This window comes from Rhodococcus sp. MurmanLake-1 (assembly GCF_056945715.1).
The window spans coordinates 288358-346028 of the sequence record NZ_JBWZNF010000008.1; the positions used below are offsets into that span (position 1 = coordinate 288358).

Consider the following 57671-nt stretch of genomic DNA (forward strand, 5'->3'; position numbering starts at 1 on the left):
ATGATGGGTCTGCGCCACGTGCCGCGCCCGATCTTCCGGAAGTTGCCGGTTTAAGCTCCTCCCGTGCCAGAAACAACGACTGCTCCGAGTACAGAACTTTCGACCCCGTCGCCGTGGCGTAATGCCGCGGCGACGGTGGTGGAAATGGCCCTCGGAGCGCTGGTCGCCGCTGTTGTAGCCGCTGTCGGGCTCTTTGCTTTCGGCCGAGTGCAGTGGCCGGCGTTCACGTCTTCCAACGTCACGCAGGCCGTCACGACGGTGCTGCAGGTGCTCTGCATCGCAGTGGTCGGTGTTGCGGTTCTGATGTTCCGCGCCCGCAAGGCCGAGCGGGTCGCAAAACTCCTCTCGTGGGCCGGGCTCTCCGGTTTCGTCACCACGACGCTCGGACTTCCCCTGGCCGCGACGAGTCTGTATCTGCACGGCGTCTCGGTCGATCAGCAGTTCCGGACCGAGTACCTGACCCGGCTGACGGATTCGGCTGCGCTGCAGGACATGACGTACGTGGATCTGCCGCCGTTCTACCCGGCCGGCTGGTTCTGGATCGGTGGACGCGTCGCGAACCTGCTGGGCATGGACGGTTGGGAAGCCTTCAAGCCCTACGCGATCGGCTCGCTGGCTGTCGTCGCCGTCGTTGCACTCGTGTTGTGGACCAAGCTGATTCGACGCGATTGGGCCGTAGTCGCAGCGTTGGCCGTCACTGCCGTCGTGTTGGCGTACAACTCCCCCGAGGCGTACGGCGCCGTCATCAACCTCCTGATCCCGCCGGTGCTGATCCTGGCGTGGGGGGCTCTCGATCGCCCGGGTGCCTCTCGATTTGCCGGAGCCGGCGCAATTCTCGGGACGGGCCTGTTCCTCGGTTTCGCCGCAACCGTCTACACGCTGTACCTCGGATTCGCCGCATTCGCCGTGACTCTGATGGCCGTCGTTGCCGCAGTACTTGCCGCCCGCGCCCAGAACACGTGGAAAGCCGCGCTGGGTCCCCTAGTCAGGCTCGCCGCAATCGCGGTGATCTCGGGTTTGGTCGCTCTGACGGTCTGGGCGCCTTACCTGTTGAAGGCACTCTCGGGTGCCACTGCAGAATCCGGCACGGCAATGCACTACCTCCCCGATTCCGGTGCGGTACTGCCCTTCCCGATGCTGAGTTTCTCGCTCGTCGGCGGACTGTGCCTACTCGGCACGGTCTGGCTGATTTCTCGTTTCCTCTTCTCCCGCCGCGCCCGGGCACTCGGTATCGGTGTCATTGCCGTGTACCTGTGGGCACTGCTGTCCATGACGTTCACCGTCGCCGGCAGTACGCTCCTCGGCTTTCGACTGGAGCCGGTCCTGATCGGACTCCTTGCCGCCGCCGGCGTGTTCGGATTCTTCGAGTTCGCCGGTTGGATCGTCCTGGCCACCAGCGAAAATCCCCGCGTCAAAGCGGTACTGGTTGCACTCGGTGTCATCGGAGCCATCGCCTTCGCGCAGAACATCCCGCAGGTGCTGGCGCCGGATATCGCTGTGGCATACAGCGATACCGACGGCAACGGCGAGCGCGGGGACAAGCGACCTCCCGGGGCCGAAGCCAATTACGCGGACATCGACCGGATCATCCGCGAACAGTTGGGACGTGAACCCCATGACACGGTGGTACTCACCGCCGACATCGGCTTCCTGAGCTTCTACCCGTACTTCGGTTTCCAAGGTCTGACGTCGCACTACGCAAACCCCCTCGCCGATTTCCGTGCCCGCGCCGCACTGATCGAGCAGTGGTCGGAACTGAAGACCCCTGACGAACTGATAGCTGCGCTGGACGCGTCGCCGTGGCGCAGTCCCGACGCCTTCGTCTTCCGCCAGGGCGCCGACGGGTACACACTGCGGTTGGCCGAGGATGTCTACCCCAACGACCCGAACGTCCGCCGCTACACGGTCACGTTCCCCAAGGAACTGTTCGACGATCCTCGTTTCACAGTCACCGAGCAGGGCCCGTTTGTGGTCGTTACCCGCTCTGACGCGATCTAACCAGGAGATACGTCACAAAAGGCTTACCGTCGGGGTCGTTGACGCGACCCCGACGCACCCCTAACTTCATACCGTGACCCGAACCGATGCCCGAGCGGCAATGATCGATGCAGCCGAGCGTCTGGTTGCCGAACGAGGTCTGGCCGCTCTGACGCTTCGTGATGTTCAGACCGAAGCCGGACAGGCCAACAAATCGGCTGCGCAGTATCACTTCGGTTCACGTGAAGGTTTGCTGGCGGCCGTCGTCGAGTCCAGAATGCGACCTGCCGGTGAGCGTCGACGCGAGTTGCTCGACACGATCGATCTCGACCCGAATCCACCGACGATGCGTGCCCTCGTCGAGGCTCTCGTCCTGCCGTTGGCGGAACAGACCATCTACCGCGAAGGCACGTTGTACGCACGGTTCCTGGTGCAGTCGATCTTCGACCCGGCCATGTCGTCGACCATCCGTGATCACATGCAGGCCGAGAGTTTCCGCGAAGTTCAGCGGCGGATAGTCGCTGCGTCCTCGTTGCCGGCAGAGATCGCCGAACTTCGGGCGGCAACTCTGACCGTGCTCGCCGTCGTCACTTTTGCCACGTGGGAGGGTCGCGTCGACAGCCGAGAACGTGCTCACGTGATTGTTGCCGACCTGATCGAAAGTTGCCTCGGAGCACTCTCGGCCCCGGCTGCGCAAATCTGACACGCTGTCCGGCGAGTTTGTTTCCGAAACTGCCGGGGTACTCAGCCCCTCCAAGCGCAGTCGAGCAAACGGCCGCATCAACCACCGGCGGGGTAGGTGATGACAGTGAGCGAACTCGTTACGCAAAGCCGCGAGCTTGTACCGCATCGTGCAGTTCTCGATTCCGCAGAACATGTTCTGGTCATTGCGCGCGGCAAACCGTTCGGGCGCGAGCAGGCCTTCCACGAAGTGTTGAGCGTCGCGATTCGCAATCGCATCGAAGTACTCACTCTGGCAAGGGCTCTCATCGACGTTTCCGAGTCCCGCGACTACCGCGCGATCCCGACCGACACCGCACACACCGTTGCGGTGCTCGAATGGGGTGAGCTACTCGAGATCCCGACCGAACACCACGAGAAGTCCAGAGCCGAATCGGCTGGAGACGCCGATGAATCGAACGACTTCGACGATCCGATCGAGCCGGAGTATCTGGTCGAGACCGACGTGGGCGGACGCGTCGTCTTCGTCGCCCTCGCGTTCACGATCGGCGGGATAGTCGGATTCTTCGCGCACGACTGGGCGCTTCTGCTTCTGATCACCGCCGTGTACCTCGTGTGGATCGCGGCACGGCTGGTCGCGAAACTCGTCAGTGTTTCCCGCAGTGCCCATTGGGCGGACGCCGAGCCTATTCGTGGCACCGATTCGACAACTCACAACGCGGAACGCTCCCACCACCACGCTGTTGCAGCGTGAGGGCGGGAGCGCCGGTACTGCACTACAACCGTTGCGGCACACCGTAAGTGACGACGGTATCGCCATTCGACGTGACAGCCTTCGCGTAGGGCCTGATGGTTACCGGCCCGATTGCTCCCTGTACGTATCCGTGAACTCCGGAGAGCCGGACGGCTGCTTCAGGTCCGTCGAATTCCTGGTCTTCGAGTAGCGCGACGTCGGTGATACCGCCCGGCGCCAGATCGACGTCCAGTTCCTGTGAAGGAATGATGTCGCCGCCGATGGCGAACCCGTTCGAAATGTCCAGGCCCAGTTCGAAGTCCGGAACCAGACCGATACCGAGGTTGGTTCCACTCTCGACAGCCCAGTCGAGGCCGGGGCTATTGAGAACGACCGTCGCGCCGGTCAACGCGATCGGGTAGCCGATTTGATAACCGATCGTCAGCTTCGTGCCGGTGAAACTTGCTGCGTCCGGCCCGTCGATCTTCACGCCGGCAACCCCGTCGTGGAAGAACTCGACACTCAGCGGTGAGCTGTCGAGAGGCGGAAAGACGTGGATAGCGGTATCAGCCTGATAGACCTCTATCCGATTTCCTTTGACGTCGGTGATCGAACTGGTGTTGTCGACGCCTGCCGACGCCGTCCCACCCCCCAGGACAACGGCCAGTAAGGCCACTGCTCCCACTGCGCTACTGCGAACTGCTGTCTTCGACATGCACAAGCACCATCCCATCCGGTATAGGCCCCGGACGTAGGTTCCAACTCTTCGTCGAGGATGGGATTCGTCGGGGCTGCCTGAACAAACGCGAGCAAGATCCTTGTTGCGATACCCCGGTCACGAACCCGTCAAACGATGCACGAAAACATTACTTTCCGGACAAGTCGGGTGGCCCGGTTTGTCCCGTCGACTGCGCCCGCTCGCGGACGCGAACCGTTTTGTTCGTTACTCTGACAGAGGAAGTTATCGAATCGAGACCTAAATAGGCCACCCCGAACTTCTGAGAACTGCCACTTCAGGGATGGGCGCCAGAACCGAAAGGCACCGACTGCATGACCGAGACCTTGCCCGACGTCCAACTGCTCGAAGAAGCACGTCCAGGGCGAGTCCGTTCAGCAGTGCGGCGCTCGGTCGTCCAGCGCGGGCGTCTTGTGGACCTCGCGATCATGGCGACGTTCACCGTTGCGGCGATCTACGTGATGTCGAACCTGTGGAGCGATCTGCAGTCCGGCTATCTGTTCAACGCGGGCCGCGACCAGGCCATGTGGGAATGGTTCTTCGCCGATACCGCTCACGCCCTCGCCCAGTTCCGCAGCCCGCTGTTCAGTGACCTGCAGAATTACCCGCTCGGCGTGAACCTGATGGCCAATACCGCGATGTTCGGCATCAGCATCCCGCTGGCCCCGATCACGCTGATCTTCGGACCGACAGCCACGTATGCGATCGGGCTGACCGCCGGACTCGGCGGCACCGCCATAGCTTGGTACTGGGCATTCTCGCGGCACGTACTGACCGGTGTCTCCGTCCGCTCCAAGATCGCGGCCGCCGTCGGAGCGGGGTTCTGCGGATTCGCGCCCGCCATGATCTCGCATGCCAACGGCCACCCGAACTTCGTCGCGTTCTTCGTACTTCCGTTCATCTTCTTGCAGGTAGTGCGCATCTCGAACGGCAAGCGTCCGGTTCGCGACGGAATCGTTCTCGGCCTACTCGTCGCGTGGCAGATCTTCCTCGGCGAAGAGCCGCTCCTCATCTTCACGATGTCAGCCATGGTGTTCGGCGCCGCCTATGCACTGCCTGACCTGGCCAAGTCGCGCCAGGCGATCAAGCGCGCGATGCCCGGCCTCGTGATCGGCGGCGCGGTCACACTCCTGATCACCGCGGTGCCGCTGTGGTCGCAGTTCTTCGGCCCTGCGAGCTACGACGGCGTCTCACACGGTCAGGCCGGCAACGACACCGCTGCACTCACCACGTTCCCGACCGAATCGGTTGCGGGTGATCCCGAGGGCGCGGAGTTCCGAATGAACCCGACCGAGGAGAACGCGTACTTCGGATGGCCGTTGGTGCTCCTGCTTCTCGGTGCAACGGTGTGGCTGTGGCGCATCCGTCTGACCCGCGCTGCCGCCGCCGTGATCGTGGTGATGGGTGTGCTCTCGCTCGGTTCCGAACTGACCATCGACGGTGACAAGACCGGCATCACCCTGCCGTGGAAACTCCTCGCCGACTTGCCGTTGTTCGAATCGGTGCTCGAATCCCGATTCGCGATGGGCGCGATTCCGGCGATCGGGCTGCTGCTCACCCTCGGCACCTACCGCGCTTTTGTCGAACTTCGTGGACCGCGCCGCACGGCAGCCGGTGTCTGGCTGGTCGCGCTCGCCGTCGCGATGATTCCCCTCATCCCGACCCCCATCGACGCCGATCAGCGATCTGCGACGCCCGAATTCATCACCAGCGGCTCGTGGGAGAACTACGTCAGCGACGGCACTCTGGTGACGGTCCCTGTCGCGAGCGCCGAGGACGCCCGCGCACTGAGCTGGCAGGTCGACGCCGACTTCGGCTTCCCCATTGCCGGCGGGTACTTCGTCGGCCCGGATTCGAAGACCCGCGCCGGAATCTACGGCGCCGAGTCCCGGCCCACCTCGACCCTGCTGGTCAATGCCAAACAAACCGGCAAGGTCCCGTTGATCGACGTGGGCACCAGGGCGAACGCACTGACCGACCTGCGGTACTGGCACGCCGATGTACTGGTGCTTCCCCGATTCTCCGGCGACGACGCCCTGCGCCACACGGTCGACGAGCTGGTCGGCTTCGACGCCAAGCGCGTCGACGACGTGTGGGTGTGGGACGTACGAGACCTCGTGAGCGGCAAGACCTCCAACCAGAGCTAAACGGGTTGATCAGCGGGTCATGATCACCGGACCGTCTTCGGTGATCGCGACAGTGTGCTCACTGTGCGCAGCCCGGGCGCCCGAAACGGTGCGAAGGGTCCACCCGTCGGTGTCGTGCCGGTAGTCGTCGGTTCCGTCGGCGATGAGCATCGGTTCGATGGCGATGACCAGGCCGGGCCGTAACCGGAAGCCTTTGCCTGCTCGACCTTCGTTGGGCACATCCGGCCCTTCGTGCATCTCGCGGCCGATGCCGTGCCCACCGTGATCGGCGAGCATTCCGTATCCGAGGCCGCGCGCGTACTGTCCGATCGCGGCACCGATGTCGCCCAATCGGTTTCCGGGCTGGGCGGCGGCAATGCCACGGGCTAGTGCCTCATCGGTCGCGTCGATCAGTGCCTGATCCTCACTACTTCCCTGTCCGACGGTGAAGCTGATGGCGGAGTCGCCGCACCAGCCGTCGAGTCTCGCACCGCAGTCGATACTGATCAGGTCACCGTCACGGAGTCGGTACCCATTCGGGATACCGTGCACCACAGCATCGTTCACGCTGATGCAGGCCACGCCGGGAAAGGGTATCGGCGCCGTCGCCGGCCGATAATTCAAGAACAGCGCCGAGGCGCCGGCAGCCGAAATGACCTCCGCGGCAACGGCGTCCAATTCGAGCAACGTCACTCCGACGCTCGCCGCCTCACGCGCCGCTGCCAGCGCCTGCGCGGTGATTCTCCCCGCCGCCGCCATCGCGTCGATTTCCCCTGCGGTCTTGATTTCGACCATCTCGAACACCTTCCTTGTCGAATAACTATACCGGTATTACTATAAGCACATGGTGCGCGTGCCGCTGACGGCGGAAGAACTCGAACGAGGACTAAGACTGGGTGAACTCCTGCGATCGGCGCGGGGGGACCGAAGCATGGTTCAGGTAGCGCTCGACGCCGGTATTTCCGTCGAAACGCTGCGCAAGATCGAAACCGGACGCATCGCGACACCCGCCTTCTTCACCATCAGCGCGGTCGCGGAAGTGTTGGGTATTTCACTCGACACCATCGCCCGAACACTTGAAACACCACAATCCGAACAGGAAGTTGCATCCTGAGTAGTTCTCTCAGGATGTGTGGGCCCGCACTCGCCTAACATCGTTCCTTGTGCCGTCTGAAGTAGTAGTGCCCCCGAAACCCGTGCCCACTGGCCCCGAAGCTCCCCGAGAATCGGATTCCCAGAGAGTCCGGACGGCACGACTCATCGCGATAGTCACCGGCCTTCTTGGCCTGCTTCTTGCACTCGCGACGCCGTTCCTGCCCGTCAAGCAGGAAGCCGCGAGCATCGACTGGCCGCAGGGTGGGACCGTCAACAGCGTCTCGTCGCCGCTGATCTCCTACTCGCCCACATCGCTGGACATCAGCATTCCCTGTTCCACCCTGGACCAATTGGGCGGCAGCGGCGGCACACTGCTCTCGACCATGCCGAACGGTGCGCCGGACCGAAACGCCCGCGGCCTCACCGTCCGCACCACGGCCGACCGCCTGGAAGCACTCACTCGCGATTCGGTGCTGATCTCGGCTCCGCTCGATCAACTGAGCGGGTGCACGGCGATCACCATCACGACCAACTCCGAGCAGACCGTCGCGGCGGTCACCGGAATCGACGGCGTCGGCACCACCCTGACCGGTGACTACCGGCCACAGGTTGTCGGCATCTTCACCGACCTGCAGGGCGCAGCGCCCGCCGGATTGTCTGCCCACATGGACGTCGACTCGCGGTTCTCGTCCAGCCCCACACTTCTCAAACTGTTCGCGATGATCGTCGCGGCACTCTCGACCATCGTCTCGCTGTACGCACTGCACCGGATCGACGGCGTCGACGGCCGTCGTGCCCGGCGGTTCCTTCCGGCACGGTGGTGGAAGTTCACCGGCATCGACGCCCTGGTGATCGGCACGCTGGCGCTCTGGCATGTGTTCGGCGCCAACACTTCCGACGACGGTTATCTGCTCGGCATGGCCAGAGTCTCGGAGCACTCCGGGTACATGGCCAATTACTTCCGTTGGTTCGGCGTCCCCGAAGCGCCGTTCGGTTGGTACTACGACGTGCTGGCGCTGTTCGCGAAGGTCAGCACCGCGAGCATGTGGATGCGCCTGCCCGCGTTGATCGCCGGCATTCTGTGCTGGATGGTCATCAGCCGCGAGGTGATACCGCGACTCGGTGTTGCGGTGCGCCGCAACAAGGTTGCCATCTGGACGGGCGGGCTCGTGTTCCTGGCCTTCTGGTTGCCGTACAACAACGGCCTGCGTCCCGAACCCATCATTGCCCTCGGCGCCCTGCTCACGTGGTGCTCCATCGAGCGCGCCATCGCCACCGGACGTCTGTTGCCCGCCGCGATGGCCGTGCTGATCGCCGCATTCTCGCTGGCCGCCGGGCCTTCCGGGCTGATCGCCATCGGCGCGCTGATCGCCGGAGCCCGGCCGATCCTGCAGATCCTCATCGCCCGCGGCAAACGCGTCGGCTTCCTGTCCCAGGTCATGCCGATCCTCGCAGCCGGAACCGTGGTTCTTGTCGCAGTCTTCGCAGATCAAACCCTCGCGACAGTTCTCGAATCGACCCGGGTGCGAACCGCCGTCGGGCCGAACGTTCCGTGGTTCGAGGAGCGGTTGCGGTGGGACGCACTGATGACCATCTCCCCCGACGGCTCACTTGCACGCCGCTTCGGCATGTTCGTCATGATCGTCGGACTCGTCTTCTGCGTCATGATGATCCTGCGCAAGGGCCGGATCCCCGGCACCGCGATCGGGCCCTCGCGCCGAATCCTCGGCATCGTGTTCGCGTCGCTGCTCCTGATGCAGTTCACCCCCACCAAGTGGACCCACCACTTCGGTGTGTACGCCGGTCTGGCCGCTACGGTTGCCGTGCTCGCCGCTGTCGGCGTGAGTGCGTCGAGCATGCGTTCCAAACGAAACCGCGCGCTGTTCGCCGCGGGCATCCTGTTCATCCTCGCTGTGGCGTTCACCAGCTCCAACGGCTGGTGGTATGTCTCGAGTTACGGCGTGCCGTGGTGGGACAAGCCGCCGTCAATCGCCGGCAAGGGATTCTCGACGGGTTTCCTCGGCCTCACGATCCTCGCCCTGCTGCTGGCAGCCTGGTACCACGTCATGGAGCCGCGCGAGCGAAACGGCACAGAAGACAGCGTCAAGAAGACAAGGCGACTTCGCCTTCTCGCCCCGTCACCGTTGACCATCGCGGCCGGAGCCGTCGTGCTCTTCGAGGTGCTGTCCCTACTCAAGGGAGCGGTCGCTCAGTACCCCGCGTACTCGATCGGCAAGTCCAACATCGAATCCGTCTTCGGCGGAAGCTGCGGTCTCGCGGGTGAGGTACTCGTGGAGTCCGATCCGAACGCCGGCGTTCTGCAATTGGTCGACAGGCCCACCGATCTCGCCGGCGCCGGAGCTTTCGGTGCAAGCGAATCGACCGGATTCTCGACGGACGGAGTCGCCGGCGACCTCACCGCAGACGCCGAGGACTCGACGGCGGGCAGTGCAAACAGCCTCGACACCACGACCTCTCAGTCCGGCACCACCAGCACGCCCGGAACCGGATCCGGAACCGCTGGCGGCTCGCAGTCGACCTCGGGCGTCAACGGCAGCAACGTCGCGCTCCCGTTCGGGCTCGACCCCGCAAAAACGCCGGTGCTCGGTAGTTACGGAGCGCCCCAGAACGCGTCGCTGACCACAGGTTGGTACTCACTGCCCGAGCGCAACGACGCCGCACCGCTCCTCACGGTCGCCGCGGCCGGACGAATCCGCTACGTCAACTCCGACGGCATCGTCACCCCCGGCGCGGTCTTGCAGGTCGAGTACGGCAAGAAGCAGGCCGACGGAAGCGTCGACGCGCTGGGACGAGTCGATCCGATCGACATCGGCCCGTCGCCGTCGTGGCGCAACCTGCGCGTTCCGATGGATCAACTGCCCGCCGACGCCGACACCGTGCGTCTGGTGGCCAGTGACACCGACATCAGTGCCGACCAGTGGCTGGCGGTGACACCGCCGCGAGTGCCGACCATGCGCACGCTGCAGGACGTCGTCGGATCCACCGATCCGGTGCTGATGGACTGGGCCGTCGGTCTGGCCTTCCCGTGCCAACGTCCGGTCGATCATCTGTACGGCGTCGCCGAGATCCCCGAGTGGCGCATTCTGCCCGACCGCATCGGCGCGGAGTCCACCAACGCCTGGCAGGACCACTACGGCGGCGGACCGCTCGGTTGGACCAGCGAACTGCTCTCGGCCAGGGCATTGCCCACCTACCTTGACAACGACTGGGATCGTGACTGGGGTTCGCTCGAGCAGTACACACCGCTCGATCCGGACGCAGTTCCCGCGCAAATGAACGTCACCACCGAGACCCGGTCGGGCACCTGGACACCGGGCCCGATTCGTTACCAGTCGTAACTGTTACGCGTGGACCTACCAACCACCCAGGCACGGTAGGTCCACGCTCAGCCCTGACATACCATCGGTAGCCGTGCCCGACGCCGTGACAGCTTCACCCCAGACTTCGAGTTCGCCGCCTCCTGCTGGTCAGGATGCCCGCGAGCGTTTCCATCGCACTCGATGGGTTGCGATCATCGCCGGCTTGCTCGGCTTCGTACTCGCACTGGCAACTCCGCTGCTTCCTGTCGTGCAGACGACGGCGACGGTCAACTGGCCACAGAACGGCGTGATCGGCGACGTCGAGGCACCGCTGATGGCGCAGGTTCCCATCGACGTCAACGCGTCGATCCCCTGCACCGCGGTCAGCTCACTCCCCGAGGGCGGCGGCATCCTGATGTCGACGGCACCTGCTCAGGGCGACGGCGCCGCGCTCTCGTCGATGTTCGTCCGCGTGTCCGCTACCAGCGTCGACGTGCTCGATCGCAACGTCGTCGTCGCTTCGGCAGCGCGTGAGGACGTCGAGTCGAGTCGCTGCGGCGCCATCGCGTTCAGCTCTGACGTCAACCGAACCACGGCAGAGTTCGTCGGACTGACGTATCCCGACGGCAACCCGATTCGTGGCCAGCTCGACGGCGACTTCCGCCCGCAGGTGGTCGGCGTCTTCAGCGACCTACCCGACGGCGCTGCCCCCGAGGGGCTGGGCTTCTCGATGACGATCGACTCACGTTTCTCGTCGAGCCCCAGCGTCTTGAAGCTGGTCGCGATGATCGTGGCAGTGCTCTCGACCATCGTCGCGCTGGTCGCCCTGGCTCGCCTCGACGGCACCGACGGCCGCAAGCACCGACGCTTCCTGCCCGAACGATGGTGGAAGTTCTCCGGTATCGACGGAGTTGTGGTCGGCACGCTGGTCGTCTGGCACTTCATCGGCGCGAACACCGCCGACGACGGTTATCTCCTGACCATGGCCCGAGTCTCGCCGGACGCGGGATACATGGCCAACTACTTCCGTTGGTTCGGCGTTCCCGAGGCCCCGTTCGGCTGGTACTACGAAGTCCTGGCCGTGATGGCGAAGATCTCGACGGCGAGCCCATTCATGCGTCTGCCCGCTCTGCTCGCCGGAATCCTCTGCTGGATGGTGATCAGCCGCGAGGTCGTCCCGCGTCTCGGCCGGGCGGTTCGCCGGAGCAACGTCGCCCTGTGGACCGGCGGTCTGGTATTCCTGTCCTTCTGGCTGGCGTACAACAACGGTCTTCGCCCCGAGCCCATCGTGGCTCTCGGCGCACTGCTCACCTGGTGCTCCATCGAGCGCGCCATCGCCACCGGACGTCTGCTGCCGGCGGCCACGGCAATCTTGATCGGCGCCTTCACTCTTGCCGCCGCACCCACCGGATTGATGTGTATCGCAGCCCTTCTCGCCGGTGTGCGCCCGTTGGTGCGCATCGTCGTCAAGCGTCACCGACTGGTCGGCACACTGCCGCTTCTCGCTCCGATCGCCGCTGCCGGAACCATCGTGCTGGTGGTCATCTTCGCCGACCAGACCTTTGCCGGCGTCATGGAAGCCACGCGCGTCCGAACGATCATCGGCCCCAATCTCGAGTGGTACCAAGACTTCCTGCGCTACTACTACCTCTTCGTCCAGACGGTCGACGGCTCGGTTGCCCGACGCTTCGCGTTCTTGACGATGATCCTGTGCCTCTTCACGACGCTCTTCGTGTTGTTGCGCCGCGGCCGCGTCCCCGGCGCGGCAACCGGTCCGTCGTGGCGCCTGGTCGGCGTCGTCTTCGGCACGATGTTCCTGATGATGTTCAACCCCACCAAGTGGACTCACCACTTCGGTGCGTACGCGGGCATCGCCGGTTCTCTCGCCGCGCTGACCGCCGTGGCAGTGTCCGCGTCTGCCCTGCGCTCGCGTCGCAACCGATCGGTGTTCGTGGCCGGGCTGCTCCTGATGCTCGCGTTGACGTTCGCCGGCATCAACGGCTACTGGTACGTCTCGAGTTACGGCGTTCCGTGGTTCGACAAGACCATCTCCTACGACGGCCGTGAATCCAACACACTGTTCCTCGCGCTCTTTGCTCTCGCCTTGGCCTTTGCCGCCTGGCAGTACCTGCGTGAGGGATTTGCAGCCCCGCCCGAGAAGCCGAACACGGCCAAGGGCAGACGAATTCGCAAGTTCGCGGCTGCTCCGCTCACCGTGATCGCCGGTCTGATGGTCCTGTTCGAGGTGCTCTCACTACTCAAGGGCGCTGTGTCGCAGTACCCGGCGTACTCGCTGGGCCGAAGCAACATCGAGGCACTCGCGGGCAAGACCTGCGGCATGGCCGAGGACGTTCTGGTCGAGACCGACGTCAATTCCGGAAATCTGCGGCCTCTGCCCGCTCCCGGATTCAACGCCGAGGATCCGTTGTCCGGAGTCGATCCGAAGGGCTTCTCCCCCAATGGGGTTCCCAGCGATCTGACTGCGGATTACATCGAAGTCAAGCAGGGCATGGGCAATACCGACAGCCAGAGTGTCGGCCCCACCTTCGCCACCGGTTCCGGCGCCGGAACCAGCGGCGGCACCGGTAACCTCGGCGTCAACGGCAGCACGGCCAAGCTCCCCTTCGGCCTCGATCCGTCGAAGACGCCGGTCATGGGCAGCTACCAGCCCGGCGTGCAGGAACCTGCTTCCCTCATCTCGAGTTGGTACGGATTGCCCACTCGCAGTGAAGAATCACCGCTGGTGGTCATGTCCGTAGCGGGCCGCGTGTGGTCCGTCGACAACACCGGTGCGATCACGTACGGCCAGTCGCTTCTGGTCGAGTACGGCAAGACTCAGCCCGACGGGACCGTGCAGGTTCAGGGTTCGTACATGCCGCGAGACATCGGCCCGGCGCCGTCGTGGCGCAACGTCCGTATCCCGATCGACGAACTCGCGCCAGATGCCGATGCCGTTCGGGTGGTCGCGTTCGATCCCAACCTCACGGGCGATCAGTGGATGGCATTCACGCCGCCGCGCGTGCCCAAGCTCGAGTCCCTGGACTCGTACATCGGCAGCGAGCAGCCGGTCCTCCTGGACTGGGCTGTCGGCCTTCAGTTCCCGTGCCAACGTCCGTTCACACATCAGAACGGTGTGGCCGAGATGCCGAACTTCCGCATCCTCCCGGACCGTCCCCTGGCCGTCAGCTCCACCGATACCTGGCAGTCCGCAGACAACGGTGGACCGCTCGGATTCACCGAGGTCCTCGCCGGTGCTACGACGGTTCCGACGTACCTGAAGGACGACTGGGCACGAGACTGGGGATCACTCGAGCGCTACGACCGGTACTTCCCGAATGCTGTTCCGGCAGAGGTGGAGACGGGCACCGCAACCCGCTCGGGCATGTGGATGCCCGGCGAGATGCGAGTGCACTAGCCTGCGCTACCTACTCGGGTGACTGCTCGGGTGCGACGTACGGAGACGGCCGAGACCGCTCCGACAACGACGACGCACCCGAGTAGTTGTCCAACGCCTGGCCGTTCGCCGAGCAGCACAACCGCCAGCAGTACGGCGAGGACCGGTTGTATGAGCAGGAGCGTCGCGCCCACCTCGGCGGGCAGCCGAGGGAGCGAGTGCCCCATCAGCATCCAGCCGAACACCTGGCCGACCAGCGCCAGTGCCGCGAGCCAGCCGAACGCTTCCCAACCCGGGGCGAAATCGATCCGGCCCCACAGTGATCCGATGACGGAACCGGCGATGCCCGCGGACGTCGTCGAGATCAACACCTGGCTCGCGGCCCGATCCGCCTCGCCCGTACGGCCGACCACGAAGATGTAACCGCCGTAAGCGATTCCGGAGACGAGCGAGAGCGCCGTTCCCCACAGCAGTTCGTCGCCGGTTCCCCCGCCCCCGAACACGCCGCCCGCCAAGGCGATTCCCGTGAACATGAACGGTAGGGCGAAGACGAAGCGCATCGGCACCCGATTGCCGAACACCAACCAGGACAGTGCGGGCACCACGATCACCTGCACGTTCACGACGACGCTCGCCATACCCGCGCCGATCATCAGAATCGACTGCGACCACAACGCGAAATCCAGTCCGAGCAACAGACCGCCGAGCACCTGCAGAACGACTGCCCGCCGGCTCGGCTTGCCCACCCGGCGGAACTCTCGCCACGCCAACCACAACAGCGGCGGCAAGGCCAGGAAGCAACGGAAGAAGACGGCCGTCGAGGGCCCGACATCAGCCAGCTTGATGAGGAGCGAACTGATCGAGATCGCGGCTGCGCCTCCGACGACGAGCAATCGAGGGTCGATGCGCCCCCGAGGAGTTCGGGTGGGTGTCGGTGTCTGCGCGGTCGCGGAGGTCAGAGTGGTCACTCGACAATGTTCCTGCCGCTAACTATTCAGCACAAGCAAATGTTCAGACCGTATATTCGGTAGCATTTCTACTGTGTTGAATCTTGAAAGACTCCGCGCCCTGCACGCCGTCGCCGAGAACGGATCAGTGGCGGCTGCCGCCCGCACCTTGCATGTCACACCGTCCGGGATTTCGCAGCAGTTGAACAAACTCGAGCGCGAGGTCGGTGTTCCGCTCCTCGAACCGCAGGGCCGCGGTGTGCGACTCACAGAAGCGGGCCGAATCCTCGCGCGCCGAACCGCAGAGGTTCTCTCGACGCTCGCCCAGGCCGAGGCGGAAATCGCGTCGCTGCAGAGCGAGGTGACGGGCCGCGTACGCATCGGGGCCCTGGTCTCCCCCAGCAGGACAGTGCTGCCGCGAGCCATCGCCGAGATCAGGCACGCGCACCCCCAGCTCGAAATCACCTTCAACGAAGGCGAATCCGAAGAACTCCTCCCCGCACTGATTCGCCGCGACCTCGACGTCGTGGTGGTCGACAGTTGGAGCACTCTGCCCGTCGAACTTCCCGACGGAGTCTCCTTCACGCCCGTGTACGACGACGTGGCGCTGCTCGCTCTCCCCGCGTCGCATCCGCTGGCGGAGAACAAGGTCGTCGCGCTCAGCGAGCTGTCCGAGCATGCCTGGGCGACCTGGACCCGGGGAACGGACTTTCACACCTTCACCGTCAGGACCCTGCGCGCGCAGGGGTTCGACCCACGAATCGAGTACGAGGTCGCCGAGTTTCCCACCCAGGTCGAATTCGTAGCTCAGGGCCTCGCCGTCGCTTTGATCCCGCGCCTGGCGAGAGTTGTACCACCGGAAGGTGTTCGAATGCTCGACACCCTTCCGCCGCTGGGCCGCGACATCTACCTCGCCTGGCGGACCGACAGCGAAAGACCTGCCGTCCTGGCGGCGATAGAAGCGCTACGCCGCCAGTTCGACTCCCTCGGTGACAAGAAGAATTAGAGCGGCATCAAGTTGTGCTTGCGCGGGTTCTTGAAGATCGTCTTGTCCTTGAGCAACTTCAGAGCCTTGCGGATTTCGAGACGCGTCTGCGAAGGCTCGATCACCGCGTCGATGTATCCGCGCTCAGCCGCGATGTACGGCGTCGCGACGAACTCGTTGTAGAAGTTGATCAACTGAGCACGCACCGCGGGTGCGTTCTCTCCCGCCTCGGCGAGCTGACGACGTCCCATGATGTTGACGGCACCCTCGGCACCCATCACGGCGATACGAGCGGTCGGCCACGCGAGGTTGATGTCGGCACCGAGCTGCTTGCAACCCATGACGGCATAACCGCCGCCGTACGCCTTACGAACCACCACAGTCACCTTCGGGACAGTGGCTTCGATGTACGCGAACAGGAAACGCCCGCCACGCTTGATGACACCGACCTTTTCCTGATCGACGCCGGGAAGAAAGCCTGGTGTGTCGACGACAAAAACGAGCGGGATGCTGAAAGCGTCGCACAGGCGCACAAAATGGGCAGCCTTGTCGGAGCTGTCCGCATCGAGGGCGCCACTGAGGTACGTGGGCTGGTTGGCCACGACGCCGACGGGCAGGCCGTCGACGCGGGAGAACCCGGTGATCACGTTGTGCGCGACCTGGGCTCCGATTTCATGGAAGGTTCCGTCGTCGAAGATCCGCAGAATGATGTCGTGCATGTCGTAGCCGGCATTGTCGGCATCCGGCATGAAGGCGTTGAGTTCGAGATCCGACTCGGTGATCTCGGGTTCGAGACCCGGGTTGATCAACGGCGCCTTCTCCGTGCACGAGGACGGCATGAAGCTCAGGTACTCACGCACCCAGTCGAATGCAGCCTTCTCGTCGGGAGCGACGTGATGGATGTTTCCGTACTCCGCCTGCTTGCGCGCTCCGCCCAGATCCTCGAGGCTGACCTCTTCGCCGGTGACCGACTTGATGACGTCGGGTCCGGTGACGAACATGTACGACTCTTCGGTCGCGACCACGACGTCGGTGTTGATCGGTGCGTACACGGCACCGCCGGCGCACTTACCGAGGATGACCGAGATCTGTGGGCAGACGCCGGACAAGGGCTCCTGACGTGAACCCATGTTGGCGTACCAAGCCAATGAGGAAACGGCATCCTGGATTCGAGCTCCACCGGAATCGTTGATACCGACGACCGGGCAGCCCACCTTCAGTGCAAAATCGTTGACGGCGGCGACCTTACGACCGAACATCTCTCCGGCGGCACCGCCGAACACAGTCTGATCGTGCGCGAACACGGCAACCGGACGCCCGTCGACAGTTCCGTGACCGGTCATGACGCCGTCGCTGTACGGGTTGTCCTCGCCCGCCATCTTCACCAGGGCGCCGACCTCGACGAAGCTACCGGGATCGAGCAACATGTCGATGCGCTGGCGCGGCGTACTGTGCCCTGCTGCATCGCGCTTCGCAATGGCCCGAGCCGAGCCCGGTTCCTTTGCCTTCTCCAACTTTTCGCGGAGTTCAGCGAGCTTCTCCGCGGTGGTTGTCGTCACTTCTGAACTCCGGTTTCCGCTGTTTTGGTCTGAGCTGTCTCGATCTGGGCCAGCTTGGTGGTGAGGTCTGCCGCAACCTTCGCGATGTACGGCTCGTCGACGATCTGCAGGTGGTCCCCGCCGATGTAGACGACCTCGAGGTTCTTCACGTAGTCACCCCAACCACCATCTGCCTTGCGGGTCTTGAATGCGGGCTCGAGCGTCATCAGCTCGTCGTGGTACTTGTCGGCCATGTAGAGCACGACGTCGCCGTCGTAGCTGCTGAACTCGGCCGTCTGGATGGCGCGGTTGTCCAACCACGACGTCCGCTGATGCTCGATGATGCCGCCGGGAATCTTGGCGCCGCTCATCTTGATCATGTCCATCAAGATCTGGATCTGATCCTCGTCCGCTTCGGTGGAGGCCAGAACGTCAAGCGGCAGCGGAACATCCAGGTTGTAGGTGCGCTTGGCGAACTTGCCGTAGCGCTCCCAACGCTTGCGTCGTTCCGCCTCGGTGTCCGGCACTACCTCGCCGGCCATGACGGTGTCGAGCAGTCCGACCACACGCACGTCAGCGCCCTGCTCACGCAGCAACTTCGCGACCGCATACGACATCACGCCGCCGAACGACCAGCCACACAGTACGTACGGCCCGTCGCCCTGGATCTCACGCAGCAGCGGAACGTAAGCAGCAGCACGGGTTTCGATCGAGCCCTCGACCCGCTCGAACCCGTACATCGGCGTGCCGGCGGGCAGGCGCTTGAGCAAAGGCTCGTACGTCACCGTCGAACCACCGGCAGCATGGAAGACGAATACCGGTACGGCAGTGGAACCTTCGGGACGGGCACGCAGAGTGCGTACGAGTCCGTCGATCTTGCCGTCGTCCTCGAGGTACTGGCGCACGACGTCCGCGAGCTCTTCGATGGTGGTGGAATCGAGAACGTCGTCGAGAGTGATCTCGCCGCCCGCACGCTCGGAAAGCCGAGCAGCAAGCTTCTCGGCGACCTCGTCACCGACGATCGGCAGATCGTTGAAAATACCCTTGGCGGACTTCCCGGTGACGACGGCCCACGTCGCAAACGTCAAGCGCTCGGCCGCATCTCGCGGCGGAACATCGGAGCCGGCATCGTCGGCAGTTCCGGCTCGAGAAGGATCGGAAGGCGCAGCAGCAACCGGAGCAGTCGCCGGCAGTTCCACCGACTCCTCAGCGGGAGCAGCGTCCTCGTCAGCCGCATCGGCTGCCAACTTCTCGGCAGCCTGCTTGTCGGCCATCGCCTGAACCTCTTCGCGATTGTCGATCGCGTAGCGCAGGTACTTGTTGACCTCGTTGAGGCTCGCGTCCTTGACTGCCTGGAGCTGGAGCTGCGGAATGTCGAACTCGTACTCGACGCGGTTCTTGATACGCATCGCCATGAGCGAATCGAGACCCAGTTCGATGAGCGGAACCTCGGCCGGAAGATCTTCCGGCGAGTACCCCATCGACTCGGCCACAACGATCTTGAGGCGGTCGTCGAGGCTCTGCGAACCGTTCGGATCCCACTTGTCTCCGGCGTCTTCGACGACCTCGGCCAGGGTTTCCATCGGCGCACTGGTCTTGACCGGCGCGCTAATGACCAGCTCGGGCAGCGGCTCACCGGACGTGACGACGGCATCGAACAGCAAACGGAACGTAGCGCCCTCGCGTGCGTGCACCTGCACCGACGCTCCACCCGGATGCGGGTTGAGGGTTGTCGTCAGGGTCGCAGCGCCGGCCAGTTCACCGTGCGGAACGGCAGCGGTGAGAGCGACATCCGAGAGCACCTGTCCGGCAGCAGCGCTCACGAGCACAGCCAGATCGGTGACGGCGGATGCGTCGACCTCCCACACGTGGCGGCCGTCGGGCAGAGCGACGTGCGAGCCGGGTACGCGAGCCGAACCGCCGGCACTGACGCGAATGTCGAGCCAGTACGGCTTACGCAGGAATGCAGTACGCGGAACCGAGGCGAAATCGCCTGCAGGAAGCAAGGACTCGAGGTTCACGGCATGGCCGTGCACGTACAGCTGCGCGAGAGCGGCAAGCACACCCGCGGACTCGTCTTCCTTACGCTTGAGCGTCTGGATGAGTTCCATGTCGTGCAGGCCCGAATCGAACGCGGTAGCCGCCACCGACATCAGCGTCACCGGGTTGGGTGCAAGCTCGACAAAAGTGGTGTGGCCGTGGGCAACTGCACCGCGTACCGCATTGGTGAAGTACACGCTGTGGCGAAGGCCCTTGACCCAGTACGCCTCTTGATGGATCGGCTCGTGACCGGGACGGTAGAAGGTGTCCTTGTCGACGGACGAGTAGACGCCGAGCTTCAACGTGGTCGGCTCGATACCGGCCAACTCCGCGGCAAGCTCGCCGAGCAGCGGATCCACCTGTGAAGTATGGCTGGCACCCTTGGTCTGCAGGACACGCGCCATCTTGCCGTCGGCCTCGGCGGCCGCGACGATCGCCTCGATGTCCGGCTGCGGTCCACCGATCACCGTGTGCGTCGGAGCTGCGTAAACGCAGACCTCGAGCTTGGGATACGTGGGCAGCAGCGCCTCGATCTCGGATGCGCTGTACTCGAGCAGTGCCATCAGACGGATGTCGTCGCCGACGAGTGCGCCCTCGGCCTCACCCATCAGCCGTGAACGTGAACAGATCACGCGCACAGCGTCTTCTAAGTTCAGACCACCGGACACGTATGCGGCAGCGGCCTCACCCATCGAGTGCGGAACCACGGCTTCGGCTTCAGCGCCGTGGTGACGCAGCAATGCGGCCAGACCGACCTGGATGGTGAAGATTCCCACCTGTGCGGTCTCGACGTTGTACTCGATCGCATCGTCGAGGAACATCTCGACCATCGAGTAGCCGGCCTCGTCCTGGATCAGCGCATCGACCTCGTCGACGGCTGCCTTGAAAGCCGCGTTCTCCGTGTAGAGCTGCTTGGCCATCTTGCGGTGCTGCGAGCCGAAGCCCGAGAACACCCACACCGCGCCCTTGGGCGACGGCGAGTCGGCCGAGAAGACTCCTTGAGCCGGCTTGCCTGCGGCGACGGCGCGCAGCGAGCTGATGGCCTCGGACCGCGTCTTCGCCAGAACAGCGGCGCGCGAGCGTCCGTGGTTGCGACGCGCGAGTGTGCGGGCGACGTCGGCGAGGGGCGTCTTGCTTCCCTCTTCGGTTTCGAGCCAGTCGGCCAGATCTGCAGCTGCGCGGCGACGACGCGAAGGCAGCGCACCGGACACAGCCAGCACAACGGTGCTCTCGTCCTCTGCTGCCGGTTCGTCAGCTACCGGGGCATCCACGACTGGTTCATCGACTGCCACGTCGGCAGGCACGTATTCCTTGACCACGACGTGCGCGTTGGTTCCGCCGAAACCGAAACCGGAAACGCCGGCGACGGCCTTGCCGGTGTAGCGCGGCCAGTCGGTGGCCTCGGGCGTCACCTGCAGGTGCGCCTTCTCGAAGTCGATGTGCGGGTTCGGGCCCAGGTAGTTGATCGTCGCGGGAATCTTGTTTTCCTGCATCGCCAGAACGACCTTGATCAGGCCGGCGGCGCCCGCAGCTGCTTCCAGGTGCCCGAAGTTGGTCTTCGCACTACCGAGCAGAGCTGGCTTGTCGTCGTCACGGCCACGACCGACGACACGACTGAGCGCGTCGGCCTCGATGGGATCACCGAGATCGGTGCCCGTTCCGTGCGCCTCGATGTAGTCGACTGTGGTCGGCACGATGCCGGCGTCGCGGTACGCGAAACGCAACACGTCGGCCTGGGCGTCCGGGTTGGGCGCGAGCAATCCGTTGGAACGGCCGTCCTGGTTGACCGCGGATCCGGCGATCACCGCGAGGATGGAATCGCCGTCACGCTCGGCGTCTTCGAGACGCTTGAGCACGACGAGTCCGCCGCCCTCACTACGAACGATTCCCTGAGCGTGTGCGGAAAATGCACGCAGTTTGCCGTCGGGAGCGAGCATCCCGGTCTGGTCGAAACCGAGGGTTCCGGGAGGGGCCAGCAGCATGTTGACGCCACCGGCCAGCGCGATGTTGGAATCACCACTGCGCAGCGAACGCACAGCCTCGTGAACGGCAACCAGCGAAGACGAGCACGCGGTGTCCAGAGCGATGGACGGTCCACGGAAGTCGAAGAAGTACGAAACCCGGTTCGCGACGATGGCCGTCGACGTTCCGGTCAGTGCGTACGGGTGCGCCGTCGTCGGATCACTGACCGCGAGCAACTGGTAATCGTTGGCGGAACTGCCGATGAAAACACCGACCTGCTTGCCCTTGAGCCCGCTGGCCGGAATGCGCGCGTGCTCGAGCGCTTCCCACGCGAGTTCGAGTGCGAGGCGCTGCTGCGGATCGACGTTGACGACCTCGAGCGGAGACATCGCGAAGAACTCGGCGTCGAAGCCCTTGACGTCGTCGAGGTACCCGCCCTTGGTGTTGGCGTTCTCGACCGCGGCCTTGATGGCGGGATCCGACATGAACTCGGCCCAGCGGTCCTCGGGGAGGTCGCTGATGCCGTCGCGTCCGGCCGCCAGCATTTCCCACATGTCCGAAGGCGTGTGCCCGGCACCGGGGAATCGTGTGGACAGTCCGACGATGGCGATGTCGTGGGCGTCCGTCGTGGCGCCTGAGACGTAGTACGACGCGTCGACGGTCTCCTCCGGCGCCTCGGGCTCACCTTCGATGATCCGAGTAGCCAGCGAGGCGATGGTGGGGTGTTGGTAGACGATCGTGGCGGTCAGCGTGACACCGAGCAGATCCTCGATGTCTCCGCTCAGAGCAACTGCGTCCCGCGAGGCGAGTCCGAACTCGTCCAGCGGCCGGTCGTCCACAATCGTCGACACCGGCTGACCGGTCGCGTCGGCGATCCAGTTGCGAAGCCACTCACGCAACTGCGCGACACTCATCTCGCTCACAACGTCTTTGCTCTGCACACCATCTTGTTCAACCATCAACTCACCAAGCCACCGATCATGAAGGGACTGCTCCTCAAACGCTATCGGGGAATGCGGTCTGCTGATAGCCGCCTCGCAACGTTCCCTCGATATAACTCGCCTTACACGCGCGGCGAGCGATCTTGCCGCTGGACGTACGCGGAATCGAACCCGCGGGGACGAGCAGGATGTCTCGGGCCGTAACACCGTGACGGGAAGAAATCGCCGCACGCACAGTGTCCGCGATCGGCTGCGGATCGGCCTTGCCTGCGCCGGGAGCACGCTCGGCCACGATGACCAACTGCTCCGAGGAATCGTCGTCGTCGAACTTCAGACCCGAGTGCGTGTTGGAGAACACGACAGAAGGCAGCTGGTTGGCCGGGACGGCAAACGCAGCGATGAAGCCGGGGCGCAGGGCGGGGCTGGCTTCCTGAGCCGAAGCCTCGAGGTCCTGCGGGTAATGATTGCGACCGTCGACGATCACGAGGTCCTTGACGCGGCCGGTGATGTACAGCTCGCCGTCGACGTAGACGCCGAAGTCGCCGGTACGCATCCAGTTGGCATCCGCCGGCGTGCCCTCGGTGTGGCTGTCTTCGCTCAACCGATTGTCCAGCTTGTTGTGGAAGGTCTCCGCCGTCTCGTCGGGGCGACCCCAGTAGCCGATGCCGATGTTCTCGCCGTGCAACCAGATCTCGCCGACGTGATTGTCGGGGACCTCGGTCAGAGTTTCGGGATCGACGATCGCCGCCCACTGACTGCGCGAGACGTACCCGCAGGAGACCTGTGCGATGGCGTTCTCGGAGTACTGGTCGACGATGACCATGCGGCCCTTGTTGAGTTCCGTGCGGTCGACGTAGATGACCTTGGCCTCGTCGGAATGCTTGGTCGAGGAGACGAAGAGCGTCGCCTCGGCCATGCCGTACGACGGCTTGATCGCAGTCTTGGGCAGACCGTACTGAGCAAAAGCGTCGTTGAACTTGCGCATCGACGACGTCGTGACCGGCTCACTGCCGTTGATCAGGCCGATGACGTTGCTCAGGTCCAGGGTCTCGCCGTCCTTCGGCAGGCCGCGCGCGGCAGCGTGCTCGAAAGCGAAGTTGGGAGCGGCGGCGAAGGTGCCTGCGCCGTCGGAAACCGCAGCCAGTTCCTTGATCCACCGGTACGGCCGCTGCACGAAAGCGCGCGGGCTCATGATGGTGATGTACTTGCCGCCCAGAGCAGGCAGGATGACCGTCAGCAGGCCCATGTCGTGGAACAGCGGCAGCCACGTGACGCCGCGTGAGTCCTCGTTGAGTTCGATGGAGTCGACCATCTGGAGCGCGTTCGTTCCGACAGCGCGGTGGGTGATCTCCACGCCGGCGGGAACTCGGGTCGAACCGGAGGTGTACTGCAGGTACGCGATGTCGTCGAGTTCGATGTCGGGACGAACCCACGTTTCACCGACGGTGTCGGGAATCGCGTCGACGGCGATGATGCGCGGACGCTCGGCAGCGGGAAGCGAGCGGAACAACTGACGAACACCGGCTGCCGACGAAGCGGCAGTCAGAATCGCAGTCGGCTTGCAGTCACCGAGAACAGCGTGAAGACGGTCGGTATGACCAGGCTCGTCCGGATCGAAGAGCGGCACCGCGATGGAACCTGCCTGAATGGCGGCAAAGAACGAAATGACGTAGTCGAGCCCCTGCGGAGCAAGAATCGCGACACGGTCGCCACGCTTGGTGACCTGCTGCAGACGGGCCGCAACAGCGCGCAGACGCACACCGAACTGCTCCCAGGTCAGCTCCAGGGCTTCACCGTCACGTTCGCGTGAGTAATCGATGTACCGATACGCGAGCTCGTCCGCGTTGACACGCGAGTGTTGCTCGACGTAGTCGACCAGCGTGAAGCCTGGTTGCAGGCGGATCTGGCCCTTCTCGTCGAGAAAGCCATCGAACAGCGCGTTCATTCCATCTCCTCCGAAGCGATCACACAAGCACTGTCTTTCATGCCTGCGCCCCAGACTTCCTTCGCTCTCTCGGGTCCATCTTCGATCAATCGAATCGCACTTTGTGCGCAACTCACCTGAATCACTTCATCGATCCCAAACCATCGATATGTTACAGATTCGCATCGTCCGTATTCTCCGGCCTACTCGCCCGCCAGTAACGGGATGATCGGGGCGAACGCTTCCATCTGCGTCGGGAAGACCCCGACGTACGACATCGACGTCTTCTCGCGGACCAGTCGAATCTGGTCTGCGATTTCCTCGAAAGTGCCCACAGCCAGGTATGGAGAGTTCAGCAACTCCTCCACGCTCAGCTTACGATCCACTTCGATGTTCGGCGGAAAACCTTGGTCCAGAGCGGCGATTGCCATCTCGGCAGCCTGCTCTCGATCGTCGGTGATCATGATCATGGTGATGGTCCAGTTGAGTTCGATCTCATCGAAACGCTCGCCGGCAGCTTCGCGGATCCGCTCGACACGTTCGATGGTCTTTTCCATCGTGATTCCGGAGAGCAGAAGCCGCCCGTCACGGTTGGTCGGGGTGGCGACCGAGATGATGTCCGCGTACTTCGCGGCGAGAGCGAGCATCTTCGGTCCACCGCCTCCGACGATGATCGGCGGCCGCGGGCCCTGCCGCGGTCGCGGGCTGCCCTTGAGGCCACGCACCTGATAGTGCTTGCCTTCGAAAGTGCATTCCTGCCCGCGCAGCAGTGTGTCGAGAATCTGCAGAGACTCCTCGAGTTTCTCGATGCGAACGCCGGGGCTTTCGTATGCGATGCCGCCCTTGTCGAACTCTTCCTTCATCCAGCCTGCGCCGATACCGAGTTCGAGTCGGCCACCGGACAGCACGTCGATAGTCGCCGCGTCCTTCGCGAGCACAGCAGGATGGCGGAAGCCGTTGGCCAACACGGCAGTGCCCAGACGGATCTTGTCCGTGGCCACTGCGAGTGCTCCCAGAGCGGCGATCGGTCCGACCTGATTACCCAGGTGGTCCGGAATCATGAACGAGTCGTAGCCGAGTTCCTCGGCCTTCTGCGCAAGCTTGATGAAACGTCGCGCACCACCCTCTTCGGCGTTGCCCTCGCCACCGGCCGCAAACCGGAATTTGCGTAGGGCATCGCTGCCGTGGGTGGAACTCATATAGCGATTCTCCTGTGATGGACACGTACGTCGTACTCGGACTTCGAAACCGGACAAATCGAACCTACTCGCCAGTCACTTACGTGACAGCACTGTAGAGGACGCCCCCGGACCGTGCAGCACTCTACCGGGACCAAACGAGCAGATTACCCGCGAGCGAACTCCCGAGACGCCCGATTGTGACGAATCAACAGTGCGGCGGTGACTCAACTGTGGGGCGGTGTCGGTGCGGCGTCGATCTTCTCCGCAGCCCACTGTGCCATCCATTGGGTGGCCGTCGTGCCGTTCGGATCGACTTGGAAGGAGTTGTACATCGCGTGCACAGGGTTGTTGTAGTACTCGAGAAGCCGCGGCGCCGAACTCAACCAGTTGGTCGGATTGAGAGCGGCGGCCGGAGCGTCGCAGATACCGTCGCTCGGCGCGCAGATCTGATAAGTCCGGTCGTTGAGGTCGCCGAATCCGCCTGGCCTCGGGCCGGTCATCGTGAGACCGGGAAGCTTCAGCCCGTTCAGCGACAGCTCGGCGCCGACACCGGCAACGCTCGGGCCAACCGTGTTCCCGAACGCCGGATCGCGCCGACCGTCGGCAATCAAGCCCACGCCCAGAACCAGATCGGCAGGCACCGCGCCGGTACCGTCGCCGATACTCGCGGCGACGTCACCCGCGATCACCGCGCCCTGGGAAAATCCGGTCAGGACGTAGCTCGTGAGCGGGCACTCGGCGTGCCGCTTCATCAGAAAGTCGTTAGTGGCAGCAGTTCCCGCAGCCCGGCTGTTGTTGTAGGACTGCTGTCCGTCCGGCGGGATCGCAACCGGATTCGAAAACTGTGCGACGTAAGGAACGGTGTAGACGTCGGCCCTCGAACTATCGAACTTCTCCTGAAGAGGACGGGTCACGTTCAGCATCAACGACGCCGGATTGGCCGTCGGGTTGTACGGGTCGTCGGTAGCACTCGACTCCCACGTACCCGGTATGGCTACTACCTGGACATCGGGGCAACTGGCCGGCTGAGACACCGGCGGCTCCGGACTCGGCGGGATCGGAGTCGGCGAAGGCACCCGCCCGGCCAGGATGTACCAACCGCCGATCACGACCGCTGCGACCACAAGAATGATCAGCAGCGGGATCAGGCACCCACGACGCTTTCCAGACCTCGCCATGACCCGCGCCTACTTGCAGTAGGTGGTGTTGGCGACGTCGATATAGATCTGAGCGTTCGCACCTGCCTGCTCGGGAGTGATCTGCTTGCCTTCCGCCGACGCTTCCTGGCCGACGAAGGCAGTCACGAAGGTCAGGACCTCGTCGTCGGTCTGAGGACCGGCAGCGCAGATGTAATTGGCCGTGTTGACGGCGATGCTTCCGTCACCGGCTGGGGTGATGCCCTTCGCCTTCAGTCCGTCGAGGAACTTCTGTGCCTCTGGACTGACCTCGACGACTGTGGGGCCCGGGAAGCCTTCGATACTCTGCGGCTGCTCCGGCGGCGCGGTGGCTGCTGCTCCTGGACTGGTGGGCGCAGCCGACGCCGTCGTGGTCGCAGAGGCGGACGCAGACGCCGAACCGCTCGAGGACGAAGCCGCAGCGGACGTCGTGGTGACCGGATTGGAGGTTGCAGTGGAGTCGTCACTACCGCACGCGACAAGCGCGCCACCCGCGGCGAGCGCCAAGGCGCCGACCGCGATCGCGCGTGCACAAGTGTTTCGGTTACCCGAGAAAAGCGACATCAATGTCCGTCCTTGCCTTCAGTCGAAAGTCCATCAACAGGTTACGCAACGCACGCGGGCGGGCACCGATCCGTGATCGGGCCCGCCCGTCGTGCACCACTGTGAGTTAGTGAACTTCTGTCTTGTCACCGATCACCGTGATGTAGCCGAACTGGAAGTTCTGCTGGACACCACCGGGAATGTCGAATTTGTCACTGATCGGGAATCCGAGGCGGCCGCCTTCGTATCCGACGCTCTTCCAGCCGTCGAAGAGCGGGCCGTTCTCGACGGACCATGCACCGGTGCCGGGGCTCCAGTAGATGTTGCCGCCCTCGAACTCGGTGAAGCGTCCGTTGTCCTTGATCGGAACCTCGTTCGACTTCGGGAATCCGAGCCAGCCGTTTTCCCAACCGAGTTCGCCGTACTTGCCCATGATCATTCCGAGAACCGCGTGAGTTCCGTTGGCGCTGCTGTACATCGCGCCGATCTCGAATCCCTGAACCTTGCCCGGCTTGCCGGGCGTCGCGATCTCGTCGGCGGTCGGGTAGCCGAGCGGGCCACCTTCCCATCCCTGTGCGGACCACTCGGCGAGGATGTCACCGCTGACGGGGTGAGCGCCGGTCTGCGGGGTCCAGTAGATGGAGCCGTTCTGGAAGTGGTTGAAGCGTCCGCGTCCGTCGGGGGTACCGAGTTCCGGAGTACGCGGGAAGCCGAGCGGGCCGGCTGCTGCTCCGGTGTTCATGTACGCGCCGGCGATACGACCGGCGACGGGCTGGGCGCCCGTTCCACTGGTGAAGTAGATGCGACCGTTGCGGAAGTCCTGTGCCAGGCCACCCGCGACGCTGTACTCGGGCGTGATGCAGTCGCCGATCCAACCGTTGACTGCAGCCGTCGCACCGATCTCACCCGACGTGCCGCAAGCCGGCTTCTCGACCTCGACGCCGATGGCGTTGGCCAACTGCGGCCACAGCTGATGAAGCTCGAACTGCCAGTACGGCCACGAGTGGGTTCCTGACGGGCGGTAATTGACCTGCGCGGGGATGCCGAGCTGGTTGAGCTTGGTCGCGAAGGTCTGCGAGGTCAGGCGAGCGAGGATCTCGAGGCCCATACCTGCGTAGTTGGTGCTGACGCCGGGAATTCCCGACGGCTGGTCGTACGGGCCGGTCGTACCGCTACCACTCGAGACGTACAGGCTGACGCCCTTGAGCTTCTCGGCGAGCGCATACGGATCGTGTGCAGCCCACTGCGCGTTGGACGGCGGTCCCCACATCGCGGCGGAGTTGTATCCACCGGCGTCGGTCATCGCGAACTGGATTGCCTGAGGCATGCCGAGCGAAGTGGTGGTGAGGATGCCGGACAGCGAAGCCGCGAACTTGAAGAAGCCGGGGTTACGCGCCGTGAGGAACATCGCGGACGTTCCGCCCATCGACAGTCCGACGACACCGCGCGTCTGCGTGGTCCGCCAGTCCTTTTCGAGGATCGGGGGCAGTTCCTTGGTCAGGAACGTCTCCCACTGGTAGTTCTTGCCGTTGTCGGGCTCGAGCCAGTCGGAGTAGAAGCTGGACTGACCGCCGACGGGAAGAATGACGTTGACGTTCTTGTCCGCGTAGAAGGACTCGGCGTCGGTTTCGTAGGTCCAGGCGTTCTCGTTGTCGGTCGCGCGAAGACCGTCGAGCATCCAGACCGAGGGGAAGCTGGCCGACGGATTGACGTTCCAATCGCGAGCCAAGAGGATCTGCACCTGAATCGGGGTGCCCATCGCGGGAGAGTTCACCCACAGCGCGACGCGACGCTCACTGAGCCAGTCGACCTTCGTGACCGCTGCGCCGGTGGGGTTCTGGGTCACGGCCGGTGCGGCCTGAGCAGGTGCCGGCGCGGCTGCCGCGGTTCCGGCCGTCGTCAAGCCCGCGGCGATCGGCAGTACCAGCATCGCTGCCAGTGCGCCGACGACCTTTGTCCGGAAGGTTGCCCGGGACCGGCGACGGTCCTCCGTGGCAAGGCCTACTCGCATGAGCTCACTCTCTTTCCTTACGTTCGGTCCGCGCGTCGATCGTGTAGCCGCCTGAGCAGCCAGACCCCCGTTGAAACTATTTCTACACGCAAACGATCCCCGCTTGGGGTAGCCGCGCTGTTACTGGTGGTGCAATTGTTACTGACCTCAGGCGATCGTGCAGCGCCTGAATACACAAGTGCCGTCCCGGTTTCCCTTGGAGGGAGTCCGGAACGGCACTGGTGAAGTGACTAGGTCACGGGATGGCGCACGATCACCAAGCGTTCATGGTGTCGAGGATCTGGCCGCGAGCCTTCCACAGCTCTGCCGACCAGTACGGCCACGAGTGCGTGCCGTTGGACGGGAAGCTGTAGGTGGCCGGGATACCCAGCGAGTTCATGCGGATCTGGAATGCACGGGTGTTGACCAGGGCGAGTGCTTCGAGGCCCATGCCGTTAGCCGTGTTGTAGTAATCGATCGGTGCGCGCGGGTGGTCGTATTCACCGGGCAGGCCGCTTGCCGACGAGATGTACATCGACAGGCCCTGCAGACGCGGTGCGAAGACGAACGGGTCGTTGCGCAGCCAGGACGGGCTCCACGGCGGTCCCCACATGGAGTCGACGTTGAAGCGACCGGCATCGAGCATTGCGACGCGGATTGCCTCGCGCATGCCGGGAGCCGAGATGTTCAGGTAGCCCGAGAGCGAGCCGGCGAACTTGAACTGGTCGCGGTGGTAAGCAGCCAGCGTCAGAGCAGCGCTGCCACCCATCGAGAGACCGAGAACCGCGTTGTTGTTCGGCGAGACGCCGTAGTTCGCGAGGAAGTTGGGGAGTTCCTGCGTGAGGAACGTTTCCCACTTGTACGTGATCTGCTGACCGTTGAAGTTCGACGGTGCATACCAGTCGCTGTAGAAGCTGGACTCGCCGCCGACGGGCATCACGAGGGTGATGTTGTCGTTGCGGTACTGGTCCATCGCGTTGGTCTCGAAGCTCCACGCGTTGGCGTCGTTGCGCGCACGCAGGCCGTCGAGGAGGTAGAGGGCAGCGTTTCCGCCGCGTGCGGCCCACTGGACCTGGACCTTGATGTTGCCCATCGAGGAGGGCACCCACAGCTCGTCGTATCCGCCGGAGGGGGCGGTGTGGCTGGGAGCAGTGTGCGCGGGCGCAGCAGAGGCGACAGCACTACCGGCAACTCCTGCAGCAAGGGGTAGCACAAGTGCTGCGGCACCGATGGCCAACGCTCGGTGCTTGAGGCGCTGGGTCAGCCTCTTTCTGGCAAAACGCATGGATACTGCTCTCTCTCTTCGTCTGCGGCACTCACTCGGTGGAGTGGCTCCGGCGGATTCCGTCGGGGAACAGGCTTTTCTGCCAGCCCGAACAAGTTCGGGTCGGCAGCGGACCTCTTCCAAGTCACACTGCGCTCGCTGGACTTTATGTCACAGGTTCAGCTGTGACAAATAGACAGACCGTTACGTCTCAGTCCGCGGGCGACGCCGTCATCACCCGCAGGGAGTGATTCAGGTTAGGTGAATCGTCTTCGAGTACATCGTGGCCAATCGATTCGGTGTTACTGAATCGAAATATTCAAACCTTCAACCGTCGGTGATGCTGATCACATCACTTCGGCGGCTCCGGCGGAACGAGCCCGCAGCGTTCCAATTCGTAGGCCGGAACCCGGTCGAATCGGTACTTCGCGAAGTCGAAAGCCTGCTGGAAGTTCTGTTTGAATCTGGCCCAGGTCAGCTCGGAGCGGTACGACGTGAGCAGCTCCTGCGTTTCCGGGCACGTGATGGCCAGCTTCGCGTCGGCAACCCAGTCCTCGTCGAGGAAGAACGGCAGCCACGGGCGAACGTCGATCATTCCGGTATCCGCGACCACCCAGTCCGGATATAGATTCTTGTCGTGCCCGATCCGGCCGTCTTCGAGGCGCTCGGTGTGTGCTGCCAGGGGGTACGCCAGCCCCATCTGATCGAGCACCCGAACGTCGAGGCCCACGTTCATGCTCGTCATTCCGAGGTTGAGGAAGAAGACGACGTGCTCGGCAGGCTCCTCGAGCGGCCCTGGCGGTGGGACGACAAACCAGGAGTCGTAACTCGCCGACGGCAACAGCAGCCCACCCTCCGGAGTCCGCGCGATGGTCTCCACCATGGCACGCATTCGCGGATAGTCGAGGTAGTCCTCGGCAAGAATCGGGTGCTTGTGACCGGTGTTGAGTGCATAGAACGCACGCTCGTCGACGATTCCCGAGCGACCCACCACGGAGCCTTCCGGCATGCCCGTCGTGTTGGCGGCGAAGAAGGCCCAGATGATCGTGCCGATCCACAGCACCGCCGAGACTCCGAAGATCGCGGTGTCGCGGTTACTGCCGAACGCTGCCCGCGCCGGAACCCGCAGCGGAATGACGGCGACCGGGATGAGCAGGCAGAACAACACCGGCAACAGGACGCGGCCGTGCATGAAGTCGCCGCCGACGCGCAGAGAGTAGATCCCGAGAATCAGCCCACTGCCGAGAATGAAGGTGACAATCGCCCGCGGCGTGCGCAGAAACTGCTGAAAGCGCTCCCACAGCGGGCGTACAGGTTGATCGGTGGCGGTGGCAGGTGCGTCCGCTCGGCTTCGCCACACGAGCAGCAGCGCGCCGATGAGCAGGAAAAGCAGCGGCAGCCAGAGCAGGTACGGCCCGACGAGGTTCCACAGGTACGCAAAACCCTGCGCCCACTTCGCGCCACCGGCGTCCTTCGACACCGCGGTGTTCGGGTACGGCAGGGCGTAATAGCCCATTCGCCAGATCTGATAGCCCACCGGCACAAGTCCGGCGACGACCACGATCAGTGCACGAATCTTCCAGGTCAGGCCTGCGGAGAGAACGATCATCATCAACGCGGCAGCACCGGGAATTGCCATCTCGGGTCGAACCAATGGTCCGAGGCCTGCCACGAACGAGAGAGTCAGGATCGACGCCGTGGACGGCGTCGACGCCTGCGCCCACCGAACGAGCAGTAGCCACAGGAGCGCGATCCAGAAGATCACCAAGCAAGTCTCGAGCCCGGAAGTGGCGAAATCTCGCGCAGGCGGAACCGCGATGTAGACGAGAACACCTGCCGGTACCAGCAGGATCGTTCCGCCCGCCGACGGCCGAACGCCGCGGTACAGACGACCGGTGCCGAGCATCGCCAGCACGACGGCAGCAGTCGAGAGTACGAGCGCGATCGTCAGAACGACGTATTCGAGGCGGATCTGCGTGAGCCAGCTGAACGCGTAGACGATGTACGTCCACGCGGTACTCGTGTTCGCCTCGACACGCTCCCCCGCATTGAAGACCGGGCCGTTCCCCGCGAGCAGGTTGCGGACGGTTCGCAAGACGATGAGTCCGTCGTCGGCGATCCAGCGACGCTCCCACGCCCCCCAGAACATGAGGGCAGCAGCAAGCACCACCCCGCCGAGAAAAACTCCTCGACTGAGGGTGGTGCGATTCGCCGCAGTGTCGACGTGCGGGTCGGCCTCGGTGCGTGGCTCAGACGAGGTAGACAGCGACACCCACTACTCCGATCCACGCAATCGCGAGGAGTTGCAGCACCCGGTCACCGAGCGCGATCTCCTCAGGCTCTCCGGCTTCGCCGCCGTCGACGTCCACCGCGTATCGCAGCACCGCGATGGTGAAAGGCACCATCGAGATGGCATACCAGTTGGTGCCCTTGATGGCGTCCTGTTGGAACGCCCACAGTCCGTAGCAGAGGACCAGCGTCGTCGCTGCCATCGTCCACACGAAACGCAGGTACGTCATCGTGTAGCTCTCGAGGGACTTACGGATCTTCGCGCCGGTCTTCTCGGCCAACTGCAGTTCGGCGTAGCGCTTGCCTGCCGCCATGAAGAGTGAGCCGAACGCCATCATCAGCAGGAACCACTGCGAGAGATCGATCTCGGCGGCAACGCCACCGGCGATCGCTCGAAGCAGGAAGCCGGACGAGACGATGCAGATGTCGATGACGGCCTGATGCTTGAGACCGAAGCAGTAGGCGAGCTGGATGACGATGTACACGCCCATGACCACGGCGAGTTGCCAGTTGGCCAGGAAGGACAGCCCGATCGCACCGGCAAGCAGCACGACTGCCATGCCGTAGGCGATGTTGACGGGTAGAACTCCGGCCGCGATGGGACGGAATCGCTTCGTGGGGTGAGCACGGTCGGCTTCGACATCCATCGCGTCGTTGACGAGATAAATGCCTGATGCCGCCATGCAGAACACGACGAACGCCAGCGCGACGGGTAGGAGCACGTCGGCTTCGGTGGCGGTTCCGGCCGCGATGGGCGCTGCCAGCACAAGGACGTTCTTGACCCACTGACGTGGGCGAAGCGCCTTGACGATGCCGGCGGGCAGGGACTTCGGGGGTCCGCTGACCGTAGCCGGTTCCTCGCTCATTTATCTCCACATTTCTGTTCGGCTCTGGCTTCTTCGACCCGGCGAACTACCGCCGCGGATGCGGCTCCCAGTGCCGCTCCGGCGAGTACGTCGGTCGGGTAGTGAACTCCCAGGACCAGACGCGAGAGCATCATCGGGGGCACCAGCAACGCCGGTAAGGGTAGCCCGGTGAGTCGACCGATCAGCACAGCCGCCGCCGTCGTCGACGTCGCGTGTGACGACGGGAAGCTGAGCTTGCTCGGTGTCGAGACGTTGACCTGCACCGAAGGGTCGGAAGGTCGCTTGCGCCTGACGACTCGTTTGATCACCACGGAGGCGGCGTGTGCACCGAATGCTCCGACGGCTGCTCCGGCCCATTCACGTCGACGCGGCTTGTCCACGGTAGCTCCGACGGCAGCGATCGCTATCCACCCGAGGGAGTGCTCACCGAAGTGAGACATACCGCGGGCGACCTTGACGGCTCCCGGCAGCTGCCCGACGGTCGATTGAATACCAGCCAGAATCTGTACTTCAGGAGATGCCGAAGACACGTTCCCACCTTTCCGTGCTGGTCAGTGAAGGAACGGCGTCCTGGTACTGCTTCTTGAGCTCGGGGAAACGCGCGGCGAGTTCGCGGCGCAACCGTGTGGCTTCCTTGAGCAGTTCGAGTGCAAGCTTGGGGTTTCGCTTGCGGTAGACGACGCCGCGACCGTCAGCGGTGGTGACCGTGACGCCGTCGACCTGTGAGAGCAGGAACCAACGGGCGTCGATGGTCGGCACGTTGAGCTGAGGGCGCTCGAGGTGTTCCGGCTTGGCCGGCTTCACGTTGTGCACCCCGGCCTTGAGGACCCGGGTGATCTTCGCGACGGTCGACAACGGCAGGCTCACGTCCCCGACATCTGCACCCGAGGGCAGCGGAAGCGCAGTCGACGAAGGCAGTACGACGGCGTCGGAGAATTCCTTGCGCTGGGCGTGGACCTCACCGAGTGCCGTCGGCAGCATGTTCGCGACGTGCTCGGGTCCGGCGAGGAAGTCTGCGATTGCCTTGTTCTGGATCGCGACGGTGGAGTACTCGAGGCACAGCAGGTGCTTGAGCGTTGCCTTCACCGTGTTGACCACGAGGCCACGGCCGTTGCCCGGCATGTGGAGCGCTGCCACCACCAAGCGGTTACGGAGGTGGAAGTACGCCTGCCAGTCGATGGCGTCGTCCTTGTCGCTCCACGCCATGTGCCAGATCGCGGCACCCGGAAGTGTGACGGTCGGGTATCCGGCTTTCTTTGCGCGCAAACCGTATTCGCAGTCGTCCCACTTGATGAAGAGCGGTAGCGGCTGCTTGATTTCTTCGGCGACCTGGCGCGGGATCATGCACATCCACCAGCCGTTGAAGTCGACGTCGATGCGGCGGTGCAGGAGTTTCGATTCGCGCAGCGGCTTCTTCGAGAAGTCGTGGTCGTATTCGACGTTCGGTGCCGCGGTCCACATGAAGATGCCGCGGTTGACCACTTCACCCATCACGTGGAGGTGGCTTCGTTCCTGCAGGTTGAGCATCTGCCCACCCACCAGCATCGGCGACTTCGCGAAACGTGAGAACGAAAGCGCACGCAGAATCGAGTCGGGTTCGATCTCGATGTCGTCGTCCATGAACAGAATGTGCTGACACTGCGTGGTCTTGAGTGCCTCGTACATGATTCGGCTGTATCCGCCCGAACCACCGAGGTTGCCCTGATCGTGAATGGCGAGCCGATCACCGAGCGCTGCAGCAGCTTCGGCAAATCCGGGTTCGTCGCGCACCTTGCGCGTGCCCTGATCCGGCATGATGACGGCCTTGATCACGTCCGACACCAGGGGATCGGAAGCAAGTGCAGCGAGAGCCTTGACCGCGTCGGTCGGACGGTTGAACGTCGGAATACCAACGGCGACAGTCGCTTCGCCGGGAGCCTCGACGGGCGCGTACCAGCCGCCACTCTCGACGACGACGGCCGTATCAGTGGTGATGTCGAACCAGATCCAGCCACCGTCCTCGAACGGCGCCAGTTCCACCTCGAACTCGACCGCGGCATCGCCGTCGGCAAATTCCTTACCTTCCACGTGAATTCGCGAGGAATCGGCCTTGGAACGATAGATGTCGACGCGGCCGTGTCCGGACAGTTCGAGTCGAAGGACCACCGATTTCAGGATGGACCAGCGCCGCCAGTAGCTGGCGGGGAACGCGTTGAAGTAGGTCGCGAACGAGACCTCGGTCTCGGCGCCGAGCGCGACGGACGTCCGCGAGGTCGAGTGCGCCCGTCGACTGTTGGACCAGGACTCTTCCAAGTACAACGTGCGGACGTCGAGCGGCTCACCGGCACGGGGCAGGATGATCCGCTGGAGCAGGGACTTGCCGAGGTAGGTCACCTCGTCGCCGCTGACGGCGTCTTCGCCTTCGAGTAGATGACGTGCGTTCATTCGCTCTCCCCTGCCAATTCCGCACCCGTTTCGAGATGCGGGCGCAGGGTGTTCTCGAACATCGTCAGTGCGCTGGCGATCGCCATGTGCATGTCCAGGTACTGGTAGGTGCCGAGACGCCCGCCGAAGAGGACCTTGTTCTCCGCGGTCTCCTTCTTGGCGCGTGAGCGGTACGCACTGAGCTTCTCGCGATCCTCGGGCGTGTTGATCGGGTAGTACGGCTCGTCCTTCGCCTCCGCGGCACGTGAGAACTCACGCATGATGACGGTCTTGTCGGTCGGGTACTCGCGCTCGGGGTGGAAGTGCCGGAACTCGTGGATACGGGTGAACGGCACGTCCGCGTCGTTGTAGTTCATGACCGGGGTGCCCTGGAAGTCTCCGGTGGGCAGAACCTCGGTCTCGAAGTCGAGGGTGCGCCATCCCAGTGCACCTTCGGAGTAGTCGAAGTAGCGGTCGAGCGGGCCCGTGTAGATGACGGGTGCGTCGGGGCTCGCGGCGCGCAGTTCGTCGCGGACGTCGAAGTAATCGGTGTCGAGACGGACCTCGATCTTCGGATCCTTCGCCATGTTCTCGAGCCACGCCGTGTAGCCGTCGACGGGCAGGCCCTCGTACGTGTCGTTGAAGTAGCGGTTGTCGAAGTTGTAGCGGACCGGCAGGCGGCTGATGTTCGCCGCGGGCAGCTCGGTGGGGTCGGTCTGCCACTGCTTTGCCGTGTAGTCACGCACAAATGCTTCGTAGAGCGGGCGTCCGATCAGGGAGATCGCCTTCTCTTCGAGGTTGGAGGCATCCTTCGAATCGATCTCGCTGGACTGCTCGGCGATGAGGGCGCGCGCCTCTTCGGGAGTGAAGTACCGACCGAAGAACTGCGACACGAGGCCGAGGCCCATCGGGAACTGGTACGCCTGTCCCTTGTGCAGCGCGAAGACGCGGTGCTGGTAGTTCGTGAACTCCGTGAACTGGGTGACGTAGTCCCAGACCTTCTTGTTGGAGGTGTGGAACAGGTGGGCACCGTACTTGTGGACCTCGATGCCGGTCTCCGGCTCAGCCTCCGAGTATGCGTTCCCCCCCAGGTGGTGACGGCGATCCAACACCAGCACGCGCTTACCCAGCTGGGTAGCGGCACGCTCGGCGATGGTCAGCCCGAAGAATCCCGAACCGACGACGATCAGGTCGTACTGGGCACGGGCGGTCTCTGAATTTGCAGCGGTCACGATGAACCAGGGTATCGGACCTGTTCGGACGCCGAGGGTTGGATGCGTCACCAGGGACTATGGCCCTTGTTTCCTGATTTCAGCATCCCTGGCGGCTACTACTCATGAATTACTTGGCAATACCAACGATTGTCTTGCCAATCATTGGTAACACTGCTTATATTTTAGGAACAGTGACCATCAAGTGCATTCGAGGGAGATCATCGTGATTCAGGAACTGTCGTATATCGGAGTCGCGTCACCCAGGGCTGAGGACTGGAGAAAGTACGGAACGGGACTTCTGGGCGCGAAACTGTCACCAGACGGACCGGATGGCGCAATCCGGCTCGCAGTAGACGACGTCAACTATCGAATTGCCGTCCACCCCGGCAAGGTAGACGAATTCCTTTACGCCGGTTGGGCAATGGCCAATGAATCCGATCTTCACTCGTTTGCCGCACACCTCGACCGGAACGGCATCACGCTGCACGACGGCAATCCCGACCTGCTCGCCGAGCGGCAAGTCGCCGAACTCGTGTGGTTCACCGACCCATGGGGAACTCGACACGAGATTTCGTGGGGAAAGGCATCGACGCCACTGTCGTTCACACCGGGTCGTGTCATGCGCGGTGGATTCGTGACCGGAGATCAAGGCCTGGGCCACATCGTTTTACAGGTACCGAATATCGAGGAAGCCAACAAGTTTTACGTGGATGTGCTGGGTTTCCGACTCTCGGACCGGATCACCAACGACCAATTCACCGTGCGCTTCTATCACGTCAACGGACGTCATCATTCACTTGCGCTGGCCGAATATCCCGGCCACGTCGGATTCAACCACCTCATGCTCGAAGTCGAATGCATGGACGATCTCGGACGCCTGATCGATCTTCTCGACAGCCACGACACCGAGGTCATGCAAACGCTGGGGCGCCACACCAATGACCTGATGACGTCGATCTACATCGGCAGCCCGTCCGGTCTGCAGATCGAGTACGGGTTCGGTGGTCTCACCGTCGACGATCTGAGTTGGGTGGCAAGAACTTACAACCAACCGAGTTACTGGGGCCACAAGCGTCCAGCCGAGACGAGCAAAAGAGTACCCGGAATCATCAGGCCTCTGACGGCCGCGCCGTCGGCCCCGTGAGCTTGGCGGATACGACCGTCAATGTCTCACGTTCCTGATCGGTCAACGACTCGAAGACCTCTTGCTCGACGGCGTCGAGGGCCGCATCGCCCTCGATCAACTTCGCTACTCCGGAGTCCGTGATCGATACGACCTGCCTACGCCGATCAGATTTATCGCGTTCGCGCACAACGTATCCCGACTCCTGCAGACTGTCGAGATAGGCAACGATGTCACCGGGGTCGACCACCACTCGGGAAGCAAGCTCCTTTTGATGGCATGGGCCGAGTTCATCGAGTGTGCTGAGAATGGCGTGATGATTGGGCAGCAGTCCGACGCGAGACAAAGCCTCCGCGTACGACTGCCTCACGCGGAGTGCGGCTTTGACCAAGCCGTATCCGATCCGACTCGAAAGCGGCCTGCCGGAGAGCGATGGCGTCGATTCGGTCGCAGGCATTGGCCCATTCTATGCAGGCCTCGCAACATATATCGAAGGTGCCATCGGGCGATCGTCCTCGTTTAACCGAACCGTGATCGGTTCGTCGACGGGGAAGTGTGCGGGAAGTAGAAGCAGTCCCTCCGACGCGCAGCGTTCGAGAAGTTCGCGGCGGGTGACCCTGGCGATCTCGGGATCCGCGTCGCCGCCCTGGCTGAGGTCCGGGTACAGAAACTGGATCGGATGGTGGATCACGTCGCCGGCGATGACGGCGCCGCCGTCGGCAATGCGGATCTCGATCACGACGTGACCCGGCGTGTGGCCGGGCGCGCTGCGCACGACGACGCGTGTGCCTTCGGACTCGGCCAGGACGTGGCCGTCGTCGACCGCCTCCCACTTCGCCCCGTCCAGAACGGGACGGACGCTGTCCTCGAAGGTCTGCGCCAAATCCGAGACCACTCCTTCGTGTGGACCGTCGGCGGCGAGTTGTTCGAGCGCGGCCAGTTCGGTGCGGTCGAAAATGTATGTCGCGCGGGGAAAGGTGGGCCGCCAGGTTTCGGCCTCGAGGTTGGTGTTCCAACCACAATGATCGGGGTGCAGATGTGTGCTGACCACCAGATCGACGTCGCCAACGTCGACGCCGGTGTCGGCGAAGCGCGAGAGGTAGTCGGTACCGAACATGTGGTGCGGCAGGAGGTTCGGCCGGTGCTTGCTGTTCCCGTTGCCGGTGTCGACGACGATGGCCTTGCCGCCGATCTCCACCAGGTAGGTGTGGATGGCAAGTACGAGGTCACCGCTACCCGCGTCGAAGAACTCCGGTGTCAGCCGCGCCGACGCGTCCTCGATCTCCGCATCACCCGCGTGCGGAAAAAGCTCTCGCGGCGGAAACGGCCAGTGCGCCAGCTCCGTCAGTTGGGTGACGCGCGCCGATCCGACGTCGATGGTGAAGCTCATCAGTGATTGCCTTCCGAACAGCTCGATCCCGCTTGTAGGCACACAAAGGCACCCACCGAAATGCTCGGTGGGTGCCTGGTCGGTGTCAATGGTTTTCGACGCCGGTGATCAAAGACTCTTCGCGATGATGCCCTTCATCACTTCGTTGGCGCCGGCGTAGATCTTCTGGACGCGGGAGTCCTCGTACATGCGCGCGATCGGGTATTCACGCATGTAGCCGTATCCGCCGTAGAGCTGCACGCACCGGTCGACGACGGCGCACTGCTGTTCGGTCAGCCAGTACTTGACCATCGCGGCGTCTGCGCCGTCCAGCTCGCCATTGAGGTGATCCTCGATGCAGTTGTCGAGGAAGACACGGCAGGTGCGCGCGATCGTCTGGCACTCGGCCAGCTCGAAGGCGGTGTTCTGGAACTCGAAGAGGCTGTGCCCGAACGCTTGACGCGCCTTGGTGTACGCGACGGTCTCCTCGACGGCACGCTCGATGGTGCCGATGGCCTGCGCGCCGATGATGAGACGCTCCTGCACCAGCTGCGCCATCAACTGACCGAAACCGAGCCCCTCGGACTCGCCGAGGAGGTTCGAGACGGGAACGCGAACATCGGTGAAGGACAGCTCCGACGTATCGGCGCCGTGCTGACCGACCTTGTCGAGGACGCGGCCGACCGCAAAGCCTTCGCAGTCACGCAGATCCACGATCAGGAGCGAGACACCCTTGGCGCCCGCCTTGGGATCGGTCTTGACGGCAAGCACGATCATGTCTGCGCTGCCACCGTTGGTGATGAAGGTCTTCGACCCGTTCACGACGTAGTGGTCACCGTCGCGGGTCGCGGACGTGGTGATGGCCTTGAGGTCGGAACCTGTTCCCGGCTCGGTCATTCCGATGGCGCCGAGGATCTCGCCCGTCGCCATACCTGGCAGCCAGGCCTTCTTCTGCTCTTCGCTTCCGTACTCGAGCACGTAGTGGGCGACGATGCCACTGTGCACGGAGTTACCGAGTGCATAGTCCCCGCAGTAGCCCTGCGCCTCGAAGACTGCAAGATCGTGCGCGAAAGTTCCACCGCCCCCGCCGTATTCCTCGGGAATCGAGCAGCACAGCAGGCCGAGCTTGCCGGCTTCGAGCCACACGGAACGGTCGACGCGATGCTGAGCGTCCCACTGCTCACGCTTGGCGATCAGTTCACGATCGAAGAAACCACGGGCCAGTTCGGCTACTGCGGTGATCTCGTCGTCATGCCACGACGGCTTGCGCTTGGTCGCCATGATCAGACCCGCTTCAGCAGGGCAGCGAGTGCCTGACCGCCGCCGATGCACATGGTGACGATGCCGAATTCGAGGTCGCGACGGACCATGTCGCGTGCCGCGCGCAGCGTGAGGATGGCTCCGGTAGCGCCGACCGGGTGTCCGAGGGCGATTGCTCCGCCGTACGGGTTGGTCTTCTCCGGATCCAGGCCACTGTCACGGATGACGGCGATGGCCTGCGAAGCAAAGGCCTCGTTGACCTCGGCGGTGCCGATGTCGGACGGCTTCAATCCTGTTTGCGCAAAAAGCTTTTCGAGAGCGAGCACGGGAGCGTAGCCCATCAGGCCGGGCTCCATGGCTGCCGTCGTGACGGTTTCGAGCGTGACCAGTCCGGTGAGGCCGCGCTTGGCTGCCTCGGTTCCTGTAGCGAGGACGAGTGCGCCGGCGCCGTCGTTGATGCCCGACGCGTTACCGGCGGTGACGGATCCGCCCTCTTCGAATGCAGGGCGCAGCTTGGCGAGGGTTTCGACAGTGGTTCCGGGCTTGGGGTGCTCGTCTTCGGTGACGGTGACGGAGCGCCGACCACCGGTCTCGACGGGAGTGATCTCCTCGGCGAATGCTGCCTTGGCTGCGTCGGTAGCAGCGCGGCGCTGAGATTCCACGGCGAACTCGTCCTGCTGCTCGCGGCTGACGCCGTACTTGCGGGCGACGGCTTCGGCGGTGCGGCCCATATGAGCCTTGCTGAACGGGTCGGTGAGCATGGCGACGGTGCCGTCGACGAGGCTGCGATCGCCGAGCTTGTAGCCCGAGCGGGCGGCGAAGTCGTAGAACGGCATGCGGGACATGCTCTCGTCGCCGCCGGCGAGGGTGATGGCAGCTGCGCCCCAGCGCATCTGCATCGCCGCAGACCACACGGCCTGCAGGCCGCTGCCACAGAGGCGGTTGACGGTGTAGGCGGGAACGTTCTCGGGCAGTCCGGCGGCGATGCCCACGCGGCGTGCGTTGTAGGCGTCTGGGCCGACCTGGCCGATGCAGCCCATGACGACCTCGTCGATGTCTTCGGGTGCAACGCCGGCGCGGCTCAGCGCAGCCTTGGCTGCTGCGGCACCCAGCTCGTGTGCGGGTACGTCCTTGAAGACGCCGCCGAAGCTACCGACGGGGGTCCTGGCCCCGTCGACGATGACGATCGGTTCGGGTGTGGTCATGATTGTCCCCATCTGCTGTGCTCACGTCGATTTCTCTGTCCGTGGCCGATACTAGGACATCTAAGTATCTCGCAGATGGGGACGTTGGTGTCAGGGTGTGGGAGCGCTCTCGGACACGGGTACAACCTCGGCGTCGGCGCCTTCGGCGTCCTCGGTCTCTTTGTGGTTCCGGTATCGGTAGAGCCCGATGCCCACGAGGATCGCTGCGAGCCCCAGGGACACGATCATCTGGCTGCGCGTCGAGTCCAGGGTGAGCATGCCGATGCAGAGCGCGATGATGGCGGCGATCGTCGCGTAGGTCAGGTACGGGAAGAACCACATCTTGAGTTCCAGCTCCTGGCCCGAAGCTTCGAGCTTGCGGCGGGTGCGCAGCTGGGACACCGAGATGACCAGCCAGACGAACAGCGCGATCGCACCGGAGGAGTTGACCAGGAACAGGAAGACCTTGTCCGGGGAGAGGTAGTTCATGCCGACGGTCAGGAAGCCGACGATCGTCGAGACCAGGACAGCGCGCATCGGGACGCCGGTCTTCTCGATACGCGAGAGCGACTTGGGGGCGTCGCCGCGGCCGGCGAGAGAGAAGATCATGCGGCTCGCGGTGTAGAGACCGGAGTTGAGGCAGGACAGAACCGACGTGAGGACGACGACGTCCATGATGTTGCCCGCGGCCGGAATGCCGTAGGAGTCCATGACGGCGACGTACGGGCTGAGCGCGACCGATGCGCTGTCCCAGGGAAGCAGAGTGACGACCACCGCGATCGAGCCGATGTAGAAGATGAGAATTCGCCAGACGACGGACTTGACGGCAGCGCGAACAGCTTCGAGCGGGTTGGCCGATTCACCGGCGGCGATGGTGGCGATTTCGGCGCCGAAGAACGAGAACACGACCACAAGGACTGCGGCGAGCATGGCTCCTGTTCCGTTCGGCAGGAAACCGCCGTGACCGGTCAGGTTGGTCATTCCCGGTGCTTCGACGCCGGGCATCCATCCGCAGATCGCCACGATGCCCATGCCGAGGAACGCGATGATGGCGACGACCTTGATGGAAGCGAACCAGAACTCGAACTCGCCGAACGACTTGACCGAGATGATGTTGGTCAGCGTCAGCACGATCATCAGAATCAGAGCCCAGGTCCACTGGGGAACGCCGGGAACCCAACGATTCATGATGAGGGCACCGGCGGTGGCCTCGATGCCCAGCACGATGATCCAGAACCACGCGTACAGCCAGCCGATCGAGAAGCCCGCCCAGCGGCCGATGGCCTTGTCGGCGTACGACGAGAACGAGCCGGTTTCCGGCGCCGCTGCCGACATCTCGCCGAGCATGCGCATCACGAGGATGACGACTACGCCGGCCAACGCGTAGGAAACCAGGACACCCGGTCCCGTCTCCTGGATCGCCACACCGGAGCCGACGAACAGTCCGGCGCCGATGACGCCCGCGATCGCAATCATCGACAGATGCCGCTTCTTCAGCGTGTGCTGAAGTGCCGGCTGGTCTGTACTGGACATCAGTACTCCTTGTGGGCTGTTCGGGAGGGTGGATCTCGGTGACGCTCTTCTGGAGCGCATTTTCGATAGCGCCAGTGTCGGACCTTCGGCAAGCTCGCGTCAGGCTCCACTTTGTACAAACGTGACCGCAGGCACTACAAAGTGGCGAGTTCGAGGTGTCAGACTGGACCCATGCCCATCACGCTCCGCCAGCTTTGTGCGACCGAACAGTTCGGCCTTCGCGTCCTGGCGGGGCACGATCAGCTCGATCGCACCCTGACCTGGGCACATGTCTCCGAACTTCCCGACCCGACGCCCTTCCTCGACGGCGGCGAACTACTACTCATCACTGGAGTGTCGCTACCGACGACGGCCGCGGAAACGACCCGTTTCGTACGCACCCTGGTGGCGGCCGGAATTGCCGGAATCGGTTTCGGAACCGGCCTCGGATACGAGCAGGCGCCGCAGACTCTGGTGGATGCGGCCACCCGTTTCAGTGTGCCCCTACTCGACGTCCCATTGCGAACACCTTTCATCGCCCTGACCAAAGCGGTGTCGAAGGCGCAATCCGACGACGACATGAAAGCGCTGCGCAGCAACTACCAGAGCCTGCGGCGACTGCTTCAAGCTGCAGTGACGGTCAACGGCACCCGGGCAGTCGTACGACGGGTGGCGGAATTGATCGGCGGATGGGCGGCCCTGCTGGACTCGGCCGGCCATACCGTCGAGATCTCACACACCGCTGCTGCCGCAGGAATCGAGCGAACGGCTCCCGAGCGCGACGCCCGCCCGATGGAAGTCAGTTTCCTCACGAGTGAGAACGAGGACGTCATCTCGCACCCTTTGATGACGTCGAGGGGAAAGCTGATGGGGTATCTCGTCGCCGGCTGCCCCGGCGCCGTCGGCTCTCTGAATCAGGGCATCGTCATCGCCGCCGCGTCTCTGCTCACGTTGATGACGGCTCGAACCCGAGATGCGCAGTTGACGATGAACCACTTGCGTACCGTGGCGATGCATCAGCTGTTCGAAGGACAGAATGCGCTCGCCCGCAACATCTCCGGGGAACTGTGGGGAGGATTTCCGGTCGAACCTTTCCAGGTCTTCCACGTAGCGGGCCCGAGTGGCCTGCTCGAGAGCGTGTCCGTCTCACTGCTCGACGGCCTCAGCCGCGATCTGGCGTTCGGCATCACCGACGGAGCGTTGATCGCCGTCGTCTCGGCTACCGACAGCGGGCGAATCCTCGCCCGTGTCAACGAAATCGACGTAACCGTCGGCGTGTCGGACATGCTGTGGTGGGACGATCTCTCGCGCGCCAGACGCCAAGCGGCGCAGGCAGCAGCCGAGGCCGGCGCCCGCAACCTGCCTTCGATGCGGTTCGCCGAACTCTCGGAGAGCGGATTGTCCGCGTTTCTCGATCAGGATCGCTCGACGGCATTCGCGGCGGCACACTTGCGCCCGCTCCTGGAAGCGAAGGGCGGTAGCGATCTCTACCGAACCTTGGCCATGTGGTTGGCACACAACGGTGTGGGCGACGCCGCAGCCACAGCGCTGAATATTCATCGGCATACGTTGCGCAGCAGACTCGCTCGGATCGAGAGCCTTCTCCAACTGGACCTCGGCTCCCCCACGGAACGTGCGGAGTTGTGGCTCGAGTACCGCTTGCTCGGCGACGCTCCGACCATCTGACCGACAACCAATGAGCCCTGAACGACCTGAAGGGCCTCCGCCGGGTTACGGCAGAGACCCTTCAGAGTCGATACGTGCGAGTCGCTACCGACCGACCTTCCCCTAGCTTCCGCCCGTCGGTATCCACTCGCGGAGCACGTTGGCATCAACTACCTGCGCACCCAAAACCTTTGTCCAGATGATGGTTCCGTTTTCGTAGACACGGAAAGTGCCTGCTTCGGAGGGCAACTGCATCTCCGGGCCGGCAGGAGCACCGAGAGAGCCGCTTTCACCGCCGAGCTCCCGATACTTCTTCTCGATCTGCGTCTCCGTAACCGTACCCGATGGATCGCCGAATGGCGAATTGGATTCCGGCACTGTCGATTCCGAATCCGGTGCCACTACCACACCAGCGCCGTCGCCGACGGTAAACCAGTCCGATTTCAGGCCGAGTTTCTGACGGAACTGCATTCCGGTGGCGCCAACAGTTGCATCTGTTCCGACCACCTCGACTGCCGTCACTCGCCCGCCGTCGGTACCGAATCCGTTGCGCGAGAGAATCTTGAGCGATTGCAGCTCGCCCACATCGAAGGCGTCCGCAATCTCACCCGCGGTCAGATTCACTGTCCAGTCGTGATTGGGCGAAAGGGCGTCACCGAGATCCTCGACGGCCGGGAATTCACCGCCGGAACTGTAACCTCCTGTGGACGAAGAGAATTCGGTGGCAACAATCTTGCCGTCACGCGACAGAACGGCGCCGGCGGTGGACCGAACGGCTTCAGTGGTGCGGGGATCTTCCTTGCCAGCTCCGCCGTAGACCTGGCAGTCCTGAGTGTCGCACGTGTCGGCGTACGAGCTGCGATGCTCGGTCGCAGCGTACGAGCGTGCCGCCACGGCTTGCGCCCGTAGTGCTTCGGCCCCACCGGAATCGGCCCATTCGGCCTTCGCTTCGACCGGCACCACGCCGAGCAGGTAGTCCTCCATGTCGAGGAGATTGACCGTCCGAGCCGAGCCGTTGTCGAGCACTACGCCGAGGGCGCCGCGATAGGGCGCGTCGTTGTTGCACAGCTTCAGGAACTGGTCGGCGGGTCGATCGGGACTGAGATCCACCGGATCCACCCACGGATGCTCGGTGACCGCTTCCCAGACAACCCCGCCACCACAACCGCTGGTGACAACCACCTGCGCACCGCCACCGGGCAGTGCAGTGAGATGGGCAGCCTCGCCGGGCGCGGTGCGCTGACCGTTGACCACGAGGCCGGCGTCGGAGTAGACGTCGAGCGTCGAGTTGTCCTGGGCTGTGAGCCGCACACTCATCTGGGCGGGCGGCAAGGAGTCCAGGACAGTTCCGCCGTAGTAGTGACTGAGGATTCGCTCGCCGGACCAGCCGTCGTTCTTGGCGTAGCCGTAAGCGCCCCACTGCCCCATTCCGCGGCCGTGTCCGTTGCCGTGACCGGAGAGCGTGAATTGTGTATCGGCGGCGACGGCGTGCAGGATCGACGGCTCGTCAGCGCGGATTTGCGTGAAACCTCCGATCGCGACGCCGAGCGCAAGAGCCGGAACGAGACCGAGGACCGAAACCCGCATCAGCGAGGTTCGCCTCCCGGGTCCGCCCACCAGAAAGCGACCTGCGCGACCGGACACAGGCTTCTTACCTGCAGTTCCGCTTCTTCCGCTTCTCGCCATCAATGCTCTCCTCATCGCTACCGGCCTCACGAGTCCGCGAAGTCGGTACTTCGCGCGCAGGCCAGTCCACAACGATTTAACTAAAGTCTCACCCTAAGGTTGAGCGTTATGGACTTTTGTGACTAGTGTGGCAAGAGTGTTTGGAGTTAGCAACACCAGTCACACGAGTCACATCAGCATCACGAGTTGCAGACGTACGCGTCCGAAAACTGGAGTTCAACCCCAGAACATGGCATCCGACCTGCTCGGATCCGGTTTTGAAGGATTCCGTTCACGGCCGTCATCGGCCCTGAAGTTCGCTCGCAAGTAACTACAACCGAGGAGTAATCCCTTGCCACACCGTCGACCGAAGCCCTCGCTCGTACTCGGGGCTGTAGCCGCAGTGGCTGTCGCAAGTCCTTTTGCGGTCTACGGCTTCACGAGCACTACGTCCGATGTACGTTCCGCGAACGAAACGACGTCAGTAGCAGTGCCGACCCAGATCGCAGAGGTGCTCCTCGCGTCGGTGCCCGACATCATCATTCCGGTCAAGGAGCTGACCGGTCTCGATCTCCCCGACATCAACCTGGGCGATCTCAGAAACCTCAAGCTCCCGACCGAAATCCCGCTACCTCCAGGGATCACGTTGCCGACCGAACTCTTCCCGGCACCCGCTGCTCCCGGGGCCCCGACCGAAACCGCTCCGGTTCCCTCCGAGGAAGAGCCAGGTGCCGTGGTCAAGGAAGTCACCCGCGACACTCCGTTCAGCATGGTCGCGTTGACCTCGGACACGCTCGCCTCGGCGCAGTCCAAGGTCCGCGCCCTGGCCGAGGACGGCACCTGGGGTCCGTGGTTCACCCCTGACGCCATCGACTCCGCCAGTTCGGATCAGGCCACCAACGCCGGTACCGCCACCGAACCTGTCTTCGTCGGCGCCACCAAGTCCATCCAGATCCTCACCCCGCAGGGTGTCGCTGCCCCCGCGGCCGAAGCTGTGCCGGCTCCGGAAGCCGCACCCGCACCTGTCGAAGCACCTGCTGAAGCGCCTGTGCCTGCCGAAGCGCCGGCCGAAGCACCTGTGCCTGCGGAAGCACCCGCAGCCACCGGCGAACTCGGGTACACCCCGGCTTCGGTGTCCAAGCCGCTTCGCCAGGCGACGACGGCAGCAGATGCCGTTACCGCAGTGTTGATCGATCCGGGTACCAGCGACGCGGACAGCAATCTGCAGGCAGTCGCGGCACCGCTCGGCGGCAGTGGACCCTCCGTCATCACCCGCGCACAGTGGGGAGCAGACGAGTCACTTCGCTGCGACTCCCCCACGTACGACGACTTCACCGGTGGAGCAACCGTTCACCACACCGCGGGCAGCAACAACTACACCAAGGAAGAATCGGCCGGCATCGTCCGCTCGATCTACGCCTACCACGCACGCACTCTCGGCTGGTGCGACGTCGGATACAACGTCCTCGTCGACAAGTACGGTCAGACCTTCGAAGGCCGCGCAGGCGGACTCGACAAGGCAGTTCAGGGCGCGCACGCCGGCGGCTTCAACGAGAACACCACCGGTATCGCGATGATGGGTGACTACTCCACCGTCGAGCCTTCGCAGGCGACGCTCAACGCCGTCGGCAAGTTCCTCGGTTGGAAGCTCGGCCTGGCCGGCCTCGACCCGAAGGGCCGAACGACGATGTACTCCGAGGGCACGGAGTTCACTCCGTACCCGCAGGGCGCAGCAGTGGATCTGCCGATCATCTTCGCCCACCGCGACGTCGGAAACACGGCTTGCCCTGGTGATGCCGCATACGCACACATGAACGACATCCGGAACATCGCGGCCGCGAATATCGGGGGATCGTTGAACCCGTCGAACCCCTCCAATCCGTCGACGCCTGCGCCCAAGCCGACCACTCCGGTCGACACGGTCACCGGTGGCACCGGATCGTCGATCCCGGATCTGGTCACCCAGATTCTGAAGATCACCGACAATTCACCGCTCGCGCAGAAGTGGATCGCCGAAGGTGGTGACCTCGGACGCCTCGGCCAGGCGCTGTCCGGAATCCTGCAGGCGAAACTCGGCAACCAGGGTGCGTTGTTCCAGAACGGCGCTGTTTACACCTCACCTAACGGCGGAGTGTTCACCGTGCTCGGCGAGATTTTCAAGTCGTGGCAGAGCTTCGGTTCCGACACGGGTGAACTCGGATTGCCGATCTCGGACGAATACTCGATCCCGGACGGCCTGCGCAGCGACTTCGAGAACGGTTCGCTGATCTTCAACCAGATCACCGGCATGGTCACGAAGGTCCTCAAGACCTACAACGAGACCTTTGCCCAGGAAATGGCCAACAGCGCGCCTGTCGGCTGACACTCGCGCAGTACACGTCCTCGGGCGCTGGTGGGTTCTACGACCACCAGCGCTCGAGGACTTTTGCGACCCCGTGCGCCGAATTGGTGTCGGTGACCTCGTCGGCTGCGGCTTTGGCTTCGGGGTGAGCGTTGCCCATGGCAACGCCGAGTCGAGCCATCCCCAGCATCGGGATGTCGTTGGGCATGTCCCCGAAGGCAACCAGACCCGACAGGTCGAAGCCGAACCTTTCGGCCGCGGCAACCAGGCCGGACGCCTTCGTGATTCCCGGCGCCGAGAGTTCGATCAGTCCGTTCTCGGTGGAGTACGTCATGTCGGCGAGCGCACCGACGTGCGGGGCGAGCGTGTCGTACATCGCCGTGCTGGTCATGCCTGGACGGCGAATCAGGAGTTTGACGGCCGGCGCCGCAAGCACTTCGTCCTCGGACATCTCGGTGTTGTCCGGGTTGAGCCAGGCGTGTTCGTAATCTGGTGAGCTGACGAACTGTGGGGTGGCGGCGTCGTGTGCGCTCTCCCCCACCCGTTCCGCGGCCAAACCTGCGCCCGGGAGTGCAACCAGAGCCAACTCGGAGAGTTCGGTGAGTGCGTCGACCGACAAGGTCGCGGCGCTGAGGACGCGGTCGGCGTAACTGTCGTAGACAACAGCACCGTTTGCGCAGACCGCGAGTGGCGCGTATCCCAAACCTTCGACAACGGGCGAAATCCAACGCGGAGGACGCCCGGTTGCCAGCAGGAACGGCGTGCCGGATTCGACGACGGCATGCACGGCGGCGCGGGTGCGGGCACTGACCAACTCGTCGTGATCGATGAGGGTGCCGTCGACATCGGTCGCAACCAAGGTTGGGCGGTCAGGGCTGATACGACGGTCTGGGCTCACACCGCCATTGTGCCTGCCCGGTACGACGGTCTCGCTCAGCGCGCCCGCTTCGCGCGTTCCTGTGCGTCCATGGCCGCGGCTTCCGCCGGCGTCGGCGCGCCACCGCCGAGTCGGCGAGGCACCCAGTACGCCCCGGGCTCGTGCACGAACCCGTCCTGAACGTGGCGCAGGATCGCATCCATCTCGATGCGCAGGATCTCGCTCAGCGCTTCGGCGGGCTCGACCGGATCGATCGGTGCACCCACCTCCACCGAGATCGGGAAATGATTGCGGCCCAGATTTTTCGGTCCGCCCTTGGTGACGATCCGCTGGGCGCCCCAGACGATCAGCGGAATTATCGGCACGCCGGCGTCGATGGCCATCCGAGCTGCTCCGGATTTCATTTCCTTGATCTCGAAGCTCCGGCTGATCGTCGCTTCCGGGTAGACGCCCACCAATTCGCCACGCTTGAGGGCGTCGACTCCGGCTCGATACGCCTGCGCTCCGGCGGAGCGGTCCACTTCGATGACGCCGCATCCACGCATGAGGAAGCCGAGGACCTTGTTGTCCGCCAGCTCAGCCTTGGCCATCACTCTGAGCTTGCGTTTCGCGGTGCCGACCGCCAGGGCCGCCGGTATGAAATCGAGGTAACTCGTGTGGTTGATCGCGATGACGGCACCGCCGGACACCGGGACGTGTTCCGTCCCGGTGCGGGTGACTTTCACGCCCTGGAAACCGCTCAGACCACGCGCGACTACCTCGACGGCGGTGTAAACGGGTTCGAAGGACATGGGTCAGCCTTCGGACTTCCGCGCCTCACGTGCTTTGGCTTTCGCCTCGGCCTCGTCGGCATCCATCTTGTCGGCCTGCTCGAGCGTCGGCGCGCTGCCACCGAGGCGGGCCGGTACCCAGTACTCGCCGGCGGGATGGTCGTAGTCCTTCTGCAGATCGAGTAGCAACTCCTGCATCGTCGACCGTAGCTTCGCCGTCAGCTCACTCGCCGGTTCGAAAGGTGCAATCGGCTCGCCGACGGCAATGGAGATGGGAGTGTTGGTGCGGCCCAAACGCTTCGGATAACCCTTCGTCCACACGCGCTGAGCGCCCCAGATGACGACGGGAACGATCGGGACGCCCGCCTCGATCGCCATCCGGGCGGCGCCGGACTTGAATTCCTTGATCTCGAAGCTCCGACTGATCGTCGCTTCGGGGTACACGCCCACCAATTCGCCGCGCTTCAGGAAATCTACGGCCGCCTTGTAGGAGTCGGCGCCCGCGCCGCGGTCGACCGGGATGTGCTTGAGGGCCCGCATGATCGGTCCGGAGATCTTGTTGTCGAAGACCTCCTTCTTCGCCATGAACCGGATGTAGCGCTTGGGGGTCCGCGCCGGCAGTCCCGCATACGTGAAGTCCATGTATCCGGTGTGGTTGATCGCGATCACGGCGCCACCGGACGCCGGGATGTTCTGCTCTCCCTTGACGGAGAACTTCAGGCCCTCGAAAGCGAAGACGGTACGGGCGATGCCGATGACTGTTCTGTAAACGGGATCCACAGTTCGCTAGCGTAGACGGGAATCCGTGATCTGACCCGCAGCAGTTATGGGGTGGATGTTGGTCAGAATGTCGCAAAAGGGGCGTAAGAACGAATGAAGTCGGCAGGACGAGCGGCAGTGGGGGCAGTCGCACTCGCCATGACGTTGGCGATAACCGCATGTGAGGACGACGGACGGACAGGAATCCTGACGGACGAACCGTCTCCGCCTACGACGGAAACCACGACGACAACCCCTCTCGCGCCCACGACCACCACTGCGCCCGCCACGCCGGTCGCGCCACCTCCGGTTGGTGACGTGCCCGGTAATCCGGCTGCTGCGCCGGCCTTGGCGGCCTGGGCAACGGACCTGGTGTCTTTGGACGTCGACGCGCTCACGAACGCATGCTGGACGATGCCGCCCACAACAATTGCCGACCGATACTCGGATGTGCCCGCCATCTTGACGGCCATCGCCGCACCAGGCGTCGACGGCCAGTACGCGGTCACCTGGAGTGGAGGCGGACTCTCCGTCGCCGCCAAGCGCTCGGAGATCGCTTCCGGCTATGCGTGCCCGTTCGTCTTCCCTGCGGGGCAATCAAACTTCTACACCGCGGCCGACGCTTCCCACGCCGTCGTCCGGTTTCTCTCACGCGCCACGGGACGGCCGGTCAATACCCGCGACGTCGAGACGTTCTATCCACTGATCTGCCCCGGCAACAGCCCGTGGGATCCCGACGGCACCGGCGCCACCGGCCAGCCGCCACTCAAGCTCGATCCGAATCAGCTGGCCGGTATCAAGTCTTTCGACGCCGACGCTGCAACAGTCACTCCGGTTCGCGGCGACTACGTCCGTGTCACCCTGCCCGTCAGCGACGGAACCGGTAACTCACGCCCGATGCAGTTCACCCTGTCGATCGGCCCCGAGGGATACTGCCTCGGGGCCGCGACCTGAACTGTTCCGGTCAGGAACCGAAGGGAAGGAAATCGCTCGAGCCAGCGCTGCCTGAACCGAGGCTGCCCGTGCCACCGCCGGTTGCAGCCTTGATCTGAATTGCGTGGGCCGCCGAGGTGGAGCCTGTGAATCCGGCTGCGCCGCTGTAGATTGCCGAAATCGAATGCGCGCCGGTTGTGGTGAAGGTGTGGTTCAGCGCCGCGATCCCGTTGACCACTGGCACAGCGTCACCGATCGGGGTGTCCCCATCCATGAACTGCACCGTTCCACCGTTCTGCACCGAACTGACAGTCGCCGACAGGGTCACCGACTTGTTCACCACACCATCGGCAGGCACCGTCACCACAGTCTCCGTGGTGACATCCGAAGGCGCAGGGTCCGTCACATTCACCGTCCGCGCCTGGGCCGAGGACCCGACTACACCGGCTCCTCCCGAGTAAACCGCCGTGATGCTGTGCGCACCCGCAGAGGTAAACGTATGCGACAGACCAGCAGCGCCGGCCGTAACCGGTTCAGGACCGCCGATCGCGACGCCACCGTCGTAGAACTGCACGGTTCCGACGCCGACAGCGTCATCCGACGACGTTCGGACTGTTGCCCACAAGTCGGTCGCCACACCAGTTTTGGCATCGGTGGGGATATTCAGTTCGACGACGGATTCCTGGTCGGCAACACTCACCTGAACTGACTTCGCACTCGCAACCGAGTTCTTGAATCCGGAACCAGCGGTGAAGTCAGCGGTAATGCTCTGAGCGCCAGCAACATCGAACGCGTACGACAGCGTCGCAACACCCGCGGAGACTGTCACCGGTGAACCAATGGCCGTGCCGTTCGACTTGAACTGCACAGTGCCCACCGCATTGTTCGGAGCAACCGTCGCAGTCAGATCAACCGCCGCACCCGTAGTTGCCGTAGCGGGAACAGAGAGTGACGTCGTGGTCTCGACATCGACCGGAGCCGGATCCGAAACGGTCACCGTCTGAGCAGATGCCGACGAACTCACAAAGCCAGCACCGGCAGTGAAGTCCGCCGTAACACTCTGAGCACCAGCAGCATCGAACGAATGCGACAGCGTCGCAACACCCGCGGAGACTGCCACCGGAGTGCCGATCGCCGCGCCATTCGACTTGAACTGCACCGTACCGACAGCATTGTTCGGAGCCACCGTCGCGGTCAGATCAACAGCCGCACCCGTGATCGCCGTCGCCGGAACCGAGAGCGACGTCGTCGTCTCGACATCCACCGGAGCCGGATCGGACACCGTCACCGCCTGAGCCGACGCCGACGAACTCACAAACCCTGCACCAGCGGTGAAGTCCGCCGTAATGCTCTGAGCACCAGCAACATCAAACGCATGCGACAGAATCGCAACACCCGCGGAGACTGCCACCGGAGTGCCGATCGCCGTGTCGTTCGACTTGAACTGCACCGTACCGACAGCGTTGTTCGGAGCAACCGTCGCAGTCAGATCAACCGCCGCACCCGTAATTGCCGTCGCCGGTACCGAGAGCGAGGTCGTGGTCTCGACATCGACCGAAGCCGGATCGGAGACCGTCACCGTCTGAGCCGACGCCGACGAACTCACAAACCCTGCACCAGCGGTGAAGTCAGCGGTAATGCTCTGAGCGCCAGCGGCATCGAAGGAATGCGAGAGCGTCGCGGTTCCACCGGAAACTGTCACCGGTGAACCAATGGCCGTGCCGTTCGACTTGAACTGCACAGTGCCCACCGCATTGTTCGGAGCCACCGTCGCGGTCAGATCAACAGCCGTACCCGTAGTTGCCGTCGCCGGAACCGACAGCGACGTCGTCGTCTCGACATCCACCGGAGCCGGATCCGAGACCGTCACTGCCTGAGCCGACGCCGACGAACCCACAAACCCCGCACCAGCGATGAAGTCAGCCGTAACACTCTGAGCACCAGCAACATCGAACGCATGCGACAGAATCGCAACACCCGCGGAGACTGCCACCGGAGTGCCGATCGCCGTGCCGTTCGACTTGAACTGCACCGTACCGACAGCGTTGGAAGGAGCAACCGTCGCCGTCAGATCAACCGCAGTACCCGTGATCGCAGCAGCCGGAACTTGAAGCGTTGTAGTCGTACTCAGCGCGGAGCTCGAGATCTCGATGGTCTGAGCTTGCGCGGTCGAACCACCAAAACCTGCAGTGCCTGAGTAGACGGCAGTGATCGAGTGCGATCCCGTCGTAGTGAACGTGTGATCCAGGGTCGCTCCGCCGGCAGTCACCGCGATCGGTCCGCCGATGTCTGTGCCACCATCCTTGAACTGGACCGTTCCGCCGTCAGCTGCCGGAGAGATGTTTGCGGTCAGCGCGACCGAGGTCTGCTCGACGGCGCTGCTCGGAACTGTCAGCGCCGTGGTCGTCTGTACATCGGCAGCAGCCACGCTCACTGTGCGCGCAGGTGACGTTGAGGTCAAGAACTCGAGAACTCCGTCGTACACAGCGGTGATGGAGTGATCTCCCGCCGCGGTGAATGTATGCGGCAGTGTGGCAACGCCATTGACGACGGCCGCCGGGGCGCCGATGTCAGTCCCGCCATCCTTGAACTGAACGGTGCCGCCTGTCGGCACCGGGGAGACCTGCGCAATCAAATCCGTCGATTGACCGATCGTGGCCGACGCGCCGGACGTCACTGCGGTCGTGGTCGCCACCTGCGAGACGACGTTGACGGTGGCCAATGCCTGACCACCCGCATTCAATCCCGCGCTGCGTGAGTCATGCGGAGAGCAGTTGTACCTCTCCCAGTATGCGACGGTGAAGACGTCCTTCTCGCGCTGCAAGAAGGTGAAGGCATTTTTCGGAGAATCAAAGGATCCCGAATTGCCATCCGTCACCCTTAACTTCGGCTGCACAGTGCTACCCGCACCACCCGCAATCACCGTCACATCGATCGCCGGCAACCGGAAAGTCTTTCCAGCCTCCGCGCCGATTCCGCCATCATCGTTCTTACTTGTACTCGGACCGTTTCCACCACCGCCATTGGAGTCAGCAGTCTGATTGTTACCCGAAATACGCAAGTGAGTGCCCGCAGCATCCGGCGAACCACCGTCGTTGATTCGAATTACCGAGGGCGCCGCACCCGACAAATTCGACGACGTACCCGCCACTACCTGAGCATCGACCAACGACACCCCCGCAGGAATGTCGAAGTCGTACTTCATCCGTGTCCACCTGATCGCCGAACGCCCCGCATGACCACTCGTGGGAACAGTCATCGCACCTGGCTGGACTCGGTAGGTGAACGTCGACCCCGCCGCGACCTTCTCCGGAGCCGAGATGGTCACGCCCGTGGAGTGGAATTCGTCGGAGATGCTGCCCAAGCCAGGGTGCTCGTAACCATCGCAACCCAGTTTGAACCCGATCGTGTCCTCCACCGCGGGAGATGACGTCGGAGCAGCCGAAGCAACACCACCTGCCACCAGCACGCCACCGACCAACGCCGCCACCACAACCGCGGAACTTCTTCTCACCAACACGAACTCTCCTCAGCTAGCAACAGACGTGGATCGGGAACCGCACGGAAGGAGGTCACTCGAACAGAGCGGAAATCAGAATGGAGCTGGACGCTCGTACAGTACCCGTCGAAAGTAGTACTTGTATCAGTTATTTCAGACAAATATTCACGAATTGCCGATAGTTCTGCTAACGACCAATCATCGATTCGCGAAGAGCGATGCCCCTTGCACCCGTCGGGCGCAAGGGGCATCACATCATCGGAGAATCAGGACCCGAACGGCAGCGACAACGATCCGAGCGAACCGAAGTCACCGCCCCCGTTACCGACGTTCACAACCGATGCAGTCGACGTGGAACCCGTGACGCCCTGGGCTCCGCTGTAGACCGCGGTGATCGAATGGTTGCCGGTCGTGGTGAAGGTGTGGCTCAACACAGCCTGCCCACCGACAACATCGACGGCCGTTCCGATCGGAGTCGTTCCATCGAAGAACTGGACGGTTCCCGACGTCGCGCCGGAAGAACTGACCACAGCCTTCAGCTGCACCGACGTGCCGACCTTTGCCGAAGACGGAGCCGTCAACGACGTAGAGCTTTCGACATCCGACGGGGTCGGAACCGTGACATTGACGTCGACGGATTCCGCGGTGGACGACGTGAACACGCCGGAGCCACTGAATACAGCCGAGACTACAAAGGTGCCTTCTGCTCCGAACACGTGCGGCAGCTTGGCAACTCCGTCAACAACCGCGACCGGGGCACCCTGATCGACTCCACCGATCTTGAACTGAACCGTTCCGCCGGACGGCACCAGGGCGTCCGAGGGATCTTCGGACACTGTCGCGAAGAGATCAACAGGCAGTCCGACCTTGGCTTCACCCTGAACGCTCAGAACCGTCTTCGTCGCCTTGTCGACCGGAGCCGGATCGGAGACCGTCACCGTCTGAGCGGACGCCGACGAGCTGACAAACCCTGCACCGGCGGTGAAGTCAGCGGTAACACTTTGTGCACCAGCAGCATCGAAGGAATGCGACAGAGTCGCAACACCCGACGTGACCGTCACCGGTGAACCAATGGCCGTGCCGTTCGACTTGAACTGCACCGTACCGACAGCGTTGTTCGGAGCCACCGTCGCGGTCAGATCAACAGCGCTGCCCGTGATCGCCGTCGCGGGAACCGAGAGCGACGTCGTGGTCTCCACATCGACCGGAGCCGGATCCGAAACGGTCACCGTCTGAGCGGACGCCGACGAACTCACAAAGCCAGCACCGGCGGTGTAGTCAGCGGTAACACTTTGTGCACCAGCAGCATCGAAGGAATGCGACAGCGTCGCAACACCCGCGGAGACTGTCACCGGAGTGCCGATGGCAGTGCCGTTCGACTTGAACTGCA

The 57671-nt window shown here is 63.6% G+C and carries 40 protein-coding genes (2 of these 40 only partly in view); 13 read left to right on the plus strand and 27 right to left on the minus strand.

The window, feature by feature from the left end; all coding sequences use genetic code 11:
- From dprE2 to AC2ETI_RS22975, 4 genes are all read left to right on the plus strand, one after another.
- Positions 1–54 carry the 3' portion of a decaprenylphospho-beta-D-erythro-pentofuranosid-2-ulose 2-reductase gene (gene dprE2 / locus AC2ETI_RS22960; protein ID WP_019746424.1) on the plus strand. Its footprint begins 708 nt before the window's first position, so 54 of the gene's 762 nt are visible here — the last part of the coding sequence; its start codon lies beyond the left edge, outside the window; its stop codon occupies positions 52–54.
- Between the two features lie 90 nt (positions 55–144).
- Positions 145–1998, plus strand: a complete 1854-nt coding sequence (locus AC2ETI_RS22965) for a galactan 5-O-arabinofuranosyltransferase (protein ID WP_046379736.1) — start codon at positions 145–147, stop codon at positions 1996–1998.
- 73 nt (positions 1999–2071) lie between these two features.
- Positions 2072–2680: a TetR family transcriptional regulator gene (locus AC2ETI_RS22970; protein WP_020905779.1), complete on the plus strand. Its 609-nt coding sequence runs from the start codon at positions 2072–2074 to the stop codon at positions 2678–2680.
- A gap of 99 nt (positions 2681–2779) precedes the next feature.
- Positions 2780–3412: a hypothetical protein gene (locus AC2ETI_RS22975; protein ID WP_195849558.1), complete on the plus strand. Its 633-nt coding sequence runs from the start codon at positions 2780–2782 to the stop codon at positions 3410–3412.
- 22 nt (positions 3413–3434) lie between these two features.
- Here the strand turns inward: AC2ETI_RS22975 and AC2ETI_RS22980 are convergent, their stop codons facing one another.
- On the minus strand, positions 3435–4106 hold the full coding sequence (locus AC2ETI_RS22980; protein WP_020968119.1) for an MspA family porin: 672 nt from the start codon (positions 4104–4106) through the stop codon (positions 3435–3437).
- Between the two features lie 335 nt (positions 4107–4441).
- Between AC2ETI_RS22980 and AC2ETI_RS22985 the strand changes: the two genes are divergently transcribed.
- Positions 4442–6274 carry a glycosyl transferase gene (locus AC2ETI_RS22985; protein ID WP_019746419.1) on the plus strand — a complete coding sequence of 611 codons (1833 nt, stop codon included), beginning with the start codon at positions 4442–4444 and terminating at the stop codon, positions 6272–6274.
- 9 nt (positions 6275–6283) lie between these two features.
- Here the strand turns inward: AC2ETI_RS22985 and map are convergent, their stop codons facing one another.
- Complete coding sequence (map, locus tag AC2ETI_RS22990; protein ID WP_308371752.1) at positions 6284–7048, minus strand: type I methionyl aminopeptidase; 765 nt, start codon at positions 7046–7048, stop codon at positions 6284–6286.
- Between the two features lie 49 nt (positions 7049–7097).
- On the opposite strand from map, the gene AC2ETI_RS22995 reads away from it, so the two are divergent.
- From AC2ETI_RS22995 to AC2ETI_RS23005, 3 genes are all read left to right on the plus strand, one after another.
- Complete coding sequence (locus AC2ETI_RS22995; RefSeq protein ID WP_003943854.1) at positions 7098–7367, plus strand: helix-turn-helix domain-containing protein; 270 nt, start codon at positions 7098–7100, stop codon at positions 7365–7367.
- 49 nt (positions 7368–7416) lie between these two features.
- A complete protein-coding gene (locus AC2ETI_RS23000; RefSeq protein ID WP_483634425.1) occupies positions 7417–10707 on the plus strand; it encodes an arabinosyltransferase domain-containing protein in 3291 nt (1096 codons plus the stop codon).
- A 73-nt stretch (positions 10708–10780) separates the two neighbouring features.
- Entirely contained in the window at positions 10781–14083 is a 3303-nt protein-coding gene (locus AC2ETI_RS23005) for an arabinosyltransferase domain-containing protein (protein WP_483634426.1), read from the plus strand.
- On the opposite strand, the gene AC2ETI_RS23010 is transcribed toward AC2ETI_RS23005, so the two are convergent.
- Positions 14080–15030 (minus strand): DMT family transporter, encoded by a 951-nt coding sequence (locus AC2ETI_RS23010; RefSeq protein ID WP_483634427.1) that lies wholly within the window; start codon positions 15028–15030, stop codon positions 14080–14082. The genes AC2ETI_RS23005 and AC2ETI_RS23010 overlap by 4 nt on opposite strands.
- Positions 15031–15103: 73 nt before the next feature.
- On the opposite strand from AC2ETI_RS23010, the gene AC2ETI_RS23015 reads away from it, so the two are divergent.
- On the plus strand, positions 15104–16015 hold the full coding sequence (locus tag AC2ETI_RS23015) for a LysR family transcriptional regulator (protein WP_019746414.1): 912 nt from the start codon (positions 15104–15106) through the stop codon (positions 16013–16015).
- Here the strand turns inward: AC2ETI_RS23015 and AC2ETI_RS23020 are convergent.
- The 13 genes from AC2ETI_RS23020 to glf form a co-directional block, all read right to left on the minus strand.
- Complete coding sequence (locus AC2ETI_RS23020; protein WP_019746413.1) at positions 16012–17553, minus strand: acyl-CoA carboxylase subunit beta; 1542 nt, start codon at positions 17551–17553, stop codon at positions 16012–16014. The two genes, AC2ETI_RS23015 and AC2ETI_RS23020, sit on opposite strands and share 4 nt — an antisense overlap.
- Positions 17550–22493: a polyketide synthase Pks13 gene (pks13, locus tag AC2ETI_RS23025; RefSeq protein ID WP_113683449.1), complete on the minus strand. Its 4944-nt coding sequence runs from the start codon at positions 22491–22493 to the stop codon at positions 17550–17552. The genes AC2ETI_RS23020 and pks13 overlap by 4 nt, the downstream gene beginning before the upstream one ends.
- A gap of 37 nt (positions 22494–22530) precedes the next feature.
- Positions 22531–24420, minus strand: a complete 1890-nt coding sequence (fadD32, locus tag AC2ETI_RS23030) for a long-chain-fatty-acid--AMP ligase FadD32 (RefSeq protein WP_003943899.1) — start codon at positions 24418–24420, stop codon at positions 22531–22533.
- A 182-nt stretch (positions 24421–24602) separates the two neighbouring features.
- Positions 24603–25598: an LLM class F420-dependent oxidoreductase gene (locus tag AC2ETI_RS23035; protein WP_020968111.1), complete on the minus strand. Its 996-nt coding sequence runs from the start codon at positions 25596–25598 to the stop codon at positions 24603–24605.
- Between the two features lie 206 nt (positions 25599–25804).
- Positions 25805–26758, minus strand: a complete 954-nt coding sequence (locus AC2ETI_RS23040; protein ID WP_019746409.1) for a cutinase family protein — start codon at positions 26756–26758, stop codon at positions 25805–25807.
- Between the two features lie 9 nt (positions 26759–26767).
- Positions 26768–27319: a DUF732 domain-containing protein gene (locus tag AC2ETI_RS23045; protein ID WP_021342459.1), complete on the minus strand. Its 552-nt coding sequence runs from the start codon at positions 27317–27319 to the stop codon at positions 26768–26770.
- Positions 27320–27425: 106 nt separating this feature from the next.
- Positions 27426–29309 carry an alpha/beta hydrolase-fold protein gene (locus AC2ETI_RS23050; protein ID WP_483634428.1) on the minus strand — a complete coding sequence of 628 codons (1884 nt, stop codon included), beginning with the start codon at positions 29307–29309 and terminating at the stop codon, positions 27426–27428.
- A 253-nt stretch (positions 29310–29562) separates the two neighbouring features.
- Positions 29563–30573, minus strand: coding sequence for an alpha/beta hydrolase (locus AC2ETI_RS23055; protein ID WP_020905770.1), 1011 nt, complete (start codon positions 30571–30573; stop codon positions 29563–29565).
- A 331-nt stretch (positions 30574–30904) separates the two neighbouring features.
- The gene (locus AC2ETI_RS23060; protein ID WP_020968110.1) at positions 30905–32824 is read right to left on the minus strand and encodes an arabinofuranosyltransferase AftB family protein; all 1920 of its coding nucleotides are present in this window, start codon (positions 32822–32824) and stop codon (positions 30905–30907) included.
- Complete coding sequence (locus AC2ETI_RS23065; RefSeq protein WP_003943808.1) at positions 32802–33707, minus strand: decaprenyl-phosphate phosphoribosyltransferase; 906 nt, start codon at positions 33705–33707, stop codon at positions 32802–32804. Before AC2ETI_RS23065 ends, AC2ETI_RS23060 begins: the two co-directional genes overlap by 23 nt.
- Positions 33704–34237, minus strand: coding sequence for a phosphatase PAP2 family protein (locus AC2ETI_RS23070; protein WP_483634429.1), 534 nt, complete (start codon positions 34235–34237; stop codon positions 33704–33706). The genes AC2ETI_RS23065 and AC2ETI_RS23070 overlap by 4 nt, the downstream gene beginning before the upstream one ends.
- Entirely contained in the window at positions 34218–36131 is a 1914-nt protein-coding gene (locus tag AC2ETI_RS23075) for a glycosyltransferase (protein WP_019746404.1), read from the minus strand. The genes AC2ETI_RS23070 and AC2ETI_RS23075 overlap by 20 nt, the downstream gene beginning before the upstream one ends.
- Positions 36128–37342, minus strand: a complete 1215-nt coding sequence (gene glf / locus AC2ETI_RS23080) for a UDP-galactopyranose mutase (protein WP_024488040.1) — start codon at positions 37340–37342, stop codon at positions 36128–36130. The genes AC2ETI_RS23075 and glf overlap by 4 nt, the downstream gene beginning before the upstream one ends.
- A 205-nt stretch (positions 37343–37547) precedes the next feature.
- Here glf and AC2ETI_RS23085 point away from each other — a divergent pair, with 205 nt between their 5' ends.
- Complete coding sequence (locus AC2ETI_RS23085) at positions 37548–38468, plus strand: VOC family protein (protein WP_211919159.1); 921 nt, start codon at positions 37548–37550, stop codon at positions 38466–38468.
- Here AC2ETI_RS23085 and AC2ETI_RS23090 read toward each other — a convergent pair.
- From AC2ETI_RS23090 to AC2ETI_RS23110, 5 genes are all read right to left on the minus strand, one after another.
- Positions 38434–38904, minus strand: a complete 471-nt coding sequence (locus AC2ETI_RS23090; RefSeq protein WP_182261984.1) for a MarR family winged helix-turn-helix transcriptional regulator — start codon at positions 38902–38904, stop codon at positions 38434–38436. The two genes, AC2ETI_RS23085 and AC2ETI_RS23090, sit on opposite strands and share 35 nt — an antisense overlap.
- A 9-nt stretch (positions 38905–38913) precedes the next feature.
- Entirely contained in the window at positions 38914–39837 is a 924-nt protein-coding gene (locus AC2ETI_RS23095; RefSeq protein ID WP_483634430.1) for an MBL fold metallo-hydrolase, read from the minus strand.
- Positions 39838–39945: 108 nt separating this feature from the next.
- Positions 39946–41097, minus strand: coding sequence for an acyl-CoA dehydrogenase family protein (locus tag AC2ETI_RS23100; protein ID WP_029254205.1), 1152 nt, complete (start codon positions 41095–41097; stop codon positions 39946–39948).
- A 2-nt stretch (positions 41098–41099) separates the two neighbouring features.
- Positions 41100–42281, minus strand: a complete 1182-nt coding sequence (locus AC2ETI_RS23105) for a thiolase family protein (RefSeq protein ID WP_007731825.1) — start codon at positions 42279–42281, stop codon at positions 41100–41102.
- A 90-nt stretch (positions 42282–42371) separates the two neighbouring features.
- Positions 42372–43793, minus strand: coding sequence for an amino acid permease (locus AC2ETI_RS23110; RefSeq protein ID WP_259121440.1), 1422 nt, complete (start codon positions 43791–43793; stop codon positions 42372–42374).
- A gap of 171 nt (positions 43794–43964) precedes the next feature.
- Here AC2ETI_RS23110 and AC2ETI_RS23115 point away from each other — a divergent pair, with 171 nt between their 5' ends.
- Positions 43965–45458 carry a PucR family transcriptional regulator gene (locus AC2ETI_RS23115; RefSeq protein ID WP_019746400.1) on the plus strand — a complete coding sequence of 498 codons (1494 nt, stop codon included), beginning with the start codon at positions 43965–43967 and terminating at the stop codon, positions 45456–45458.
- A gap of 102 nt (positions 45459–45560) precedes the next feature.
- On the opposite strand, the gene AC2ETI_RS23120 is transcribed toward AC2ETI_RS23115, so the two are convergent.
- Positions 45561–47123: a SpoIID/LytB domain-containing protein gene (locus AC2ETI_RS23120; protein ID WP_264613756.1), complete on the minus strand. Its 1563-nt coding sequence runs from the start codon at positions 47121–47123 to the stop codon at positions 45561–45563.
- A 331-nt stretch (positions 47124–47454) separates the two neighbouring features.
- On the opposite strand from AC2ETI_RS23120, the gene AC2ETI_RS23125 reads away from it, so the two are divergent.
- On the plus strand, positions 47455–49464 hold the full coding sequence (locus tag AC2ETI_RS23125) for an N-acetylmuramoyl-L-alanine amidase (protein ID WP_445387513.1): 2010 nt from the start codon (positions 47455–47457) through the stop codon (positions 49462–49464).
- Positions 49465–49501: 37 nt separating this feature from the next.
- On the opposite strand, the gene AC2ETI_RS23130 is transcribed toward AC2ETI_RS23125, so the two are convergent.
- The 3 genes from AC2ETI_RS23130 to AC2ETI_RS23140 are packed head-to-tail and all read right to left on the minus strand — an operon-like array spanning position 49502 to position 51870.
- Positions 49502–50323 carry a Cof-type HAD-IIB family hydrolase gene (locus AC2ETI_RS23130; RefSeq protein WP_037131235.1) on the minus strand — a complete coding sequence of 274 codons (822 nt, stop codon included), beginning with the start codon at positions 50321–50323 and terminating at the stop codon, positions 49502–49504.
- Between the two features lie 53 nt (positions 50324–50376).
- Positions 50377–51111, minus strand: coding sequence for a lysophospholipid acyltransferase family protein (locus AC2ETI_RS23135; protein ID WP_020905758.1), 735 nt, complete (start codon positions 51109–51111; stop codon positions 50377–50379).
- A 3-nt stretch (positions 51112–51114) separates the two neighbouring features.
- Positions 51115–51870, minus strand: a complete 756-nt coding sequence (locus tag AC2ETI_RS23140; RefSeq protein WP_020905757.1) for a lysophospholipid acyltransferase family protein — start codon at positions 51868–51870, stop codon at positions 51115–51117.
- Positions 51871–51963: 93 nt separating this feature from the next.
- Here AC2ETI_RS23140 and AC2ETI_RS23145 point away from each other — a divergent pair, with 93 nt between their 5' ends.
- Complete coding sequence (locus AC2ETI_RS23145; protein WP_041814481.1) at positions 51964–52803, plus strand: hypothetical protein; 840 nt, start codon at positions 51964–51966, stop codon at positions 52801–52803.
- A gap of 10 nt (positions 52804–52813) precedes the next feature.
- Here AC2ETI_RS23145 and AC2ETI_RS23150 read toward each other — a convergent pair whose 3' ends face one another.
- Both AC2ETI_RS23150 and AC2ETI_RS23155 read right to left on the minus strand, forming a co-directional pair.
- On the minus strand, positions 52814–56296 hold the full coding sequence (locus AC2ETI_RS23150) for a beta strand repeat-containing protein (protein WP_483634431.1): 3483 nt from the start codon (positions 56294–56296) through the stop codon (positions 52814–52816).
- 251 nt (positions 56297–56547) lie between these two features.
- On the minus strand, positions 56548–57671 hold part of the coding region annotated (locus AC2ETI_RS23155; protein WP_483634432.1) for an Ig-like domain-containing protein (this coding region is incomplete at its 5' end). 292 nt of the annotated region lie beyond the right edge of the window; 1124 of 1416 annotated nt are visible.

Excerpts from the sequence above, each read along its gene's own strand:
- AC2ETI_RS23075 (WP_019746404.1), bottom strand. The coding sequence starts at position 36,131 with ATGAACGCACGTCATCTACTCGAAGGCGAAGACGCCGTCAGCGGCGAC.
- AC2ETI_RS23100 (WP_029254205.1), bottom strand. The coding sequence starts at position 41,097 with ATGGCGACCAAGCGCAAGCCGTCGTGGCATGACGACGAGATCACCGCA.
- AC2ETI_RS23040 (WP_019746409.1), bottom strand. The coding sequence starts at position 26,758 with ATGGCGAGGTCTGGAAAGCGTCGTGGGTGCCTGATCCCGCTGCTGATC.
- AC2ETI_RS22995 (WP_003943854.1), top strand. The coding sequence starts at position 7,098 with ATGGTGCGCGTGCCGCTGACGGCGGAAGAACTCGAACGAGGACTAAGA.
- AC2ETI_RS23090 (WP_182261984.1), bottom strand. The coding sequence starts at position 38,904 with ATGCCTGCGACCGAATCGACGCCATCGCTCTCCGGCAGGCCGCTTTCG.
- AC2ETI_RS23050 (WP_483634428.1), bottom strand. The coding sequence starts at position 29,309 with ATGCGAGTAGGCCTTGCCACGGAGGACCGTCGCCGGTCCCGGGCAACC.
- fadD32 (WP_003943899.1), bottom strand. The coding sequence starts at position 24,420 with ATGAACGCGCTGTTCGATGGCTTTCTCGACGAGAAGGGCCAGATCCGC.
- AC2ETI_RS23035 (WP_020968111.1), bottom strand. The coding sequence starts at position 25,598 with ATGAGTTCCACCCACGGCAGCGATGCCCTACGCAAATTCCGGTTTGCG.
- AC2ETI_RS22975 (WP_195849558.1), top strand. The coding sequence starts at position 2,780 with ATGACAGTGAGCGAACTCGTTACGCAAAGCCGCGAGCTTGTACCGCAT.
- AC2ETI_RS23095 (WP_483634430.1), bottom strand. The coding sequence starts at position 39,837 with ATGAGCTTCACCATCGACGTCGGATCGGCGCGCGTCACCCAACTGACG.
- AC2ETI_RS23105 (WP_007731825.1), bottom strand. The coding sequence starts at position 42,281 with ATGACCACACCCGAACCGATCGTCATCGTCGACGGGGCCAGGACCCCC.
- AC2ETI_RS22980 (WP_020968119.1), bottom strand. The coding sequence starts at position 4,106 with ATGTCGAAGACAGCAGTTCGCAGTAGCGCAGTGGGAGCAGTGGCCTTA.
- pks13 (WP_113683449.1), bottom strand. The coding sequence starts at position 22,493 with ATGGTTGAACAAGATGGTGTGCAGAGCAAAGACGTTGTGAGCGAGATG.
- AC2ETI_RS23145 (WP_041814481.1), top strand. The coding sequence starts at position 51,964 with ATGAAGTCGGCAGGACGAGCGGCAGTGGGGGCAGTCGCACTCGCCATG.
- AC2ETI_RS23115 (WP_019746400.1), top strand. The coding sequence starts at position 43,965 with ATGCCCATCACGCTCCGCCAGCTTTGTGCGACCGAACAGTTCGGCCTT.
- AC2ETI_RS22965 (WP_046379736.1), top strand. The coding sequence starts at position 145 with ATGGCCCTCGGAGCGCTGGTCGCCGCTGTTGTAGCCGCTGTCGGGCTC.
- AC2ETI_RS23120 (WP_264613756.1), bottom strand. The coding sequence starts at position 47,123 with ATGGCGAGAAGCGGAAGAAGCGGAACTGCAGGTAAGAAGCCTGTGTCC.
- AC2ETI_RS23055 (WP_020905770.1), bottom strand. The coding sequence starts at position 30,573 with ATGCGTTTTGCCAGAAAGAGGCTGACCCAGCGCCTCAAGCACCGAGCG.
- AC2ETI_RS23110 (WP_259121440.1), bottom strand. The coding sequence starts at position 43,793 with ATGTCCAGTACAGACCAGCCGGCACTTCAGCACACGCTGAAGAAGCGG.
- map (WP_308371752.1), bottom strand. The coding sequence starts at position 7,048 with ATGGTCGAAATCAAGACCGCAGGGGAAATCGACGCGATGGCGGCGGCG.
- AC2ETI_RS22985 (WP_019746419.1), top strand. The coding sequence starts at position 4,442 with ATGACCGAGACCTTGCCCGACGTCCAACTGCTCGAAGAAGCACGTCCA.
- AC2ETI_RS23045 (WP_021342459.1), bottom strand. The coding sequence starts at position 27,319 with ATGTCGCTTTTCTCGGGTAACCGAAACACTTGTGCACGCGCGATCGCG.
- AC2ETI_RS23135 (WP_020905758.1), bottom strand. The coding sequence starts at position 51,111 with ATGTCCTTCGAACCCGTTTACACCGCCGTCGAGGTAGTCGCGCGTGGT.
- AC2ETI_RS23065 (WP_003943808.1), bottom strand. The coding sequence starts at position 33,707 with ATGAGCGAGGAACCGGCTACGGTCAGCGGACCCCCGAAGTCCCTGCCC.